The 57,671-nt window shown below is 42.3% G+C and carries 52 protein-coding genes, 1 other RNA gene, 6 pseudogenes and 1 riboswitch (1 of these 60 running past the window's edge); of the genes and pseudogenes, 10 read left to right on the forward strand and 49 right to left on the reverse strand.

The genetic code is table 11. The annotated features are described in order from the left end of the window. Positions 1 to 195: 195 nt before the first annotated feature. The 9 genes and pseudogenes from PRIP_RS10930 to PRIP_RS10965 all read right to left on the reverse strand — a co-directional run bounded on the left by PRIP_RS10930 (position 196) and on the right by PRIP_RS10965 (position 7,928). Complete coding sequence (locus PRIP_RS10930) at positions 196 to 1,071, reverse strand: 5'-3' exonuclease (RefSeq protein WP_036101200.1); 876 nt, start codon at positions 1,069 to 1,071, stop codon at positions 196 to 198. 68 nt (positions 1,072 to 1,139) lie between these two features. Further along, a complete protein-coding gene (locus PRIP_RS10935; protein WP_036101201.1) occupies positions 1,140 to 2,444 on the reverse strand; it encodes a nucleobase:cation symporter-2 family protein in 1,305 nt (434 codons plus the stop codon). Then, the gene (locus tag PRIP_RS10940; protein ID WP_036101202.1) at positions 2,441 to 3,028 is read right to left on the reverse strand and encodes a xanthine phosphoribosyltransferase; all 588 of its coding nucleotides are present in this window, start codon (positions 3,026 to 3,028) and stop codon (positions 2,441 to 2,443) included. The genes PRIP_RS10935 and PRIP_RS10940 overlap by 4 nt, the downstream gene beginning before the upstream one ends. A 114-nt stretch (positions 3,029 to 3,142) precedes the next feature. Then, a riboswitch (purine riboswitch) is annotated at positions 3,143 to 3,244 on the reverse strand. Positions 3,245 to 3,311: 67 nt separating this feature from the next. Then, positions 3,312 to 4,832 carry a carboxypeptidase M32 gene (locus PRIP_RS10945; RefSeq protein WP_036101203.1) on the reverse strand — a complete coding sequence of 507 codons (1,521 nt, stop codon included), beginning with the start codon at positions 4,830 to 4,832 and terminating at the stop codon, positions 3,312 to 3,314. Between the two features lie 18 nt (positions 4,833 to 4,850). Continuing rightward, positions 4,851 to 5,991: pseudogene (locus PRIP_RS10950) on the reverse strand (THUMP domain-containing class I SAM-dependent RNA methyltransferase). 165 nt (positions 5,992 to 6,156) lie between these two features. Beyond that, positions 6,157 to 6,541, reverse strand: an RNA gene (gene rnpB / locus PRIP_RS16785) — RNase P RNA component class B. A 22-nt stretch (positions 6,542 to 6,563) separates the two neighbouring features. After that, positions 6,564 to 6,896 carry a cell division regulator GpsB gene (gene gpsB / locus PRIP_RS10955; RefSeq protein ID WP_036085793.1) on the reverse strand — a complete coding sequence of 111 codons (333 nt, stop codon included), beginning with the start codon at positions 6,894 to 6,896 and terminating at the stop codon, positions 6,564 to 6,566. Positions 6,897 to 7,032: 136 nt separating this feature from the next. Further along, a complete protein-coding gene (locus PRIP_RS10960) occupies positions 7,033 to 7,581 on the reverse strand; it encodes an SLOG family protein (protein ID WP_036101204.1) in 549 nt (182 codons plus the stop codon). Further along, positions 7,578 to 7,928 carry a YppE family protein gene (locus tag PRIP_RS10965; protein ID WP_036101205.1) on the reverse strand — a complete coding sequence of 117 codons (351 nt, stop codon included), beginning with the start codon at positions 7,926 to 7,928 and terminating at the stop codon, positions 7,578 to 7,580. The genes PRIP_RS10960 and PRIP_RS10965 overlap by 4 nt, the downstream gene beginning before the upstream one ends. Before the next feature lie 319 nt (positions 7,929 to 8,247). Here PRIP_RS10965 and recU point away from each other — a divergent pair, with 319 nt between their 5' ends. Then, positions 8,248 to 8,850: a Holliday junction resolvase RecU gene (gene recU, locus PRIP_RS10970; RefSeq protein ID WP_036101206.1), complete on the forward strand. Its 603-nt coding sequence runs from the start codon at positions 8,248 to 8,250 to the stop codon at positions 8,848 to 8,850. A 36-nt stretch (positions 8,851 to 8,886) separates the two neighbouring features. Then, positions 8,887 to 11,519: pseudogene (locus PRIP_RS18120) on the forward strand (transglycosylase domain-containing protein). An 18-nt stretch (positions 11,520 to 11,537) separates the two neighbouring features. Here the strand turns inward: PRIP_RS18120 and PRIP_RS10980 are convergent. From PRIP_RS10980 to PRIP_RS11060, 17 genes are all read right to left on the reverse strand, one after another. Then, positions 11,538 to 12,047 (reverse strand): YpoC family protein, encoded by a 510-nt coding sequence (locus PRIP_RS10980; protein ID WP_241434156.1) that lies wholly within the window; start codon positions 12,045 to 12,047, stop codon positions 11,538 to 11,540. A gap of 8 nt (positions 12,048 to 12,055) precedes the next feature. After that, positions 12,056 to 12,715 (reverse strand): endonuclease III, encoded by a 660-nt coding sequence (nth, locus tag PRIP_RS10985; protein ID WP_036101207.1) that lies wholly within the window; start codon positions 12,713 to 12,715, stop codon positions 12,056 to 12,058. 4 nt (positions 12,716 to 12,719) lie between these two features. Further along, entirely contained in the window at positions 12,720 to 13,445 is a 726-nt protein-coding gene (locus PRIP_RS10990; protein ID WP_036101208.1) for a DnaD domain-containing protein, read from the reverse strand. A 162-nt stretch (positions 13,446 to 13,607) separates the two neighbouring features. After that, on the reverse strand, positions 13,608 to 14,900 hold the full coding sequence (gene asnS / locus PRIP_RS10995; RefSeq protein ID WP_036101209.1) for an asparagine--tRNA ligase: 1,293 nt from the start codon (positions 14,898 to 14,900) through the stop codon (positions 13,608 to 13,610). Positions 14,901 to 14,911: 11 nt separating this feature from the next. Then, a complete protein-coding gene (locus PRIP_RS11000; protein WP_036101210.1) occupies positions 14,912 to 16,096 on the reverse strand; it encodes a pyridoxal phosphate-dependent aminotransferase in 1,185 nt (394 codons plus the stop codon). 27 nt (positions 16,097 to 16,123) lie between these two features. Further along, a complete protein-coding gene (locus tag PRIP_RS11005; RefSeq protein WP_241434157.1) occupies positions 16,124 to 16,642 on the reverse strand; it encodes a cell wall elongation regulator TseB-like domain-containing protein in 519 nt (172 codons plus the stop codon). A gap of 86 nt (positions 16,643 to 16,728) precedes the next feature. After that, complete coding sequence (gene dinG, locus PRIP_RS11010) at positions 16,729 to 19,506, reverse strand: ATP-dependent DNA helicase DinG (protein WP_036101212.1); 2,778 nt, start codon at positions 19,504 to 19,506, stop codon at positions 16,729 to 16,731. 87 nt (positions 19,507 to 19,593) lie between these two features. Continuing rightward, positions 19,594 to 19,977: an aspartate 1-decarboxylase gene (panD, locus tag PRIP_RS11015; RefSeq protein WP_036101213.1), complete on the reverse strand. Its 384-nt coding sequence runs from the start codon at positions 19,975 to 19,977 to the stop codon at positions 19,594 to 19,596. Next, positions 19,952 to 20,824, reverse strand: coding sequence for a pantoate--beta-alanine ligase (panC, locus tag PRIP_RS11020; protein WP_036101214.1), 873 nt, complete (start codon positions 20,822 to 20,824; stop codon positions 19,952 to 19,954). The genes panD and panC overlap by 26 nt, the downstream gene beginning before the upstream one ends. Before the next feature lies 1 nt (position 20,825). Further along, complete coding sequence (panB, locus tag PRIP_RS11025) at positions 20,826 to 21,659, reverse strand: 3-methyl-2-oxobutanoate hydroxymethyltransferase (RefSeq protein ID WP_036101215.1); 834 nt, start codon at positions 21,657 to 21,659, stop codon at positions 20,826 to 20,828. 210 nt (positions 21,660 to 21,869) lie between these two features. After that, a complete protein-coding gene (locus PRIP_RS11030; protein ID WP_036101216.1) occupies positions 21,870 to 22,289 on the reverse strand; it encodes a thioredoxin family protein in 420 nt (139 codons plus the stop codon). A 15-nt stretch (positions 22,290 to 22,304) separates the two neighbouring features. Beyond that, positions 22,305 to 22,829 carry a GNAT family N-acetyltransferase gene (locus PRIP_RS11035; protein WP_036101217.1) on the reverse strand — a complete coding sequence of 175 codons (525 nt, stop codon included), beginning with the start codon at positions 22,827 to 22,829 and terminating at the stop codon, positions 22,305 to 22,307. A gap of 186 nt (positions 22,830 to 23,015) precedes the next feature. Beyond that, positions 23,016 to 23,990 (reverse strand): biotin--[acetyl-CoA-carboxylase] ligase, encoded by a 975-nt coding sequence (locus PRIP_RS11040; RefSeq protein WP_036101218.1) that lies wholly within the window; start codon positions 23,988 to 23,990, stop codon positions 23,016 to 23,018. Continuing rightward, positions 23,977 to 25,152, reverse strand: coding sequence for a CCA tRNA nucleotidyltransferase (locus PRIP_RS11045; protein ID WP_036101219.1), 1,176 nt, complete (start codon positions 25,150 to 25,152; stop codon positions 23,977 to 23,979). The genes PRIP_RS11040 and PRIP_RS11045 overlap by 14 nt, the downstream gene beginning before the upstream one ends. A gap of 8 nt (positions 25,153 to 25,160) precedes the next feature. Then, the gene (gene mgsA / locus PRIP_RS11050) at positions 25,161 to 25,565 is read right to left on the reverse strand and encodes a methylglyoxal synthase (protein ID WP_036101220.1); all 405 of its coding nucleotides are present in this window, start codon (positions 25,563 to 25,565) and stop codon (positions 25,161 to 25,163) included. Positions 25,566 to 25,581: 16 nt separating this feature from the next. Then, positions 25,582 to 26,370, reverse strand: coding sequence for a 4-hydroxy-tetrahydrodipicolinate reductase (gene dapB, locus PRIP_RS11055; RefSeq protein ID WP_077912985.1), 789 nt, complete (start codon positions 26,368 to 26,370; stop codon positions 25,582 to 25,584). Further along, positions 26,370 to 26,699 carry a nucleotide pyrophosphohydrolase gene (locus PRIP_RS11060; RefSeq protein ID WP_036085816.1) on the reverse strand — a complete coding sequence of 110 codons (330 nt, stop codon included), beginning with the start codon at positions 26,697 to 26,699 and terminating at the stop codon, positions 26,370 to 26,372. Before PRIP_RS11060 ends, dapB begins: the two co-directional genes overlap by 1 nt. Positions 26,700 to 26,818: 119 nt before the next feature. On the opposite strand from PRIP_RS11060, the gene PRIP_RS11065 reads away from it, so the two are divergent. The 5 genes from PRIP_RS11065 to PRIP_RS11085 all read left to right on the forward strand — a co-directional run bounded on the left by PRIP_RS11065 (position 26,819) and on the right by PRIP_RS11085 (position 32,227). After that, positions 26,819 to 27,685, forward strand: a complete 867-nt coding sequence (locus PRIP_RS11065; RefSeq protein ID WP_036101222.1) for a YitT family protein — start codon at positions 26,819 to 26,821, stop codon at positions 27,683 to 27,685. Positions 27,686 to 27,697: 12 nt separating this feature from the next. Beyond that, complete coding sequence (locus PRIP_RS11070; RefSeq protein ID WP_036101223.1) at positions 27,698 to 28,393, forward strand: response regulator transcription factor; 696 nt, start codon at positions 27,698 to 27,700, stop codon at positions 28,391 to 28,393. Next, complete coding sequence (locus tag PRIP_RS11075; RefSeq protein WP_077912986.1) at positions 28,393 to 29,370, forward strand: sensor histidine kinase; 978 nt, start codon at positions 28,393 to 28,395, stop codon at positions 29,368 to 29,370. Before PRIP_RS11070 ends, PRIP_RS11075 begins: the two co-directional genes overlap by 1 nt. A gap of 96 nt (positions 29,371 to 29,466) precedes the next feature. Further along, the gene (locus PRIP_RS11080; protein WP_036101224.1) at positions 29,467 to 30,237 is read left to right on the forward strand and encodes an ABC transporter ATP-binding protein; all 771 of its coding nucleotides are present in this window, start codon (positions 29,467 to 29,469) and stop codon (positions 30,235 to 30,237) included. Beyond that, positions 30,212 to 32,227, forward strand: coding sequence for an ABC transporter permease (locus tag PRIP_RS11085; protein ID WP_036101225.1), 2,016 nt, complete (start codon positions 30,212 to 30,214; stop codon positions 32,225 to 32,227). The genes PRIP_RS11080 and PRIP_RS11085 overlap by 26 nt, the downstream gene beginning before the upstream one ends. On the opposite strand, the gene PRIP_RS11090 is transcribed toward PRIP_RS11085, so the two are convergent. Next, positions 32,217 to 33,332 carry an NAD(P)/FAD-dependent oxidoreductase gene (locus PRIP_RS11090; RefSeq protein ID WP_036101226.1) on the reverse strand — a complete coding sequence of 372 codons (1,116 nt, stop codon included), beginning with the start codon at positions 33,330 to 33,332 and terminating at the stop codon, positions 32,217 to 32,219. The genes PRIP_RS11085 and PRIP_RS11090 overlap by 11 nt on opposite strands. Before the next feature lie 133 nt (positions 33,333 to 33,465). On the opposite strand from PRIP_RS11090, the gene PRIP_RS11095 reads away from it, so the two are divergent. The 3 genes from PRIP_RS11095 to PRIP_RS11105 are packed head-to-tail and all read left to right on the forward strand — an operon-like array spanning position 33,466 to position 36,666. Continuing rightward, positions 33,466 to 35,100 (forward strand): NAD-dependent malic enzyme, encoded by a 1,635-nt coding sequence (locus tag PRIP_RS11095; protein ID WP_036101227.1) that lies wholly within the window; start codon positions 33,466 to 33,468, stop codon positions 35,098 to 35,100. Positions 35,101 to 35,107: 7 nt separating this feature from the next. After that, positions 35,108 to 36,097: a serine hydrolase domain-containing protein gene (locus tag PRIP_RS11100; RefSeq protein WP_036101228.1), complete on the forward strand. Its 990-nt coding sequence runs from the start codon at positions 35,108 to 35,110 to the stop codon at positions 36,095 to 36,097. Then, on the forward strand, positions 36,097 to 36,666 hold the full coding sequence (locus PRIP_RS11105; RefSeq protein WP_077912987.1) for a DUF1801 domain-containing protein: 570 nt from the start codon (positions 36,097 to 36,099) through the stop codon (positions 36,664 to 36,666). The genes PRIP_RS11100 and PRIP_RS11105 overlap by 1 nt, the downstream gene beginning before the upstream one ends. On the opposite strand, the pseudogene PRIP_RS11110 reads toward PRIP_RS11105, so the two are convergent. The 22 genes and pseudogenes from PRIP_RS11110 to rpsA form a co-directional block, all read right to left on the reverse strand. After that, positions 36,591 to 37,846, reverse strand: a pseudogene (locus PRIP_RS11110) (BaiN/RdsA family NAD(P)/FAD-dependent oxidoreductase). The gene PRIP_RS11105 and the pseudogene PRIP_RS11110 overlap by 76 nt on opposite strands. Before the next feature lie 46 nt (positions 37,847 to 37,892). Further along, the gene (locus PRIP_RS11115) at positions 37,893 to 38,576 is read right to left on the reverse strand and encodes a zinc metallopeptidase (RefSeq protein WP_036101229.1); all 684 of its coding nucleotides are present in this window, start codon (positions 38,574 to 38,576) and stop codon (positions 37,893 to 37,895) included. Between the two features lie 71 nt (positions 38,577 to 38,647). Further along, positions 38,648 to 39,241: a lipoprotein heptaprenylglyceryl N-acetyltransferase LhaT gene (gene lhaT / locus PRIP_RS11120; protein WP_036101230.1), complete on the reverse strand. Its 594-nt coding sequence runs from the start codon at positions 39,239 to 39,241 to the stop codon at positions 38,648 to 38,650. 98 nt (positions 39,242 to 39,339) lie between these two features. Next, positions 39,340 to 39,873, reverse strand: a complete 534-nt coding sequence (locus PRIP_RS11125; RefSeq protein WP_036101231.1) for a ReoY family proteolytic degradation factor — start codon at positions 39,871 to 39,873, stop codon at positions 39,340 to 39,342. Between the two features lie 34 nt (positions 39,874 to 39,907). Then, positions 39,908 to 41,158 (reverse strand): tetratricopeptide repeat protein, encoded by a 1,251-nt coding sequence (locus PRIP_RS11130; RefSeq protein WP_036101232.1) that lies wholly within the window; start codon positions 41,156 to 41,158, stop codon positions 39,908 to 39,910. Positions 41,159 to 41,294: 136 nt separating this feature from the next. Beyond that, on the reverse strand, positions 41,295 to 42,572 hold the full coding sequence (aroA, locus tag PRIP_RS11135) for a 3-phosphoshikimate 1-carboxyvinyltransferase (RefSeq protein ID WP_036101233.1): 1,278 nt from the start codon (positions 42,570 to 42,572) through the stop codon (positions 41,295 to 41,297). Positions 42,573 to 42,584: 12 nt separating this feature from the next. Continuing rightward, the gene (locus PRIP_RS11140) at positions 42,585 to 43,685 is read right to left on the reverse strand and encodes a prephenate dehydrogenase (protein ID WP_036101234.1); all 1,101 of its coding nucleotides are present in this window, start codon (positions 43,683 to 43,685) and stop codon (positions 42,585 to 42,587) included. Between the two features lie 13 nt (positions 43,686 to 43,698). Continuing rightward, a complete protein-coding gene (hisC, locus tag PRIP_RS11145; protein WP_036101235.1) occupies positions 43,699 to 44,784 on the reverse strand; it encodes a histidinol-phosphate transaminase in 1,086 nt (361 codons plus the stop codon). A gap of 13 nt (positions 44,785 to 44,797) precedes the next feature. Beyond that, complete coding sequence (gene aroH / locus PRIP_RS11150; protein WP_036101236.1) at positions 44,798 to 45,163, reverse strand: chorismate mutase; 366 nt, start codon at positions 45,161 to 45,163, stop codon at positions 44,798 to 44,800. Further along, complete coding sequence (gene aroB, locus PRIP_RS11155; protein WP_036101237.1) at positions 45,160 to 46,251, reverse strand: 3-dehydroquinate synthase; 1,092 nt, start codon at positions 46,249 to 46,251, stop codon at positions 45,160 to 45,162. The genes aroH and aroB overlap by 4 nt, the downstream gene beginning before the upstream one ends. Positions 46,252 to 46,253: 2 nt before the next feature. Continuing rightward, positions 46,254 to 47,420: a chorismate synthase gene (gene aroC, locus PRIP_RS11160; RefSeq protein WP_036101238.1), complete on the reverse strand. Its 1,167-nt coding sequence runs from the start codon at positions 47,418 to 47,420 to the stop codon at positions 46,254 to 46,256. Positions 47,421 to 47,778: 358 nt separating this feature from the next. Then, on the reverse strand, positions 47,779 to 48,222 hold the full coding sequence (gene ndk, locus PRIP_RS11165; RefSeq protein ID WP_036101239.1) for a nucleoside-diphosphate kinase: 444 nt from the start codon (positions 48,220 to 48,222) through the stop codon (positions 47,779 to 47,781). Between the two features lie 13 nt (positions 48,223 to 48,235). Next, a complete protein-coding gene (hepT, locus tag PRIP_RS11170; protein WP_036101270.1) occupies positions 48,236 to 49,201 on the reverse strand; it encodes a heptaprenyl diphosphate synthase component II in 966 nt (321 codons plus the stop codon). A 9-nt stretch (positions 49,202 to 49,210) separates the two neighbouring features. Beyond that, a pseudogene (locus PRIP_RS11175) lies at positions 49,211 to 49,925 on the reverse strand (demethylmenaquinone methyltransferase). A 14-nt stretch (positions 49,926 to 49,939) separates the two neighbouring features. Further along, the gene (locus PRIP_RS11180; RefSeq protein ID WP_036101241.1) at positions 49,940 to 50,704 is read right to left on the reverse strand and encodes a heptaprenyl diphosphate synthase component 1; all 765 of its coding nucleotides are present in this window, start codon (positions 50,702 to 50,704) and stop codon (positions 49,940 to 49,942) included. A gap of 85 nt (positions 50,705 to 50,789) precedes the next feature. Next, complete coding sequence (gene folE / locus PRIP_RS11185) at positions 50,790 to 51,356, reverse strand: GTP cyclohydrolase I FolE (protein ID WP_036101242.1); 567 nt, start codon at positions 51,354 to 51,356, stop codon at positions 50,790 to 50,792. Between the two features lie 108 nt (positions 51,357 to 51,464). Continuing rightward, positions 51,465 to 51,911, reverse strand: a pseudogene (locus PRIP_RS11190) (GNAT family N-acetyltransferase); the annotation flags it as partial. A gap of 365 nt (positions 51,912 to 52,276) precedes the next feature. Then, positions 52,277 to 52,552, reverse strand: a complete 276-nt coding sequence (locus PRIP_RS11195) for an HU family DNA-binding protein (protein WP_003720260.1) — start codon at positions 52,550 to 52,552, stop codon at positions 52,277 to 52,279. Positions 52,553 to 52,962: 410 nt separating this feature from the next. Beyond that, positions 52,963 to 53,947, reverse strand: a pseudogene (locus tag PRIP_RS11200) (tyrosine-protein phosphatase). A gap of 275 nt (positions 53,948 to 54,222) precedes the next feature. Then, on the reverse strand, positions 54,223 to 55,239 hold the full coding sequence (locus PRIP_RS11205) for an NAD(P)H-dependent glycerol-3-phosphate dehydrogenase (RefSeq protein WP_036101272.1): 1,017 nt from the start codon (positions 55,237 to 55,239) through the stop codon (positions 54,223 to 54,225). Positions 55,240 to 55,365: 126 nt separating this feature from the next. After that, positions 55,366 to 56,676: a ribosome biogenesis GTPase Der gene (gene der, locus PRIP_RS11210; RefSeq protein WP_036101243.1), complete on the reverse strand. Its 1,311-nt coding sequence runs from the start codon at positions 56,674 to 56,676 to the stop codon at positions 55,366 to 55,368. 163 nt (positions 56,677 to 56,839) lie between these two features. Then, a protein-coding gene (gene rpsA / locus PRIP_RS11215; protein WP_036085851.1) for a 30S ribosomal protein S1 crosses the window boundary here: on the reverse strand, positions 56,840 to 57,671 show its 3' portion. It continues 314 nt past the right edge of the window; the window shows 832 of its 1,146 coding nt (coding positions 315-1,146); the start codon falls outside the window, past its right edge; the stop codon is at positions 56,840 to 56,842.

Consider the following 57,671-nt stretch of genomic DNA (forward strand, 5'->3'; position numbering starts at 1 on the left):
TTAAATGATAAAACTTATTATAAACTTGTATATTTATAATGTCAAATGGTTTTTTATAAATTTAAAAACTAATTTAAGCCTCTTTTTTGTATATTATCGTTTTTTTTATACATTTATCATTTCACATAAAACATACTAAAATGAGTAGGCAAGACCATGGATATGGCTCTACCTACTCATTTTAGTATGTTTTTACTATAAGATATCTCGGCGCAATGTTTTTAAGCCGTATTGATTTACAATCTCTGCCGCTTCTGGCACAAGCCCGTTATAAAGGCATCGCTCCATATCAAAAACAAGCGGAACATTCGTATGGATTTCTGCCAACTGTTTAGAAAGGCGCAGCATCTCCAAGTCTTCTTTAATCTTCGTTTGTTGCCCTGGTTTCAACTGATCAATATTTGCCAAGATACCGTCAATCGTTTCATACTCTTGAATTAATTTCAGTGCTGTTTTCTCACCGATTCCTCGAACGCCAGGATAACCATCGCTCGTATCGCCCATCAATGCTTTCACATCAACGAATTGCCGTGGTGTAATGCCCCATTCTTCTGCAAAAACAGCCTCATTATATTGCTTATAATTCCCATATCCCTTTTGCAAAATCCATACCTCATTGGTTGGCGAAACAAGCTGCAATAAATCTTTATCTCCGCTCAAAACTGTCGTATCAATGCCGGTTCCAACCATTTGTACTGTTACAGTTCCAATGCAATCATCCGCTTCAAAGCCAGGCACACCTATGTTGACAAAGCCAAACGCCTCGGCGACTTCTTTTGCTAAATCAAATTGTGGAATCAGTTCCTCAGGTGGCGCTTTACGCTCAGCTTTGTACCCGCTGTACAACTCATTGCGGAATGTCTTTGAACCCATATCCCAACAAATCAACGTATGCGACGGATCATTTTGCCCAATCGCTGTAAAAAGGTGCTTCATAAAGCCTTGCACGCCGTTCGTCGGTACACCATGTTGATTCACCATGAATTGCTTTGAAACTGCCGTCGCAAAAAAAGCGCGAAATAATAACGCCATGCCGTCCACGACAAGTAAATTACCTTTTTTGTTTTCCATCTTTGTTCCCCCTAGATTTCTAGCCATTTAGCATTATTGTACCATAGAAATCCACGACAAACGAATGCTTATAACTCGGCGCTCATTTCCTCTGTCACTTCTTTTTCTTTGCGATGCGGAATGATGTTAAAAATGATATTCAACACAATCGCCGTCACACTTCCTGCCACAATCCCGTTACTCGTAAACAACTGCACAAAATCAGGCAATACTTTAAACAGATCAGGAACTACCGTCACACCAAGTCCCACGCCTACCGAACAAGCAATAATCAACAAGTTTTCCTGTGATGTAAAATTCACTTTGCCAAGCATCTTAATGCCTTGCGCTACAACCATGCCGAACATTGCAACCATTGCTCCACCAAGCACTGGCGTTGGAATAATCGTTGTCACTGCACCCACTTTTGGCAGTAAGCCGAGCACAATCAGAATTCCTGCCGTGACGTAAATCACTTTTCTCGTCTTAATTCCTGAAAGCTGAATCAACCCCACATTTTGCGAATACGCGGTGTATGGGAACGTATTGAAAACCCCGCCTAAAATAATCGCCAAACCTTCTGCACGATAGCCTTTTGTCAAATCGGATTTTTCTAACTTGCGATTTGTAATATCCGAAAGCGCAAAATACACGCCCGTTGACTCGACCATACTCACAAGTGCAATCAGAATCATCGTCACAATTGCCGCCCAGTTAAATGTCGGCATTCCAAAATAAAACGGCGTTGGTAGATGAAATAGCGGTGCCTCCACAACTGGCTGCACAGAAATCCCACGATAAATCGCCGCAAAAACCGATCCCACGATAAGTCCGATCAAAACCGCAATCGCCTTACTAAATCCGCGACCGAACCTGTACACTAAAATAATCACGAACAGCGTCCCAAATCCAAGCCCAAGATTATAAAGCGAACCAAAATCAGCCGCTCCTTGACCACCAGCCAAATTATTAATTGCCACAGGAATCAACGTTAAACCAATAATCGTCACCACCGACCCCGTCACAACAGGTGGAAAAAAGCGCACAACCATCGAGAAAAAAGGCGCAACTAACAAAACAAACAGTCCCGATACAATAATCGAGCCATAAATCGCACCAATCCCATACTGTTCACCGATTAAAATAATCGGCGCAATCGCCTGAACCGCGCACCCAAGAACTACCGGTAATCCAATTCCGAAAAAGCGATTCATCGTTAACTGCAATAACGTCGCAATCCCGCACATGAAAATGTCGATTGATACTAAATACGTCATTTGCTCACTCGTAAAACCAAGCGCACCACCAATCAAAAGCGGTACTATCACAGCCCCTGCATACATCGCAAGCACGTGTTGAAAACCTAGCGCAGCAATTCTTCCTTTCCCAATCATTGCACTACTTCCTCCTCTACAAAACGAATCTGTTCGTTATCTAAAGAAGCAATGCGCGCCAATGAATAAATCGGGAATCCCGTTTTTTCTAGCAGCGCTCGCCCTTGTTGGAATGATTTTTCGATAACAATTCCAATCCCAGCAACTTCCGCACCAGCTTGTTCTGCAATTTCCAATAATCCAAGCACCGCCTGACCATTTGCTAAGAAATCATCAATAAGCAAGATGGTATCCGTGCTCGCCAAGAAATTTTTCGACACGGAAATATCGTTTGCTTCTTGTTTTGTAAAAGAATACACGCTACTCGTATACAAATTATCCGTAAGCGTCAACGATTTTTTCTTACGTGCAAAGACGACCGGAACATCGAGTGCTAATCCCGCAAAAACGGCTGGCGCAATGCCGGAGGACTCAATCGTCACAATTTTCGTAATACCAACCTCTTTAAAACGATCCGCAAATTCATTTCCAACGGCTTGCATTAACACTGGATCAATTTGATGATTCAAAAAAGTATCGACTTTCAAAACATTCCCAGGTAAGACAGTACCATGTTTTCTAATGTGTTCTTCCAATAATTTCACAGTTTTGTGACCCCTCTCTCGATTTAAGAGCGTGGAAGCTAAAAAACGCCCACCGCTCATACTAATTAATGAGAAGTAGACGTAAAAAGGCGGCAAATTTCGCCACCTAAACTATACAACGTTACTCTCACTCATAGTCCAGTTATTTACGGCAACTGGGTAGAAACTTGCTGTCCATATCACAGCGTATATACAAGTGAATTGCGTCTTATCATGTTTGTTATTTCATCATTATATCTTTGAACAATTGCTAGGTCAACCATCTTTTTTCATGAAACCGCCATCACACCTCATTTAATTTGTAAATGAAGTCGTAGCGGTCGTTCAGTAGCTGAATTAAATACTCTGGATTTAAGCCTTCGCCCGTCGTATCTTGCAAAATCGCTAGCGGTTTTTTCAGCATCCCAAATTGATGGACATTTTTCGTCAACCATTCGCGAATCACTGTATAATCATCGCTCGCCAAGATTTCAGAGACGTTCGGAATTTCTTTAGACATGGTTGCAAATAGTTGCGCCGCGTACATATAGCCAAGCGCGTACGATGGAAAATAACCAAAGTCGCCACCAGACCAATGAATATCTTGCAAAATTCCATCCGCGTCGTTTCCAGGTCGAACACCCAAATAAGCTTCATATTTGTCATTCCAAGCATCACGCAGATCTGCCACGCCAATTTCGCCATTCATAATCGCTTTTTCTAACTCATAGCGAATCATAATGTGTAGCGGGTAGGTCAATGTATCCGCCTCAATCCGAATCAGTGAACTTTCCGAAATATTCACCGCGCGATAAAATTCCTCTACCGAAACATCGTCAAATGCAGGCGCCGTAATCTCTTGAAAATCTTTATAATTGCTTTGCCAAAACGCAAAACTTGATCCTAATATAATTTCATAAAACAGCGATTGCGACTCATGAATCCCCATCGAAGCACCATTAGAAAGCGGAGTTCCAATCAATTTTGGACTAATATTTTGTTCGTAAATCGCGTGACCACCTTCGTGAATAATGCCAAAGACCGCCATTTTGAAATTGTCCTCATCGTATCGTGTCGTAATACGCACATCTCCAGTATTTAACCCCGTTGCAAACGGATGCACTGTATCATCTAAACGACCAGCCGCAAAATCAAAGCCCATTTTCGCCAAAATTCGCATACTAAATGCTTTCTGATGTTCCTTGGACACACGTTTATGAAGTAATGTTGGATCTGGCTGATGCTTCGCAGCTTCCACCCGTTGACGCAAAACTAAAATCGATTCGCGCAGTTTCGCAAATACATCGTCCAAAATCGCCACTGTCATACCTGGCTCATACTGATCGAGCAACGTGTCATAGGGATTTTCTTTGTAGCCCCAATATTCTATAAACTGCCGCTTACTAGCAATGATTTTCTCCAAATAAGGCTCAAACAGCGCATAATCATTCGTCGCACGTGCTGTTGTCCAAACATTTTCTGCCTGTGCAACCAACTTCGTATACGCTTCATATTCCGCCGCTGGAATTTTTTTATTCAAATCGTATTCTTTCTTGCATTCTTCTAGCGAACGACGCGTCACATCAGACAAACCGTCCTTTTCCAGCCAAAGTCCCGCAATAAATGCTGCCATCTCTTCGGAAACTTTCATTTTGAAAATCTCACCACTAAGCGTTCCAATCACTTCCGAGCGTTGCGTGGTTCCTTTTTCAGGCGCGCCAGTCCGCAAGTCCCAATACACAAGACTAAGCGCTTCTTCAAACGCACTAATTTTTTTCACATACTCTAAAAATTCTTGTTCTAGCTTTTGGTTACTTTCTGACATTCCGATTCCCCGCTTCCTTTAATCCCTACGTGGTGGCCTTGGCCCCCAATACTGGTATAAATCCGTTCGCAAATAACCATTGTAGAGCTTGCGCTTCTTCGTTGCCCGCTTTGCATAAACTTCTTCAAACATTTCATAGCTCGTCAGAACATACACCGACCAAGTAGGCATATTACGATACACCGAACGCATCTCGCGGTACAGCTCACGCACAGACTCCTCATCCTCCAAACGCTCACCATATGGCGGATTCGCAACAATCACACCGTACTTCTTTTTCGGTCGTAAAATCGACGACTTGCATTTGCTTGAATTCAATCACATCTTCCAGACCCGCCTCAAACGCATTTTGCTTGGAGATTTCAATCATTCGATGATCAATATCTGTTCCTAAAATATCTAGCGGTTGATTGTAATTCGCTGCTTCCTCTGCTTCTTGACGCGCTTTTTCCCACACATCCGCAAGCATCCAATCCCACGTTTCACAAACGAAATTCCGGCGCAATCCAGGCGCAATATTCCGACCAATAAGCGCTGCCTCAATCGGAATCGTCCCAGAGCCACACACCGGGTCATAAAAAGGACGATCCGGATGCCAACTCGTAAGTAAAACAAGCGCTGCGGCCATCGTTTCTTTCAATGGCGCACCACCTTGTCCAACACGATACCCACGTTTATGTAATCCAGCCCCACTTGTATCTAGCGTAATTGTTACCTCATCTTTCAAAAGCGACACTTCTAATTTAAAAAGTGCTCCTGACTCCATCAACCGTCCTTGCCTGCGATACTTCTCGCTTAAACGACTAACAATCGCCTTTTTTGTAATCGCTTGGCAATTCGGCACACTAAATAGCGTCGACTTCACAGATTTTCCCGCCACCGGAAAATTCGCATCTAATGGCAATAAATCTTCCCACGGTAACGCCTTCGTTTTTTCAAATAACTCATCAAACGTAGTGGCTTTAAAACGACCCACGACAATTTTGACACGGTCTGCCACGCGAAGCCACAAGTTCGTACGGGCAATCGCTAATTCATCTCCCTTAAAATACACCTTTCCATTATCCACTTCACACTCATAGCCAAGTCGGCGCACTTCTTTTGCTACGATAGCCTCCAGCCCTGCTGCCGCTGTTGCTACTAACTGAAATTCCCTCATACTTCCCATCCTCGCTAATTAATATCTAAAAAAAGAGCCGCTCCAAAGGCACACGCTCCTAGCCACACAATGTGCACTAAGTTATGGTATCTCTTTAGCAAGAAACACGCATACGTCCGACCTTGAAACAGCCCTCACTTTTTTAAATTCATCCTGATAATAGTGCTCTGTAAGCCATGTTCTGTACTTCTGTGATTACAGGATCACACAAAAGTGGCAATCATCTATCTGCATATAGCGGTTAAGCTACATACCTCGTCCCTCGTTGTTATTCCTCGGGAAAAGTGCCCCTACCAACATTTGGGTTTCTCGCTCGTGGGGTTTACCTCGTTCCACTTCCACCATTTCTGATGGAACTTCGTCACTGTGGCACTTTCAAGGTTCGAACGCCATATCCTAAGACTTAGGCGCGTCACCTGCCGTCAAACCGGATAACCCGGAGTGCCCTAGCTTATTGTTTGGCTAGGCACGATCACTACGGGCATTTCAGCACCGTGCGAGCATGGACTTTCCTCTGTTTTCATAGGGAAAACAGCAATTACCCAAGCACTATCTAAACTATTCTATCATGTTTATTGGTTGTCGTCTAGCTTATTTCCGAAAACGTGTTTTTCTAAATTGCTTAAGCGTTTTAGAATATCGAAATTCGTTGTGCCCGCAGGTTGTGTGCTCTGTTGCAAGCTCGGTGCTACAACTGCTTTAGGCGCATCTTCTAGTTCTGCACGCAAACGGATATTTTCTTGTTGCAATGCTTCAATTTCTTGTGAGAACGTGCTGTAGTCATTAATTACCTTATCGAGAAATTCGTCTACTTCTTCTGGATGATAGCCACGAAGCCCACTTTTAAATTCTTTTTCTAAAATTTCTTTACCTGTCAAATTATATTCAAATTGTTCAGAAGCCATTCGGTTTCACCTCTATATTTAGTCTATGCAATATGTTACATCAATCCTATGATGTAATCTTTCAGTTACATACCTCCATTTTTTCAAAGTTCACCGCATTTGTCAATTTATAATCCCCGACTTCACAAAAAAGTCACTAAAAATCCTGATTTAATGACTCGACAACCTCTTGTAATTCATAGAAATCAACGAGTAAAATCGGATAATCCGCATTTTCCGCGTAATGCGTCGCTTTTTCATAAAAAAACTTCGGTGCCCCTTCACGCTCCGTGTCATATACAAGTAAAGCTCCATCAGTATTATCCAGTACGAACTGGTCTTTCAATTGAAACTGGCTCGGATTCTCGTACTCCCGCTTCGTCACAGCCGCCATATAGTCCGCTTTTGCGACAACCTCATTGTACCAAAGCTTATTCGCATCATTCCAATTGCTCTCCTGATTCAAAAACGGTGTCAAAATCGCCAATTTCAGCGCATATTCCTCCGCTTTTAGTTCCGCGACCACTTCTGCCGCCCAGAGTTCCACGCCCATTTGCCCCGAAATAATGACCCATTCCAAACCATCCTCGACAAGCCCGATGAGCCGTCTCCGCAACGCCTCTTTAATAAAGCCAACTTCCTGCGCATCCCGCTTAAAAATACCCAACTCGAAATTTTTATATCCCGACACAAAAATCGACTTCATGGCGCCTTCTCCAATACTCGTTTTAACGTATACTCCACCGACTGATAATGATCACTAAAATGCTTGTAAAACGACTTCCCATTGAACGCACTGACCGCAATCATCTGAATATTATCTGTCACCTGTAGCAACTGCGCTTCTCCAATATAAGTCGGGCGATCCTTACGCACCCATGGAATCACGAGCAATAGCCATGCATCACACGTTTCTTTCACCGCATCCACAAACGGCTTCATATCTTTATAAAAATCAAACGCTTGCTGCTCTTTTTGGTTCGCCAAATAAAGTTCCCAAATCGCCTCATTGTGCTGCAACAATCGCTTTGTCACTTCCTTAATTTCACTCATAAAAATCAATTCCTTCTACATAATAAATTAAAATCAGCATATCATATTTTATGATAAACGACTATTTTTCGCATTAAAATATGATTAAAAAATACCATGAATATGTTATCTATGAAAAAAATTTGTTTTTTTGTATCAGACAAAATGTAATCCGAAAGTACGTTCCCTCTTACGTTTTCAGCTAGTCATACTATATTTGAAAATTAACCTAGGCAGATTTCCCCTACCAATTTTGTTTTTATTTGTTATAATAGGTGTTAGTCCAAAAAATGAAGAGTGACTAGTTGTGCTATCTGAATGATTGAAAGGGTGAAATAATATGGCAATACGTTATCCAAACGGAAAGAAGTATCAGCCAAATACGCCCTCCACATCTACTGCACAAAATAAATCGGTTTCTTATGGGAAACGTGGAATGTCACTAGAGCAAGATCTCAACGACACGAATGCGTATTATCTCGCAAACAAGCTTGCGGTCATCCATAAAAAACCTACCCCCGTGCAGATTGTCGGTGTAGACTACCCTAAAAGAAGTAGTGCCAAAATTAAAGAAGCATACTTCAAAACACCATCTACCACAGACTATAACGGTGTATACAATGGAAAGTATATCGATTTTGAAGCGAAAGAGACTAAAAATACGAGCTCTTTTCCTCTCAATAATTTTCATCAGCACCAGCTAACGCATATGGAGGACGTACGAGAACAAGGTGGCATTGTCTTTGTTATCATATCCTTTCATAGACTTAGCGAGGTTTACTTCACCAGATTGGAACATTTCCAACCATTTTGGCAACGGATGCTTGATGGTGGAAGAAAGTCTATAACACTACAGGAAATACGAGAAGTTTCAGACCAAATTCCTTATGGTCTAAATCCGAGGCTAGACTACTTAAGCATTATCAAGAAGCATTATTTCTAACAGTCGAACCCCCACATTAAAGGAGAGAAATTTTCTATGGCAGATAAACCGCAGACAAGATCTCAGTACCACAATAACAAAGCAAATAATCAACCTGAGACTAAAAAAACAACTGGAAAAGGACGTCGTATCACTGGAAATGTTTTTAAAGTGGTATTTTTCACGGCCCTTTTTGTCGCATTTGCTGGAGTTGCTGGTGGCGCAACCATGTTTTATACCTACGCAAAAGAAGCGCCAAAGCTGACAGATGCCAAACTACGTGACCCTCTATCATCTAAGATTTTAGATAAAAATGGAGATGTTTACGCAGAAATCGGTAAAGAACGCCGGGAATATATTGAGTATAAAGATATCCCAAAACAACTAGAAAACGCCGTACTATCAACGGAAGACTCACGTTTTTATGAACATGATGGTATGGACCCAATTCGCCTAGTAAGCGCCGCAGCAGGTAATATTACAGGTGGTTTCGGTTCACAAGGCGCAAGTACATTAACACAGCAAATCATTAAAATGTCTTACCTAGATTACACAAATAAAACATTGAGTCGTAAAGCCCAAGAAGCTTGGATGGCCATTCAACTCGAACAAAAATATAGTAAACAAGAATTACTAGAAATCTACATCAATAAAGTTTATTTATCCGACGGCGTTCATGGTATGGAGACTGCCGCCGAGCATTATTATGGCAAGAAACTAAAAGATTTGAACCTAGCGCAAACTGCTTTAATTGCCGGTATGCCACAAAGTCCAAATCGTTTCAACCCGTTCACACACCCAGACTTAGCAAAAAATCGTCGCGATATCGTTTTGAAATTAATGTACAACAACGATAAAATTTCTAAATCCGACATGGAAGCAGCACAAGCACTTCCAATTACAGATGGACTTGTTGACGAAGCTACACGCAAACAAAAAACGTATGCGTACGACACGTATGTCGATCAAGTGATTGACGAAATTGGCGACAAATATAATCCATTTACAGACGGCTTAACAATCTACACAGCGCTTGACCCGGATGCACAAAAATACACAGAAAAAAATGTTGAACACAAGCGATGTCATCAATTACCCAGACAAGAAATTCCAAGCTGGTGTTGTCGTGATGGATACAACAACAGGACGAGTACAAGCACTTGGTGGCGGTCGCGAAACAGCAGAATCAAAGAAAGTATCACGTGGCTTAAATCGAGCAACTGACATTAAGCGCCAGCCTGGTTCTACAATGAAACCAATTTTAGGATATGCACCTGCTATTGAATACTTGGACTGGTCAACCGCTCATATTTTAGACGACGCGCCATATCAATATGCTGGCGGACAGGAACTTCGTAACTATGACTCTGGTTATTTAGGCGAGATTTCTATGCGTCGCGCACTTTATTTATCGCGAAACATTCCAGCTGTTAAAGCTTCCAAGGAAGTCGGCTATGACCGTGCTCGTGATTTTGCCAATAACCTTGGTTTGAACTACAAAGAAGTGTATGAATCTACAGTAATCGGAAGTGGTGAAGCTTCCCCTATCCAAATGGCCGGCGCATACGGTGCATTCGGTAATGGTGGCGTATATAATCAACCACATACCGTAACGAAAATAGTTCTTTCAGACGGTAAGACGGAAGTAAATATGGAGCCAGAATCTGTCGTAGCAATGAAAGCTTCTACAGCCTATATGATTAGCGACATGCTAAAAGATGTCCTAACACAAGGAACTGGTACACGTGCCGACATCCCAGGTTGGAACATTGCTGCCAAAACTGGTACAACCAATTATGATGAATCCGTGCGTATCAAAAATGGCATTCCAAGTGATGGCACACCAGACTCATGGTTTGTCGGATATTCTCCTCGCTATACCGTTTCTATATGGACTGGTTATGACGAGCCGAACAAGAATTATTTATCGCCTAGCGAAACACGCATTGCTGCTTACATGTTTAAAGCAATGATGGGACACCTCGTTGCAGGCGAGAAAAATCCTGACTTTAAGAAACCAAGTAACGTGAACGAAATCCCGATTATTACTGGTTCCAACCCAATTATACGTGCAGCATCCGGAGCTAGTGGTCCGAATATATCATATGAACTTTTCCTAGACGGTACCGTACCATCAAGAACATCTGCAGCAGAGAAAAAAGAGCCTGATAACAGAGAAAGACACAGATAACGAAAAAGACAAAGACACACAAACGGATGCAGAGAAGAAAGCAGCTGAAGAAAAAGCGAAGAAAGAACAGGAAGCCGCGGATAAAGAAAAAGCGAAGAAAGATGCAGAAGATGCTGCCAAGAAAGCACAAGAAGAAGCCGATAAAGCATCACTCCAAACTCCAGGCGGACTAAACGCATCCTATAATGCAGCAACGAAGACCATCTCGGCAAGCTGGGCATCCAATGGCGCAGGTGTCACCTATGATGTCAGCGTCAACGGACAAACGCAGAACTATGCCACAACATCTATTAACATAGGTGGCGGCTCACCAGGTTCGACCGTTGTCATCACAGTCATTCCAGTCAAAGATGGAAAACGTGGTTCACCAGCATCAACAACCGTAACTATCCCGGCAGAGCAAACACAGCCTAGTAACGACCAGCCAACAACACCGCCAGCCAGCGATACGGGCGGTTCACAAAATAACAGCACTAACAATCCAACAACAAATCCATAAAAAAAGAAGGATCAGCGCTCACATAATCGTGGGTAATGATCCTTCTTTTAAATATGTCGTTTTTAAAACGAGTTTTCTCTGTTCTTTCACAAGCTCATTTAATTGTTTAAACGCAGGATAACCGTCGGGACGTCCCATCACAAACATCAGCCGTTCTTCGAGATTCATCGGAATAACTTCTAACGTTTTCATATGCTCCTCTAAGTTATCCAGCTGCACAGGCCTTCTATTGCTCCAAAACAGCATAGACAGGTAAATCCCTATTCCATCTCGAATAATTGCCATATCAGGTGTCTCACGCAACTTAAATGAAGCATCTAATTCTTGCGCGATATTCTTCCACTGTTTCGCCATTCTTTGACAAGCACGCGCAGGATCTGTATGCCAAGGCATCTCTCCTCGACCTCGCGTATAAAAAAGTTGTTCCTGCCAAAATGGCAAGCCACTTACAAAAATCGAATCCTCATCGAGCTCATACGTCGCCACATGAGGCGATTTAAAAAAACGGGTGCTCCAATTCTTTCGCATACTGAAAATCAGCCATCAAACCCTCTCGCTTTCGCTTGTTTTTTACCTTCACGACAAAGGTATAATAATGGACAAGTGGCACATTCCGGCTTCTTCGCCTTGCAATGGTAGCGTCCAAAGAAAATCAAATAATGATGGGCATCGGACCACATATCTTCTGGAAGTTTATGCATCAACGTGTTTTCAACTTCTGTCACAGAATCTTTCCAACGACAAATACCTAAACGTTTAGACACACGCTCAACATGCGTATCAACAGCAATCGCTGGTACACCAAAACCAACAGAAAGCACCACATTTGCAGTTTTTCGACCAACGCCAGGTAAACTTTCTAATGCAGCATGCGTCTGTGGCACCTCCCCTCCAAACTCATCTCGAATTTTACGTGATAAAGCTTGAATATTCTTCGCTTTATTACGGTACAACCCAATAGAGCGAATATCGTTTTCTAATTCTTCAATTGGGACCTGGATATAGTCTTCCGGTTCGTGGTATTTCTCAAAAAGAGACGTTGTTACCCGGTTGACCAAAACATCGGTACATTGCGCTGAAAGTACCACAGCTACTAATAATTCAAAAGTATTCTTATGCTCGAGTTCACAGTGGGCAGCAGGAAACATCTCTGCCATGGTCTCGATGCACATCACGGTTTGTTTATTTGTTAGCATTCCTTCACCCTTTTCTTTTATCTAGCCAATCATAAAGTGGAATCGAGTTTTCACTTTTCTTTACCCGAATTCCCGTTGTTTTATCCGCATTTGGGTTTCCTATTTGCTCATGGAAAGCTACGGATGCAGCGCGGGCTTGTTCCGCGGTCTTAACATTTTGGCGGTTCCAGTTAAGTAAAATCCGGTCAATATAGCGAAAACTTAACTTCTGCGAAATCACCGCTTCTTTTAATGCCTCTCGAATTAAGTCCGGATTATTTCGATCTTGGTCGATCCAAGCCGACAACATCTCAGCCTCCATTGGTGATAGAGGACGACCAAATTCTTGCTCAAACTGCGAATACAAACTAATTTGTACATGCTGTTGCGACTCAACTCGTTTTTCTTCATGCATATTTTCGAAAAGAAGCAACAACTTTTCCCAAAGTGGTTCTAAAGTGTAGCTTTCTGCGAGCACTTGCGCCGTGCCATCTTGTTGCTTAATCGCAATCAGCCGTTTTGTAACAAGCGCTTGAATGACTCGAAAAGTCTGTTCGGTAGACAATGTCATTCGTTCAGAAATTTCTTCCATCGACGGAAAATAAATTCGCTTTTCCAAAAAGGATTGTAACTGCAAGACAACAACAAGCTCTTGTTCGTCCATGCCAAGTTTCGCATAATTTTCGACCAATACGTGCGGCAGCGTTACATATCCCGCCTCTAACCATTTTTGCATTATTTTATTATCCATCATGAAACACCTCACTAAAAATTATACCACGAAAAACACCACAATCGTGCTGAAAAAACTTTTTTGAGAGGCTTTTTATTATTTTAGCGAAGATGCATCTCTTTTGTCGCATAAAAAAAAGAGAATTGGCATCCTGTGACACCGAATTCTCTCCTTCGTGTATTATGGATATAAACGATTCAACAAACGTGGGAATGGAATGGTTTCGCGAACATGTTCTGTGCCAGAAATCCAAGCAACCGTACGTTCTAAGCCAAGTCCAAATCCAGAATGGGGAACAGACCCATAGCGTGCTAAATCTAAGTACCAGCTGTACGCTTCTAAATCCAAATCAAATTCTTTCATACGCGCTTCTAAAATCGCTAATTCATGAATACGCTCAGAACCACCAATAATTTCGCCGTAGCCTTCTGGTGCAATCAAATCCGCACATAATACTACTTCACTGTTATTCGGATCTTCTGGCATATAAAACGGTTTTATAGCCTTTGGATAATGCGTAATAAATACTGGTTTCTCAAAATTATCTGCAATCGCCGTTTCATGTGGCGCACCAAAATCATCGCCCCATTCAATGTCATCGAATCCTAATTTCTTCAGCAAGTCAATCGCCTCTGTATACGTAATACGCGGGAATGGCGCAACCATTTTCTCTAAATGCGACACATCGCGACCTAAACGATCCAATTCCAAGCGACAGTTCGTAAGCACAGCTGCTACTAAAAATGCCACATAATTCTCTTGTACCTTCAAGCTATCCTCTAATTTATAAAATGCCATTTCTGGTTCAATCATCCAAAACTCAATTAAATGACGGCGTGTTTTTGATTTCTCCGCACGGAAAGTTGGTCCAAATGAGAAAACCTTACCAAATGCCATTGCCGCAGCTTCCATGTACAACTGACCACTTTGCGATAAGAAAGCATCTTCATCAAAATACTTCGTGTGGAATAGTTCTGTGGTCCCTTCCGGCGCACTTCCTGTCAAGATCGGTGGATCAATTTTCAAGAAACCTTCTTGGTTAAAAAATTCGTATGTCGCACGAATAATTTCATTTCTGATTTTCATTATCGCGTGTTGACGATTCGAACGCAACCATAAATGACGATGGTCCATCAAGAACTCAGTTCCGTGTTCTTTTGGCGTAATAGGATAATCAATCGCTTCGCTAATCACTTCAATACCAGTCACAGCCATCTCATAACCAAACGGTGAACGCGTATCTTCATGAATAACACCAGTCACATATAAACTTGTTTCTTGCGACGTGCTTTTTGCGATTTGGAAAATGTCTTCTCCAACATCTTCTTTCACAACAACCCCTTGCATGAATCCAGTCCCATCACGTAATTGTAAAAATGCGATTTTACCGCTAGAACGTTTATTGCTAAGCCAACCACCGATTTTCACTTCTTTATCTACATAATTTGCTGCTTGATTAATCGTAATTTGCATATTTACACTCCCTAATTTTTCATAAAATCTTTCATTCGGTTCAACGCTTGTTCAAATAGTGCGGGATCTGTCGCATAGGAAATTCGAATATAGTCTGGCATGCCGAACCCTGAGCCTGGAACAACTGCTACAAACGCATCGTTTAATAATTTATCAGCCAAAACATCCGCACTCTCAAAACCCTTTAATCTTACTGCCTCTGAAACATCAATAAAAAAGTAGAACGCACCGCTCGGTTTCTTCGGTTTAAAACCAGGAATTGATTCCAAAATCGGATAAAAGCGCTCCATCCGCTCTTCAAATGCTTTGTACATACTTTCTGGGACAGTTTGATTGCCATTGTATGCTTCCACGGCTGCATATTGCGCATTCGCTGTGGGATTACTTGTCAAATGATCGGCAAGTCGTCCCATGACTGCAATAATTGGTTCTGCCGCTGCCGCATAGCCAATACGCCATCCAGTCATCGCGTATGCCTTTGAAACGCCATTAATGACAATGGTTAATTCATATAACGCGTCACTCAAAGACGCAATTGACACGAGGTCGCTCTTATCGCCATAATACAGCTTCTCATAAATTTCATCGGAGATAATATAAATTCCATGTTTCTCAGCTACTTCACCAATCGCTTGGAGTTCCGCTTTCGAGTACGTCATTCCCGTTGGATTATTTGGTGAATTAAGCACAATTGCACGCGTTTTAGGCGTCACTGCTTGCTCAAAATTAGCCGCTGTTATTTTGAAATCCGCATCGAAACCAGTCTCAACAAAAATAGGCTTCCCACCAGCAAGCTTAATTTGCTCTGGATACGTGACCCAATATGGTACAGGCACAATGACTTCATCCCCAGGATTTAAAATCGCCTGAAAAGCACAATAAAGCACATATTTTGCACCTGTTCCAACAAAAATTTGACTCGGTTGATACGTCAAAAACTGATCTTGTTTTAATTTATCAATAATGGCTTGCTTTAGTTCTGGTATACCAGTTGTTGCCGTATATTTCGTATAGCCTTTATTCATCGAATCCACAGCAGCATCAATGATATTTTGTGGCGTATTAAAATCTGGTTCCCCGGCGCCTAGACCAATGACATCAATTCCAGACTGTTTCATCTCTCTTGCTTTCGCTGTAATCGCAAGCGTTGGCGATGCAGCTATTTTTTGGACGCGTTTTGATAGCGGTAGATCCATGGGCTTTCCCTCCTGATTTGTTAAAATCTATAAATTCTCAATTGCACGATACCATTCGCCAGTCTCGAAATCCACATCATAATAATTCAGACTGCCCGAACTATCCAAGTAGGAAATCTCCCAAATCGGTACCCCTTTATCCATACCAAGCGTCACATTTAACAACTTCGCAGGATTTTTCTCTTGCTTCACTTTGGCAATGGCTTCATTTTTGGAAATACCATCCGACGCATACTTGACAACAACCGTGTCTTTCTTGCTTTTTGGTACCCAAACGATAATGTTCTTGCCTTTACTATTCTTTCCAGTAAGCACATAATACACACCATTCGCTCCATTGTACAAATAAAAATCGTCCTGCTGTTTCAAATCCACTTTGCCATCGATTCTCTCTAGCGCCGTTGCTTCATCCGCACGAACAGGCTTCTGCGCACTATAAAAGAAGGTAAAAATACCTGCAATTAGCAAAAACAATACACCAATACTGAGCCAAATCCATTTCCAGTAACTTCCTCTATTACGTTTTCGCAACATATCTACTCTCATTTCTCTTAGCTTTTACGCTGTGTTCGCCATTGTGGCATAGACTTATTATAGCAATACAAGCCTCATATTTGAAGCGAAAATCATATTTATTCAAAAAATTTCTTTACTTCCTCTAATAATTCTGTCTCCGTCGCTTTTATAATCGGCACTGTTGGAATCGAATGCAAGAACGCTTTCCCAAAATTGGTCGTATCTACACGATTATCAAATACAAACACAATTCCTCGGTCCGCTTCCCGACGAATCAGGCGGCCAAATCCTTGTTTAAAGCGCAATACAGCTTCTGGGAGCGAGTAATGTTGGAACGCATTTTGTCCCATTTTTTTACGCAAAGCAATTTGAGCTTTTGTGTACGGATCTTCTAATGGTGCAAACGGCAAGCGGACAATCACCAAGCATGACAAATCATCACCAGGAATATCAATACCTTCCCAGAAACTCATCGTTCCTAGCAAAATCGCCTTATCAAGCGCCATAAATTGTTTCGTTAATCGCGCTGTGCTTCCTGATGATACGCCTTGCGCTAAAATACGAAACTCTTCAATTGAGTTATCTTGAGACATTTTCCGATACGTTTTTAACAACATATCATTAGCGGTAAAGAGCACGAGCATGCGACCTGACGTTTCTTTGGCAATTGCGCTTAAATAGGATGCTAATTGGCCCGTATAATCTTCCACTGGCGTTCCTTTCACAGGCTGCATATCAGAAGGTATCAATACCCGAGCATTCGCCTCATAGTCGAACGGAGACTTAATCTGCACCTTCACTACGTCATTATCCAACCCTAACTCCTTTTGAATATAGTCAAAAGAATCATCTACGGTAAGTGTTGCCGAGGTTAGCACAACCCCTTTTTTAGCTTGGAAAAACGATTTTTGTAGCGTATGGTTTACCTGAATAATATTCGCGCGTAATCGAATACTTCCAAGCGCTCGATTTCGATCTGATTCAATATAAAGCAACATCGCTTCTTCTTTATCATAAAGCATCATCGTCAACTGTTTCTCCGCGTGCTTCCAGTCCATACCAAAAGCGTACACCTCTTCTAGGAAAGCAACATCAGACTCACTTGCAGCCTCCGCCTCTTGTTTTCCGCGAACCAAAACAGAATCAATCGCCGCACTCACTTCACGCATGAGCAAGAGCACTTTCTCCCCTGCATAAAATAGTGCTTTATCAAGCTTCTCATCAATTACATTCTCCACCAAAATTAATTCCGTTGAATTTTTCGCTGATTGCGTAAGCTTCTGCGCTAGTTGCATAAATAGTTCTTCTAATGCCACTTCTAATTTCACAATCGCCAAATCCGCATCAAATAGATGGTAATGCTCTGGAAACCGCTGCGCCAACTGGTTCAACAACCCATCCTTATCAAGCGTACCAAAACGATTCATAAAGAATTTCATGCGCCGATAAGAAAAAATAAAACTCTGTTGCGTCCTTGCCGCATCTGTAAAATGATGCGCCTCATCAATAACGACATAATCATACGAAGGCAATATATGACGACTAGAAAAATGATCTTGCAATAACAATGCATGATTCACAATAATCAAATCTGCAACTTCCGCCTGTTTTTGATTAAATAAATAAAAATCATGCTTTAACCACGGATCTTTCTGAGGCGATAAAAACCAGCCAGTATGCTTCATCCGATTCCAAAACAATTGACCACCACTGGACAAATTGACCTCATCAATATCTCCGGTCATCGTCTCCGTCAACCATACCAAGAGTTGCATCTTCGTCAATACCACATCATATGTCTTATCTACTTCATGCAACAACTGTTCAAACTTAAATAAATTAATATAATGATCACGACCCTTTAAAACAACAGCCTGCACGTCGAATCCCGCTATTTTTTCAAGTAATGGGATATCCTTCAAAAACATCTGCGACTGCAAAAGGTTCGTATATGTACTCACAACAATCGGCATTTGCCGTTCTTTCGCAAAATAAAGCGCCGGTAAAAAATAGCCCAGAGTCTTACCAATTCCAGTCCCAGCCTCAATCAATGTCTTCTGTTCCTCTTGCCAAGCCTCCATTACTTTATCCATCATTAAAAATTGACCCGTTCTTGGCATCAATTTCGAATGGTTTTTTGCAAATAACGCAGCCTTCTCCTCATTCGTCGCTGGAAAAACAAGGTCATCCGCACGACTATAAATTGCATGCTGCACATCCTTCTTACAAACTACTAATCCTCGATACTCCAGCCATTTCTCATCAAGCGGTGCCAATTCCTGTTCCTTTCGCATCTCTACTTCGAAAAAAAGCTCTGCTAAATACCCCGTCAAATGTTGCGATAACGTTGTTAATTTACGAATCGCCGCAAGTGGCAACGTCTCCATCTTCTCCAAGAAAAACAGCAACAATTCCGCCGTCACACGTGCATCACTATCCGCCCGATGTGGCGCATCATGCCCAAAACCAAACTCATCCGCCAAATCTTGCAACTTATAACTATCCACCGTCGGATACATAATTCGCGCCAGTTCCACCGTATCCAGTAATTTCATCTGCAGCGGTGGCTCCCCTGCCTCACGCATTTCCTTTTGCAAAAATGTCCAATCGAAACTCACATTGTGCGCAACAAAAATAGACCCATCAATCAAGGAATGAATAATCGAGGAAACGTCTTCAAACAAAGGGGCGTCCTTTACATCTTTATCCGAAATACCCGTCAACTCTTTAATAAAAGGAGGAATGCGTTTTTCCGGATTCAAAAACGTTGAAAACTGATCCACAATCTGACCATTTTCAATAATACACGCTGAAAATTGAATAATTTTATCTGATTTTGCAGCCTGATTTCCAGTCGTTTCTAAATCTACCACAATATAACGCTTATTCTTCATGCTTGTTTCCCCCTCGTACCAGCCAGTTTCTTACTAAATAGCAGAGAATAGGACGTGTTTTCCCGCCCTATTCTCATCACAGCCCCTTCAAAGCGTCGTCTGTGCTTCCTCTTTTGGCAAATACTGCGCAATACCATTCGCCTCGTCTAATACAACAATCTTCGGCTCATGCACAGCTGCTTCTTCCTCTGTAAACACACCGTAAGACATAATAATAACGGTATCGCCCACTTGCGTCAAACGTGCTGCTGCCCCGTTCAAACAAATGATGCCACTCCCACGCTCACCAGGGATAATATACGTTTCCAATCTTGCACCATTATTATTATTTACAATCTGCACTTTTTCATTTGACAACATGTCCACTGCCTCTAAAATTGCCTCATCAATCGTGATACTGCCAACATATTGAAGGTTTGCTTCTGTCACAGTAGCCCGATGAATTTTACCGTTCATCATTGTGCGCAACATCTCGCTCACCTCCTATAATTACATTATCAATCAACCGCGCCTTGCTGTACTGCACACAAATCGCAATAATAACTGGCGCATTCCAATCTTCTATTTCCTCAAAGCTTGGAAATCCAAACATATCCAAATAAACGATTTCCTGATGAGATGTTTTCTGATTCACAAATTCGCGCACACTTTCCAAAATCCGCGTCTTGTCCTTAAGATGCATGTGCTGACGTGCAGCTAACAACGCTTGCCGAATAATAGGCGCGTCTGCACGCTCTTGCTCCGTCAAATACACATTGCGCGAACTCTTCGCCAACCCGTCTTGTTCTCTAACTGTAGGCACAACCCGAATCTTCACTGGGAAAAAATAATCCGCCACGAAACCTTCCACAACAGCAACTTGTTGCGCGTCCTTCTGACCAAAATACGCCTTGTCTGGCTGCACTAAATGAAACAATTTCGCAAGCACCGTCAGCACCCCGTCAAAATGACCCACACGCGTTGCCCCGTCTAAAACAGACACGCGTTTCTTCGCTTGAATCACCGACGTTAATTCATCCGGATATATCTCTTGAACAGCAGGTAAAAACAAAATCGAAACACCATTTTCCTGTGCTAAACGAATATCGCGTGCCTCATCTCGCGGATAACTTTCAAAATCCTCATTCGGTCCAAACTGCGTCGGATTCACAAAAATGCTCATAACAACCACATCATTTTCACGTCTCGCCGCATCCACCAAAGCAAAATGCCCTTCATGCAAATAACCCATCGTTGGCACAAAACCAATCGTTCGCTGTTCCTTTTTCAACATAGCAATCGCATCACAAAGCGCTTCACGCTCTCTAATAATTTGCATGTTATTCGCCCCCATAAAGGCCTTGCAATGCTTCATCACTCATCGTAAAGGTATGTTCCAAAGCAGGGAAAACGCCCGCCTTCACATCCGAAACAAAACCAACTAACGCTTCATCTATGAGCGCATCCGCATTGGCATATGTTTTTACAAACTTCGCGACACGATCTGGCCCATACTGCACGATATCATGATAAACAAGCACTTGCCCATCCGTATCCACACCCGCTCCGATACCAATAGTTGGTATGCCAATAGCTTGACTTACTTCTTTTGCAAGTTGGCGAGGAATCGCTTCTAAAACAAGTGCAATCGCCCCAGCTTGTTCTGCGGCCTTCGCATTCTCTAGCAAAGCTTTTGCCGCGTCCGCTGATTTTGCTTGGACTTTATAACTGCCTGTCAATCCAACCGCTTGTGGCGTCAAGCCGAGATGTGCAATAACTGCCACACCACCAGCACTCAAATGCGCAATCTTTGAAAAAACATCGCCCGCACCTTCCACTTTCAACGCATTAGCTCCCGTTTCTTGAATGATTTCGCGCGCATGACGAACCGTTTCTTCCACAGAACCATGGTAGCTTAAAAAAGGCATATCCGTCACAATAAATGTATTGGGGGCACCACGTCGAACCGCCTTCGTATGATGAATCATATCCGCTACTGTCACTGGAATCGTGGAATCATAGCCAAGCACAACCATACCTAAAGAGTCACCCACTAGAATCATGTCTATACCAGCTTTTTGTGCACCTTTTGCTGATGGATAATCATACGCTGTAACCATTGTAATCTTCTCCTGTGACGCTTTCATTTGTACGAAATCCACAGGTTTCTTCATTGCTATCTACTCCTTTTGTCTCTGTCCAAAATAGGATCAAAGCAAACGTATTTTTTTAAAGAAAGCATGTACCATTCCATTACTGGATACAGCCAATTGTTGCTTTCCTCACTGCTATAGTAACACATTTAGATAGCTTTAAAAAAGCAGTTTAACCCGCATAATTATACGAAAGACGCATGCTTTTACTCTCTAACATGCGCCTTGTTCTTATTTATTATACCTATCAAACCAGGCGGCAAGTGCTTTCTCATCATCATTTCCGTCATAACGCGAAACTTCTTTACCATTTTCTATATAGAAAATCACTGGGACTGTTTTCACTTTCATGTCTTGCAAAAATTGTTTCGTCTGTTCTTCCTTTTCTTTTCGTGCTGCGTCAGTATCAAAATAATCCAAGCGCATATCTTTATCCTTCAACACTGCATCTAGTGTTGGTTGGAACGCTTGGCAATCTGGGCAAGTCGGCCTCCCAATATACACAAAGCCATTATCTTTATTTTCCAATTTTGTTTGGAATTCCGCCAATGTTATTTTATCTAACTGTTTACTGTCTTCCATTTTACTCCCACCGCATGCAGTGAGTACAAGAATTAAACTAATCAAGCCTAACAAAAGGTACTTCTTCATATATTTCTAGTCCCCTTACTTTCCTATTGATAATATTAGATGAATATCTAATGGCTCTAACTCAAACAAATAGGCATCCGGAGGTATCGCCAGATTCGCGCCTAATCGCATATAAAAATCAACCGTATTGCGAACTGGTGTCGCTGAAATATATAACTCGCTGGCCCCGAGTTCCATCGCCTCCTGTGAAGCAATATCGACAAGTCGTCTTCCTAGTCCTTGCTTCCGGTAACCATGACTTACATAAAGCATGTCTAACTTCATCGTCTTACCATGAATAAGATAGCCTTCTAACGAGACAATGCCAACTAATACATTATCATCAAACGCACCAATAATAACACCTTCCCCATCAAAAACTGATTGCAAACGTTGCAAATAAAGTCCTAATTCACTTTCTAACCAACCATCAATATCATAAAATTCCCTTACCAGACGTAGTTCCTGATCGCGAACATAGTATACTTCTTCCACCAATTCTTTACGATCGATTTGCTTTAATTTCTCCAATTCCTTACGTGCCAGCCATCTAAACTCCATCTGCCAACTCTCCTTTTTCAACGGTTTTATCTAGTATACTAGACTCCCCATAAAAAGAAAAAAGCCGAAAATTTTTTTGAAATCGTATTTCGCACTCCGTCTCATCCAATTTGGTGGCCCATCGTTTTTTTTTTAGTATCAATTTATATTTTTCAGTAACCATTTTCGCTATAAAAAAGAAAATTACTAGCCTAGCGAAATATCTGCTGAAAAAATACTATGTTCTTGCCCGGCCTCATCTTGTACAATTAAAATGCCTTCATCGGATATTCCTTTCACCGTTCCTCGAACTTCGCCGCGCAATGTTTTAGCAACAATCGTTTCATTAAATGGAATCGCGCGTTCTTCCCATAATAACTTAATTGGAGCAAAGCCTTGCTCTAAGAATAACTGATAGTATTTCTCTAATTGCTGTGCGATTTCACCAAACATGGTACCTCTGGAAACGAGCCCACCTGTCAGAATCGCAAGAGAGGTCGCTTTTTCACGGAGTTCTTCTGGGAATTCGGTCTGGTTGACATTGATACCTGTTCCGATGATAATCGCTCGGACTTGGTCAGCTTCTGCCTGCATCTCTGTTAAAACACCGCATACTTTACGCTTATTAATGTATAAGTCGTTCGGCCACTTGATTTGAGGCACTAGACCCGTTACATTTTCGATAGCCTCAGCAATAGCAAGCGAAGCAATAAACGTGAACTGTGGTACTTGTTGCATCGGAATTTCTGGACGCAAAATAGTACTCATCCAAATCCCCGTTCCAGGCTGTGAATCCCAAGGCCTTGCAAGACGTCCTTTACCAGCTTTTTGTTCATCTGCAATAACAACCGTTCCATCTGCTGCATCTTCACCGACGAGTTGATGTGCCACAAGCTGTGTCGAAGCAACTGTTTCGTGAAATGACAAATGTCTCCCAATAAAATTCGTCTTCGTACGAAAATAAAGCACTTCTTCCGTGAAGCCCTCATCTGTCGGTTGAATCGCATATCCGCTTCCTCGTTTCGCTTGAATCTCAAAACCAACTTTCTTCAGTTCTTCCATGTGTTTCCAAACAGCTGTACGACTGCAATGTAAAGCATCCGCAATCTCTTGCCCAGAAACTAAGCGCCCATCTGCCGCACGAAAAACGTCTAATAACTGACGTCGATTAGTTGATAACATGTTTCACCCACCCTTTAATTTCTTCCTGGTTATTCGCAATGTCGCCCTCGATAATGGCTTGGTCTAACCGCGCAAGTAGTTCCTTTAGCCAAGGACCACCTGTCTTACTTGTCCAAGCCATCACATCATTTCCACTTGCTTGCACATCATTTCGCGACTGAATCGGTAATGCCAAAAAACGTGCTCGTAAAGCTTCCCACTGGCTTTTTCCAGTTCGCACATACTGACCATAATCTATAAGCCGCACCGTTTCTAACCCAGTAGAGAACAGTTCGTAGTCGCTCCATTCTATTTTTTCCACATTATCCATTGCTTTGGTGACATCGCGTATTAATTTATTCGGTAACTTCCACGCGCGTAATAAAGAGGTGATATTTTCTGGTTCTAACGCCAAAACAAGTACAAACCAAATCACCGTTTCCTCTTGTAAATCCTCTAAATGCCATTTTTGCAAGGCTTCTACGGCCGACGCTTTCTCTTGAAAACCTGGTAAAAAAGGGAGCATATCCAATTCAGCTAGCAGTTTCAATCCTTCTTTTACCGCTTGGCCTTTCATTAATTTCACCAATTCTACAGCGATGCGCTCAACTGCAATGTTTTCTAATAAGGCACGGTTTTGCTGCATCGCCGCGTATGTATCTACTTCTAACTGAAATTGCAATTGACTCACAAAACGAACACCTCGCATCATTCGCAAAGCATCTTCATTAAATCGTTCCCATGGTTTGCCGACTGCGCGTATTTGTCGCTTCCTCATATCCTCTTGCCCACCAAACGGATCAATAAAATGACCGTCTAACCCCATCGCAATCGCATTCATCGTAAAGTCACGGCGTTCCAAATCTTTTTCCAAAGAACGAATAAAAGTCACTTCGTCTGGACGCCGGAAATCCGCGTAGGTGCCTTCGGTTCGGAACGTTGTAATTTCATATATTTCGCCCGCTTCTAGCACCGAGACCGTTCCATGTTCAATCCCTGTATCAAACGTTCGCGTAAATATTTGCTTCACTTCTTCTGGAAACGCGCTTGTCGCAATATCAATGTCTGCAACATCACGTCCCAGAATCACATCACGAACAGAGCCACCTACAAAATAAGCCTCAAACCCCGCCTGTTCTAGCTTTTCTAAAACAGGCACGGCCTTTCTAAAAATTTCTTTCATTATGTCTCCTATTCCTCATTCCGTCGTAAATCGCGCCAATCTAAAAAGCCTTCCTGTAAGCCACGTAACAGTACTTCTGCTGTCCCAATGTTTGTAGCTAACGGGATTTCATAAACATCGCATAACCGAATTAGCGCCGTCACATCTGGTTCATGTGGCTGAGCTGCAAGTGGATCGCGTAAGAAAATAATTAAATCCATCTTATTTTCAGAAATGCGGGAACCAATTTGCTGATCACCGCCAAGTGGACCCGACTGGAAACGGTGCACTGAAAGACCTGTTGCTTCCATAATCCGTTTTCCAGTTGTCCCTGTTGCAAATAATGCATGTGGCTCCAAAATAAGTTTGTAGGCAAGCGTTAACTCCACCATTAATTCTTTTTTACGATCGTGTGCGATTAAGGCAATGTTCATGTATTTCCACTCCTCATCAAATTAAATTTTCTAAACCGTAAACCAGTGTGTCTAGTTCTTTTGTTTGACGAATCGAAAAAGCGACGCCAGACATGAAGGAAATTCGATCATAAGAATCATGGCGAATCGTTAAGCCTTGCCCTTCTGCGCCGAATTGCACTTGTTGATGCGCGATTAAACCTGGCAAGCGAACGCTGTGAATACGCATGCCTTCATAGTCTGCACCACGCGCTCCTTTCATTGTTTCTTCTTCCTGCGCAGCACCTTGTTGTTTCGGATTACGAACTTCCGCCATCATTTCCGCGGTTTTCACTGCTGTACCGCTTGGTGCGTCTAACTTATTGTCATGATGTAACTCGATAATTTCCACATCTGGAAAATATTTCGCAGCCTTTTGTGCAAATTGCATCATTAACACCGCCCCAACGGCAAAATTAGGCGCAATAATCGCTCCGATTTTTTTAGATGCGGCCAGTTCCGTTAATTCAAAGATTTGTTCTGGTGTAAAGCCTGTCGTTCCAACTACCGGACTCACGCCATGCATTAAAACAGTTTTTGTGTTGGAATAGCCTACTTTTGGTGTTGTAAAATCAACGACAGCATCGACTTTCACACTCGTTAATAACTGCTCTAAATCATCGAAAACTGGTACGTCAAGCGTTGCAAATTCAGTGATTTCACGTATGTTTTTTTCTTTTGGTGCATGATCTAAAACTGCCACTAATTCCAAGTCTGCTTCGCGGAGGACTGTCTTTACGACCTCATGCCCCATTCTACCTTTAAAACCTAGTACTGCTACCTTCATCATTTGTCCTCCTTCTTGGTCCATCTATCGGCGTCACGTTCCTTAAATTTCTTCATGACAGCATCGTGGGCCTCTTCTAAGCTAATGTTTAGCGAGTTTGCCATACAAATTAGCACAAATAATACGTCTCCAAGTTCTGCGGCTACCGTATTTTCTGGTTCACTTGCTTTCTTTGGCTTTTCTCCGTAGTAATGATTAATTTCGCGGGCAAGTTCCCCGGTTTCTTCTGTCACGCGTGCCATCATTGCAAGTGGCGAAAAATAGCCTTCTTCAAACTGGCCAATCAGCGCGTCTACCTCATCTTGTAGTTGTTGCATCGTTTTTGCCATGCTTTATTACGCTCCTTTTGTGGTAAACTGATATAAGGGTTGGTTACCCCATTTTGATTTCTTATAATCATTATAGCTAACAAACCATTGCTACGTCTATAAAAAAGGAGCGATGCGCTATGTGGCGTGATGTCCGCATCAAAAATATTTTATTTATTCTACTCGGAACAACTATTTATGGATTCGGTCTTGTCAACTTTAATATTGCCAATGACCTGGGAGAAGGTGGCTTAACAGGGATTACGCTCTTACTCCTACATTTCACTGGTATTGATCCAGCGTATTCTAATTTAGCACTCAATATTCCGTTATTTTTTATTGGCTGGCGTATTCTTGGAAATCGGGCCCTGATTTACACGATTATTGGAACGGTTGGACTTTCTTTGTCTTTATGGATTTTTCAACGCGTACCTTATCAATTGGATTTGCATCAAGATTTATTGCTTGTCGCCTTATTTGCTGGTGGTTTCACCGGTATCGGGCTTGGTTTCGTGTTTCGATACGGTGGTACAACAGGCGGTAGTGACATTATTGCCCAAGTGCTAAACCGTAAAAAAGGGATTAGTATGGGGCGAACGCTTTTTGCAATTGATGCCGTGGTGCTTACACTATCGTTGTCCTATTTAGATGTTCGCCAGGTGATGTATACGCTCGTTGCCGTTTTTATCGGAGCACGTGTGATTGACTTTATGCAAGAAGGAGCTTATGCTGCTCGGGGTGCACTTATTATTTCTCCACATAATGACAAAATTACAGAACACGTTATGCTTGCGATGAATCGTGGTGTGACAGTGTTAGAGGGACGCGGTGGCTTTTCTAAAAACGACCAAGATGTCCTCTATATCGTCGTTGCTAAAAATGAAATTGTGCAATTGAAAAATATCGTCAATGCGATTGATCCCCATGCCTTTGTTTCTGTCTCAATTGTCCATGACGTTATGGGTGAAGGATTCACACTAGACGAGAATAAAAAACCGCTACTTTAGGGAGGGATTATATTGGAAAAAATATTAATTATAGAAGATGATCCAAAAATTGCGACATTATTGCAAGATTATTTGCGCAGATACAATCTGGATGCCCATGTAACGACGGATTTTGATGATGTAATGCCACTTTTTGAGAAGATGATGCCGCATCTTGTCTTGCTGGATATTAATTTGCCGAAGTATGACGGTTATTTTTGGTGTCGCAAAATTCGTGAACTCTCAACATGTCCGATTATATTTATCTCAGCTCGTGATGGAGAAATCGATCAAGTCATGGCACTGGAAAATGGGGCTGATGATTACATAACAAAGCCATTCTCTTACCAAGTCGTGATTGCTAAAGTACGTGCACAATTACGACGCGTGTACGGTGATTTCGCAAATCAATACCAAGAACCTGAATTTCATGAAGGCAATTTGTCTTTTTATCCTTTGAAATTCACGATTGAACGAAATGGGAAGTCACTGGAATTAAGCAAAAATGAGGCGAAGTTACTTGAAGTAATTTGGCGAACAGCGCCAAATGTCGCCAATCGTGACTTGCTTTATGAAGAAATTTGGGATGAAGTCACGTTTATTGATGATAACACGCTCAGTGTGAATGTCGCCCGATTGCGTAAAAAACTACTAGACCTTGGTGTAAAAGATCCGATTAAATCGGTACGCGGCTATGGCTATCAGTGGGTCTACAAGGAGGAGTCTTGATGCGTCTTTTTTTGAAAAGTCATATTTTCTTTTTTTGCTATTCGCCTTGGTACTCGCGCTATCCACAGTCGGTATTTTTTGGTTGGATGGTTTTCGCAATGGGATGTTGCTTCTTTACGTACTGTTTCTGTGGACGGTGCTTGCTATTCTTATTTTTAACGATTCGGTATGTGGGTTATCGCCGTATTTATAAGCGTCTTGAACATCCGGAACAAGTGGCCTCGGAGTTTCAACCCGACAAAGGCTCTGCTTTTAGTCAAGCGTTCGAATATTATTTAGCCAAGCAATACCAAGCCTACCAAATCGATTTGCAAAAATGGCGTTCCAAAGATGCGGACAGAAATATCTTCATTAACCAGTGGGTACACCAAATGAAAACGCCCGTCTCCGTTATCGAGCTAATGACACAAAATCAGTCTGACCCGACGTTACGTAGCATTCAAGAAGAAACCGATCGCATCAAACAAGGACTTGACACCGTGCTATATACACTTCGTTTGGAAACATTTGAAAATGATTTCGTTGTCGAATACAGTGATTTGCGCACGCTTGTCACTGGAGCTGTCAATGAACATAAGCGTCTCTTTATTCGCCAACAACTCTATCCGAAAGTGACAATCGACGAAGACTTCCAATTCGAAACGGATAAGAAATGGTTCATTTTCATGCTCGGTCAACTGCTTACAAACGCTATTAAATATTCTCCTGAAAAAGGCAGTACAATTGAAATTAATGCCGTCTTGGAAGCGAAGTATTGCGCATTAACGGTTCGCGACAACGGCATCGGTATTGAAAAAGCGGACTTACCACGCGTCTTACGTCCTTTCTTCACCGGTGAAAACGGGCGTAAATTTCAAGAGTCTACAGGTATGGGGCTTTTCCTCGTCTCTGAAATCTGTCAAAAACTTGGTTACAAGCTCTCTATCGAATCAGAAGTTGGTATCGGTACAACGGTTCTTATTCGCATACCAAAATAAACTTACAAGAACGTAAGACTTTGTTGTCGTAATCAATACTTCCGATTTTCTATTTTTGCTACACTAATCTTAGTTAATAGAAAGGGAGGCCTACATATGGCGCTTTTAAAAGTAGAGAAAGTCAATAAAATATATACTGGAAACGTGAATTATCAAGCGATTTCCAATTTGGATTTAACGGTTGAAAAAGGGGAATTTGTTGGTATCATGGGACCTTCTGGGAGTGGCAAAACAACGCTGTTAAACATGATTGCGACGATTGATCCTCCAACAAGCGGAAATGTCTTGATTCATGATGCGAACCCTTATTTGCTGAACTTCAACGATCTTGCTACATTTAGACGGAAAGAATTAGGATTTATTTTTCAGTCGTTTAATTTATTAGATACATTGACGGTCCGCGAAAATATTTTATTACCGTTAACGCTTGATGGCACGCCACTTGCAGAGATGGACGCGCGGCTCGAAGTGATTGCAGAAAAGCTTGGTATTACGCCGATTTTGGCGAAACGCACCTATGAAATATCCGGTGGAGAATCGCAACGTACTGCGGTTGCACGCGCTGCGATTCACGATCCGAAGTTATTTTTAGCGGATGAACCGACAGGAAACTTAGATTCGAAAAATAGTATGGAAGTGATGCAGCTACTTAGTCGTTTAAACCAAGAGGAAGAAGCGACAATATTGCTCGTCACGCATGATCCGCAAGCTGCTTCTTATTGTGATCGCGTCGTTTTCATTAAAGATGGTTCGCTTTATAATGAGATTTATTGTGGGGATAACACGGCTGTTTTTTATCAGCAAATTATGGATACGTTAACACTTCTAGGGGGAAAGCAACATGTCATTCCGCCAGTTCGTCATTAATAATGTCCGTCGTAATCCGAAAGTCTATGGCCCCTACTTCTTTACGACATTTTTTGCAGTAACCATGTTTTTTGTATATGCTTTACTTATTTTTCACCCTGAATTTCAAGATACGATTGACTCTTCTAGTGAGACACTGAGTTATTTTGCCATGATTGGCTTTCAAATATCGCAAGTGATTATTGTGTTGTTCTCTGCTTTTGCTTGTTTTTACGCTGTTAGTACGTTCTTAAAAACGCGAAAAGCAGAATTTGGTCTTTTACTTATTCAAGGTATTAATAAGAAACAGCTGACAAAATTGATTTTTTGGGAAAATATGCTAGCTGGACTTGCCGCTGTGATTTGCGGAATTTTGTTTGGCTTTATTTTTTCAAAAGTGATTTTGCTGATTTGCTCTAATATTTTATCGTTAACGAAAACATTGCCTTTTTATATGCCTTGGAAGCCGATTTTAATCACATTTTTAATTTTTGGCTGTATGTTTTTAGTGATTTCTGTCGTGACTTCTTTTTCTGTGCGCGTCAATAACTTAAAGCAGCTACTCGCCTCCCAAAAACAACCGAAAAAAGAAATTAAGGCTGCTTGGTATCTTGCTCTCCTCGCTGTTTTGTTCATCGGCGCTGGATACGGGACCGTTTTGATTTTCACGAATCGGTTTGATTTTTCGTTTAAGCCATTACTCATTGGCGTTGTGCTTGTTGTGATTGGTACGTATTTCTTCTTTAGTCAACTGCTTGTCTTTGTTTTGAATCGGTTGCGTAAGCGTGAGCGTTTTTTCTTCAAGCGGACTAATTTGCTTACATTTTCTGAATTAATTTATCAAATGCGTGACAATGTGAGTACTTTTTTCATCGTTGCGGTCGTTTCGGCTACGGCAATTACGGCGATGGGAACAAGTTCAGCCGTTGGTAGTAGCGGTCTTGCTGAGATGTCGCAAAATCCATATGCAATTACGTACAGCGCTTATGGCGGTAAACCAGTAGACCAAAGCCTTCTGATAGATGCTAAAAAAACATTTGCTAGCGAAAACATTACAGATTATAAAACAGCATCAGGTAAATTTTATCAAATAACGTACTTTGTAACGCCTGATGAAACGTCGCTTTACACTTTCTTATCGATTGATAACTACAATGCGTTGATGGGATTGCGTAATGAAAAGAAACTCTCTGTAGCGCCAGGCAGTGTGATTTTGTTACCAAGTAGCTCACCAAGTGCTGATAAACTAAAAAAAGATTTACCAAAGGAACTTGACATCACCTTTAAGTCACAAAAAGTAACACTACCTGTCAAACAAGCAGCGCCAATCAATCGTTTCCCGTACAATTACACAGTGAGTAGTATGGAAGACGTTACAGTCATTGCCAATCAGAGCGATATCGATGCCCTATGGAAAAAATCCGAAGCGCAATTTCGAGAAAACCCTGATGACAACTCGAATTACCTGTTGAATTACAGTCTATTCCATACAAAAAACTGGGAAAAAACCATTCCCGCTTCCAAGAAACTACAAACCGACGTCGACAAATGGAACGAGCACAATATGGACAGTGAGACTGGCGATTACGTCAGCTTCCAATCACTAGCCTTAGAATGGCAAGGAATGAAACAAACAAACGGCTTGTTAATGTTACTAACCGTCCTATGCGGCGCCGTATTCTATACCTTCTCCGCAGGATTTATCTATCTTCGTCTCCATAGCGATTTAAAACGCGACGATCAACAATACAAAATGTTGTTCAAAATCGGTCTCACTAAACCTGAACTGCACAAAATTGTAGCACGACAACTAAGAGTCATGTTTTTCTTACCGTTACTTGTCGCGATTATTCACTCCATCGTTGCTTTTATAGCGCTACAAAGCTTGCTAGAATTCAATGTTTGGCAAAACGTCGGGATTGTCATTGGTATTTTTGTCGGCGTCCAGTGCATTTATTATTTCTTAGTAAAATACAATTACTTGAAACAATTATATCGCGTTATGAAGTAATAGCATTGCTTGGGTCAAAATCAGTGATATCAGTTTGCGATTTTTTTCCAGCAATCAAATCCACCAATAATTTGGCGACGTAAGGACCTGTTGTTAGCCCTGAAGAACCAAGTCCGTTAGCTACAAAAATAGATTTAGCTGTCGGCAAAGTTCCAATAATTGGCGTGAAATCTGGTGTAAATGGTCTCGTGCCTACCCGGATTTCCGCTATTTTGGTGTGCTTTACTTCTGGCGCAAAACGAGCAATTTCGTCTAAAATTTCTACTTTCGCAGTTTCGGTTGGCTCTAAATCAAATCCTTCCTCATTTTCATGTGTCGCACCAATAATCATTCGTCCGTCATCAAATGGTACAATGCTCTTAGCGCTTGGCGGCAATACAACAGGCCAGTCATTCGTCACCTGCTCATTCCATTCCAAATGAAGCAATTGACCTTTTTGTGGATGAATCGCAGCTTGCAGACCGAGTGGCTGAATCAGCTCAGGAAGCCAGGCACCTGCTGCTAAAATAATTTTATCAGCCATCCAATGTTGTTCTTTCACAACTACCTGAACGGTTTCGGATTTTTTTTCTAGTCTCGCTTTTCCATGAATCACCGTCGCGCCTTGCTTCATCGCCGCATCTTGTAACGCCGCAACCAGGGCGGCACCGTCGACGCGCGCACCACCACTTACATATACCGAACCAAAATCAGAAGCAACGATTGGAAACATATTCTGCGTCTCGCTTGGCGTTAACCGTTTGATTTCACCGATTTCTGGTGCTTCTTCTTTTCTGCTACGCGCAATTTGTTCCAATTCAATTAACTTTTCTTCTGTATCGCGTAAACAAAGCGCACCGACCATTTTATAACCTGTATTTTTCGTGGTGTCTTGCGCTAGTTGCTTGATAAGCTCGGGATAATAACGCGCGCTGTCTTTGGCTAGCTCATACCAGACTTTATTTCGTCGTTTCGAAAGCCACGGACAAATAATGCCTGCTGCTGCATATGTTGCTTGACCTCGTTCTTGTTTATCGATAACAATAACTTCTTTCTGCTGTTTGGAAAGCAAGTAAGCCGCGGTCATCCCCACGATTCCTCCGCCAATAATCACGATTTTTTCCATAGTTTCTTCCCTCCATCTAATCCCACTCATTATACAAATTCCAAACATAGAACACAAGTCTGTTGTAATTAGTCGATTTTTAAGGCTAATCTAGTGTAAAATGTAGGTAAGACTACAAAAGGAGCAGGATAAAATGATGAATGGCTATACACGACTAAATGACCCAATCCAAAACAAAGGAACCGCATTTACAAAAGAAGAACGCGAGAAATGGCGCTTACATGGTCTAATACCCGCACAAATCGAAACATTAGAAGAACAAGCTTCCCGTGCTTACGAAGCGTTACATACAAAAAATACACCGCTTGAGCAACACCTATACGTGATGGGACTTTATAGCGAAAATCGAACCTTGTTTTACAAATTAGTCATGGATCATATAACTGAATTGATGCCCATTATTTACACGCCCACCATCGGCCAAGCAGTCATGACCTACCACGAAAACTGGCAAAACTCGCAAGACGCATTATTTTTACAAGCAGATAGCGACATCGATATTACACAAATTTTCAAACAAAACATACCTCATCCTGAAAAAATACGAATGCTTGTCGTAACAGATGGCGAAGGTGTGCTTGGCATAGGCGATTGGGGCTTAAATGGTGTCAGCATTGCGATTGGCAAACTAGCAGTGTACACCGTCGCAGCTGGTCTTGCCCCCGATTGCGTGCTGCCCGTCGTGATTGATGCTGGAACAAACAACAAAGCCTTACGCGCTGATCCCCGTTATTTAGGATTGCGCAAACCACGACTACAAGCAGATGAGTATGACGCTTTTATCGCGAAATTTGTTGCATCCGTTCAAACATCTTTTCCAAAAGCCGTTTTGCATTGGGAAGATTTTGGACGAGACAACGCGAGCCGGATTTTGGAGACGTATCGTGCGCAATTATGTACATTTAATGATGATATTCAAGGCACTGGCGCCATGGTTGTAGCTGCAGCTTTAGCAACGACGCGTGTTTCGAAAATGCCATTGTCAGAACAACGCATCGTCATTTTTGGAGCAGGAACCGCTGGAATCGGAATTGCCGATCAACTAGTCGCTGAAATGGTGGCGAATGAAGGATTGACCGCCGAACAAGCGAAATCACGTTTTTATTTAGTAGATCGTCCGGGGTTGTTGACAGATGATTTGCCAAGTTTAACTTCTGGACAGCGTAAATATGCTCGAAGCAGTGAGGCCTTTTCAAAGCGTTTAACGACACTTTTAGCGATTGTGAAACATGTGAAGCCAACAATGTTAATTGGCTGTTCTGGCGTTGCAGGGGTCTTCTCGGAGGATGTTGTTCGCGAGATGTGTCGCCATACAGAGCGGCCAGCGATTTTGCCATTATCTAATCCAACGAAATTGGCCGAAGCTACAGCACAAGATTTGATTACTTGGACAAAGGGATGTGCACTAGTTGTCACGGGAAGCCCTTCTGAACCGGTCGAATATAGCGGCGATACGTATGTTATTGGGCAGGCAAACAATGCTTTACTATACCCAGGACTTGGCTTAGCGGCAGTGATTACCGAAGCCCGCGGAATTACAGATGAAATGCTCGCGGCTGCAAGTCACGCGGTTGCCACACAAATTAGCGATGTGACAAACACTGGCGCCGCTCTCTTGCCACCCGTTGCTACATTGCGCGAAACATCTCATGCTGTCACACTTGCTGTTGTCAAAAAAACAATCGAACAAGGATTGAATAACCGCGAAATTACCGATCCACTCCAAGCCGTAAACGAAGCTATTTGGATTCCTGAATATAAGGAGTGATGTAACTATGTTGGATACCTTGTTAAAGAAAATGGTCACAGATGGCGTCGTACCAGGCATTTCCTATGCCGTCATCTCGCCAAACCGGACAAAACAACACGTCATCGGCATGAAACAGCTCATCCCTGAAAAAGTCGTTTTAGAACCTGAGGCAATTTATGATATCGCATCTCTCACGAAAGTCATTGCGACAACGACTCTTATTTTGCAACATATCGAAGCTGGGAAGATCCATTTGGAAGACCCCGTAATAACTTTTCTACCCGATTTTCGCTATCCAGAAGTAACGATTTTACACCTTTTAACACATAGCTCTGGGCTTGCGAAAAACATTCCCAACTATACGATTGCAACGAAACAAGACGTATATCGATACTGCATAGAGACGCCTCAAGAAACGGCTTCCGGCACGGACGTCACGTATGCCGATGCCAACTTTTTATTGCTTGGCTATATTTTAGAAGTATTGAGCGGTGACTTAGAAAAACAAGTGCAAACCAATGTATTGGCGCCATTAAAGATGCATGCAAGCAGTTTCAATCCTGATGTGACAAACATCTTCGTACCAACAGAACTTCACCCAGAACGCGGGCTTATTTCTGGTCAAGTTCATGATTTCAAAGCCTGGAAAATGGGCGGTGTCGCGGGTCACGCGGGTTTATTCAGTAACCTTCCCGACCTCATTCGCTTTACAAAAGGACTTTTGCATGAAGATGGTCCGCTTTTAAAACCAGAAACGATTGTAACATTACAACAAAACTATACGCCAAATTTAAACCGATCGCGCGGACTTGGTTGGGATTTAGTACCTGCTCGTGACCATTTTGCGATTTATCATACGGGCTTCACAGGGACTTTTCTAGTTATTGATTTGAAGCTGAAAGCAGCGCTTATCGTGTTAACAAATCGAATCCATCCGAACCGAGATAACGCAGTGTTTCTAGCGCGTCGCGAACATATTGTAAATCAATTTATGCAAGATATAGGAGGGAAATAATGAAAATCGAAGAGTACATGGAAGACGTTGCGCCAGAACAAAAAGAAGGTTTTGCAAGATTGATGCAAGTCGTGGATGAAAATATACCCACTGGCTTCATGAAAGAAATCCAATATGGTATGCCATCCTATGTCGTTCCAAAAACGCGCTATCCTGATGGCTATCATTGCGACACGAACCTTTCGCTTCCCTTTTTCGCCATTGCCGCCCAAAAACGCCATATCGCGGTCTATCACATGGGACTTTCCGCTAACGAGCCGCTACTATCTTGGTTTCAAGCCGAATATCCAAAGCATATGACAACAAAACTCAACATGGGCAAAGGCTGCATTCGTTTCACCAATCCGAAAAAAATCCCCTACGAACTCATCGGCGAGCTAGCAAGTAAAGTCACCGTGGATGAATGGATTAGCCAGTACGAAACGGCGATTAAAAAAATAAAAAAGATTGAGGTGCTCCCAATATGGAAGTTTCCTCAATCTTTTCTTGTATATTATCGAATAGCTGCATTCACACCAGCTAACCGTCCTGTCACTAGCGCGCACGTAATATTATACCCACCCGTATAGCCATTAATATCTAATATTTCACCACAGAAAAATAAACCTGGCATCAACTTGGATTGCATTTCTTTTGGTACGATTTCCTTCACAGAAACACCACCGCCAGTCACAAATGCCTTCTCAAAATCAAGCGTACCATTTGCTTGGAAAGCGAATTTCTTCAATGTTTCGAGGAAGCTTTGCCATTTTTTTTGCGCCACTGAAATACAATCCGCGTCTGGATCAATTTCCGTCCGCTCTAAAAGAAATAGCAACATCCGCTCTTGCATCAGCGATTTCAACGCATTTTTAACCGCTTTTTTCGGATTATCTTTGACTAGCTGCATCACTTGCTGTTCTAACTCACCTTTTGCAATGTCAGGAAAGAAATCAATCGTCATCGTTAATTCCGAAACGTCGAATTTCTTTAAACCTTGAATCACAAACTGGCTACAACGCAATGCAGCTGGACCTGATACACCGAAATGTGTGAAAATCATATCCATTTGATGTGTAATAATCGCTTTTCCTTTTGGATTTAATACCGATAAAGCAACATCGCGTAACGAGATACCTTGTAACACTTTGCTTTTAATAAAAGGTTCGTTAGATGTAATCGGAACTTCTGTTGGAAAAAGCTCCGTAATCGTGTGCCCAGCGGCTTTCGCCCAAGCATAGCCATCACCGGTTGACCCTGTCCGAGGCACCGATTTCCCGCCAACAGCAATGATAACAGAGTGTGCAGTGATGTCTTGACCGTCTGCGAGTGTAACACCAGTCACTTCTGTGTCCGCATAATTCACACGCTTTACAGGTGTTTTCATGTAAACCTTCACTTGCAATTTGTCCAAACGCGAAATCATCGCATCCGCCACTGAACGCGCGCTATCTGTCACAGGAAACATCCGGCCATGATCCTCTTCCTTCAACGCTACACCCAATTTTTCGAAAAAGGCGATGATATCTTCATTGTTAAATTCTGAAAAAGGCTATACATAAAACGCCCATTCCCCGGTATATTCTTAATAATTTCATCTGCAGGCTTTCGATTCGTTACGTTACAACGCCCGCCACCCGACAAAATTAATTTCCGTCCAAGCTTTGGCCCTTTTTCAACGAGCAGTACGCGCTTATTCTTCTCAGCCGCCGCGATAGCCGCCATCAAACCCGACGGTCCACCACCGATAACAATCACATCAAAATCCATCTTATGACCCCCATTAAAAAAACGCCCTTTGCAGAGCGCCAAAAATCTAGTTTCGATTCATACCTGTAAAAATTAAAATCAATCTCAAAAGTTCCAAAACGGCTACTGCCATTGCTGCAACATATGTCATCGCGGCTGCGCTTAATACTTTGCGAGCCTGTGGTAATTCATCTGATTCCACAAGTCCAAGTTGGTTAATTTGGACAAGTGCTCGTTTTGAAGCATCAAACTCAACTGGCAACGTAATTAATTGGAACAAAACGCCAACCGCCATTAAAACAATACCTATCAGCATCAGGTTTGGCAGGGTTGCCAACATCCCGATGATTAGAAAAATCCATGAAGCGTTCGAGCTAAACATCGTAATCGGTACTAATGCGGAACGAAAACGCATAAACGCATAATCTTGCGCATCTTGAATTGCATGACCAACTTCGTGCGCCGCAACCGCAGTTCCAGAAATAGAACGACCGTTGAAATTTGCGGATGATAGGAAGACTGCTTTTTTACGTGGATCATAGTGATCACTTAATACACCGCTAGTTTCTTGTACTGGAACGTTATGCAAACCATTCGCATCCAGAATTTGGCGAGCTACTTGCGCTCCTGTCAGTCCTGTGCGAATCGCAATTTTTGAATATTGTGAGTAGGTACTTTTCACACGATATTGTGCCCATAATGGAATCAAAGCCACAATCAGAAAATAAACAATATACATTTGTATACTCATAATAAATTTCCATCCTCCTAGCTACTTAATACTTTTATTATATAGGAGAAACCGCCAAACCTCAATAACTTTTAAGCTTCATGAGGAAATTCTAATTTAAAAGCGGTATTTTTCAATGTTTTTTTATAAACAATCCATAAAACAAAAATGGTTAGCCAAAAAGTGCAATAACCAATCACCGTGATATACTGATCCAAACCGCCATAAATCGGCATCTGGCCAAATAAGTAATCAATCACATCATTATGTAATGTCCAAATCGCAGCAATCGCAAAATGCTGGAACTTAATTCGGTAAAATGGAGCATAAATAAATGCCTGAATTGCCATCAAACCGTGTGACACCAACAACATCAACGAAAGTAAATCCAGATGTCCCAAATTAATCATATACGCTAGATTCATTCCAACTGCCCACACTCCATATTTCAAAAGACACACAAATGCCAGCGCCTCCATCAATGGCCAATGTTTCTTTGCAAGCCACGCCATCAAAACAAATACAAAAAACAAAACAGCCGTCGGACTATCCGGTACAAACAGCCAAAAACGCGGCTCCGTGATTTCTAACTGTGGCAAGTACCAAATAAAACCGTAAACCGCTCCTAGTAAATTCACTATAAATAACAGTCGTAAAAACGACCGATTCGCTAAATATCGATACATGACTCCCTGTTCCCCCAATCTTCTCGTCTTTCTATCATACCAAATTTCGATAAAAAAAACACCCGCTTTCTCATTTCTAAGAAAACAGGTGCCTCTATTTAACTATATTGCTTAAATTGTTCCATCAACTCTTGGAATCTTTCTTCATCATAATTATCTAACGCCGCGTCGATTTCGACAAGTAACTTCTCTTTCGAAAAATGAGCCACTGCAGAATCTAAGAATTGGGCTGCTATTTGCTTATCGGAATCTGTTATAAGCAATTCTTGGAACGGGCTATCCTCGCGCACTAACGCATATTGTGGCGAAGTAACTACACCCGGGAAATGCAGCTGAATATATATTTCTTCATCCCAATTCAAGCGAATATCGTGAAATGCTTTTTCTGGATCACTCGTTACAATATTGCCTTTAAAGAAACGAAACGGCTCATCATCCACACCGTGAGAAGTGAGTACAAGTCCACGAGGGCAACCTTCTGCATTATCGACAAAATGAACATATTTCATAATTTGATCATGCCCCGCAATGTAATTAAGAATCCACATAGATTCTCTTATTTTCATTTGATGCTGACTTAATAACCATCTAACAAAGTCCTTCTTATCCTCAATGCTAATCGATGCTTTCATTTCACTCACTCCTTCCCATCAAAATGGGGATCTATTAATAGTCTAACAAACTTAAAACTTCTTCATCACCAGGCTCAAACGTTAAATACTGCGCTAACACTTGCTCTGACTTCGCAACGTCACCATCTTCTCGCAAGAACAAACCATATTCTTTTAAGAAAGTAGCATTGTTTGCAAAATGTGGGTAAGCAAGGTCATAGCTTTCTTTTGCTTTATTATAATTATCTAGTTCCTGATATGCAACACTTACGTCCCAAAAAATTTGCGGCTCCGTTAAAATTTCTTGTTCAAGCGACTCCACCAACTCAACAATACCTTCATAATCAGCTTTTTTCAGCAAAATCTTGTTCACTTCTAAAATCGCATCAATGAACTCTGGGTCAAGTGCAATCGCCTGACGGAAATAATGTTCCGCATCTTTTGCCTGGTCGTTTTTCCAAGCCAATTTTCCAGCTTCTAAAAATAGTTCTTTATTGAATTCATCTTGTTTTAAACCATCTGCCAATGCTTGTAGCGCCTTGTCTGGCTCACCGTTTTCCTCATAGCTCTTGGCCAAATACGTGTATAGCGTCGTAAATCCAGGGTCATGTTCTTTCAAATGTTCCAGCGCATGAATCGCCTTCGTGTAATCTTTCGCTTGATAACTCGTCAAACCAAGACCGAATAACGTATTCACATCTTCTTGTTCAGCTAGCGCCTTCTCGTAATACGTAATCGCCTCTTCAAAAGCACCACTGCTCGCTAAGCTTTCCGCAATTCGCTCATAAATCTGGCTTCCCGCAAACTCCGTCACGCCCGCATCAAGCACTGCCTGATAACTTTGCACCGCCGAAGCAAACCGCGCAGTCGATAAATAAAACTCGCCTAATGCAAAATCAATGACTGGCTCATTTGGCAATAGCGCTTTAGCTTGTTCTAACTTCGCTTCTGTCACCTCATGAAGTCCTTGCATTTGATATAAGTCGGCAAGTACGAGCAAACTCTCCGGATACGCATCATCTTGTTCGTTTACTTGCTCCAAATACTCCATTGCACCTTCGATATCATCCTTTTCAATCGCAACTTCCGCCGCACGAACGAGCAATTCACCCTCATCTTTATATTTCGCCAATAATAATTCATATAAATCCTCTGCTTCTTCGAGAAATCCAAGTTGAAATAACTGCTCCGCCAACCAATATTGTTCCTCATCCGTCCCATTTTGCAATGCTTGTTGGAAATATTTCTGCGCCTCTGGCAAATTTTCTTGCTCCAAAGCCACTAACATCTGCTCTGCATATTTCATTGTTCATACTCCTCACATCTATCCCATTTCGTAGGCTTATTATAACCAAAAGGTCAAAACAAGTCAAACAGTCTTTCTTATTTTCCTGATTTTATACCAAACAAAAACGCATGCAAAATTTGCACACGCCCTGCCTCTACTTATATAAAGAAGTTACATCATCAAAAAAGCTCGGATACGAAACATTAATTGCTTCTGCATTTTCTAATGTAACATCAGAATCTGCTAGCAAGGCTGCGATTTGTAGCATCATTCCCATGCGATGATCCCCGTAACTTTGGACAGTCGCACCGTGTAATGTTTGGTTGCCTTCGATAACCATGCCATCGTCGGTTCCAACGAGCGCCACACCCATTTTGGAAAGTTCCGTAACCACTGCATCAATCCGATTTGTTTCTTTTACTTTTAGCTCTTCGGCATCTTTAATAACGGTTTTCCCAGTTGCTTGCGATGCTAGTAGCGCAATGACTGGCAGTTCATCGATGAGGCGTGGAATAATATCGCCGCCAATTTCAATGCCTTTTAAATCACTTGTTTCTACAATGACTGTCCCAGCGGGTTCATCCCCTGCCTTACTCGTCTGCTCCACCGTGATTTTACCGCCCATTTCTTTGACAACATCAATAATACCCGTTCTTGTTGGGTTGAGGCCCACATTTTCAAGCCGAATTTTGCTATTAGGAATGATTAGACCCGCCACAATGAAAAATGCTGCGGAAGAAATATCACCTGGAACAACTACATTTTGTCCTTGGAATTCTTGGCCACCATTGATACGAATCGTTAAGCCCTCCGTTATAATCGTACCACCAAATTGACGAATCATCTGCTCGGTATGGTCGCGCGTTTTTTCTTTTTCAATAATCGTCGTTTCTCCGTCTGCCTGAAGTGCCGCAAAAATAATTGCGCTCTTCACTTGAGCACTGGCAACTGGTAGCCTATACGTCATCGGTTGTAGCTTCGTTCCTGTTACTTTCACCGGAGCAAAATTTGCATCTTTCGCTTCAAAAATGGCACCCATTTCGCGTAATGGCAACATCACACGACCCATTGGACGTTTCGCAATCGACGCATCACCTTCTAATGTAGCATCAAACGGACGTCCCGCTAAAATACCTAACATTAAACGAATCGTCGTACCCGAATTCCCAACGTCAAGCGTCGCATCCGGCCGTTTCAATCCGTCCCAACCCGTGCCGTGCACCACAATCTTGTCCTGAAATTCCTCAATCGGAACACCTAGCGCTCGAAAAACACCAATCGTACTTAAACAGTCTTCCCCTTTCAAGAAATTGCTCACCGTTGTTGTCCCGTTCGCTAAAGCACCGAACATAATACTGCGATGCGAAATCGATTTATCTCCAGGAACCCGAATTGTCCCGTTCAAACCTTGCTTATTGGTTACTAACTGCATCGTAATCCTCCCTCAAAAATGACATTGGTAATGGCTATACTTTTCAATACAGCGTTTTGCACGTTCGCGGTCCTTCTCATTTTGGAACGTAATTTGCAAAATCCCCATAATATCTTCCCGCGTTTCTAAAATTTTAATATTAATCAAGCTGATTTCTTCCTGCGCCAAGAATCCTGTCACTTCCGAAATCACACCAGGATAATCTGGCACATCGACAAATAAGTCGTAAAAAGATGGAATCGCGCCTTCCTGATGCACCGGCAACGAATCCCGAAACTCTTTTGCCGTATCGAAAAAATGATGAATCGCCGTCGCGTCTTCTTTTTCCAGCATCACCAGCGCCTCATTCATACTATCACGCCAGTTCTCAAGCAGTTCGCGCAATGCCTCTTTATTCGAAAGCGAAATATCCGTCCACATCGTCGGATCAGAAGAAGCAATCCGCGTAATATCTCGAAACCCCCCCGCCGCTAGTCGAAAAGCCACTGGATGTTTTTGCGTAAAATCACTCGTCTGATTCACAAGGGCCGCGGCCACAATATGCGGTAAATGGCTAAGCATTCCGGTAATCGTATCATGCTCTACAGCTGACAACTCTAAGAATTTCGCGTTGGTTCCTTCCAGCCACACTCGTAAATCTGCTACATGCTTCGGATTCTCACCCTCACTTGGCGTAAACAAATAATACGCATTCTCAAATAACAACGATTTAGCCGCTGTCACACCGCTCTTATGAGAACCCGCCATCGGATGCCCACCAATAAACACATGTCCTAATGCTTGAACAGCCGTCGCTTGTTCCATCACACGTTGCTTCGTGCTACCCGTATCAGTAATAATAACATTCTCCTTCAACACATACGAAGGTAATTCCGCTAAGAAGCGCTCCGTTTGCTGCACTGGACAACAAAAAACAAGTAAATCCGCGCGCGACACAACATCCGATAAATTCGTTGTACCTTCATCAATAATACCAAGTGAATCTCCTGATAAAATCGTTTGTTCCGAAATATCAACACCGATAATATGCGCCTGTGGATGTTTCGCACGAATACAAAGTGCAATCGACCCGCCAATTAGGCCAAGTCCAACAATAACGACTGTTCCTCTCATCTTCCAAAACCCCTTACTTCACTAATTGTTGTAACAACGCAATAACCGCCGCATTATCTGCTTTCGTGCCCACTGTAATCCGCACTGCTCTTGGAAAGCCTAAAGCCGAACCAGAACGCACAATATAGCCATTCTTCTCTAAATAACGAAAGACTTCATCGGCTGGTAACCCAATATCCACCAAAACAAAATTGCCTTGCGCTGGATACACGTGCACACCCTCATTTGCCGCCGCAAAATCCTCATATTGCTTTCTGCCTGCCGCATTTTCCGCACGACAGGAAGCAATAAACGCATCATCCTTCAACGCGATTTGTGCTAATTTTTGACCAAGTGTTGTTGTATTAAACGGCGGTCTGACGATATTAATTTGGCTAATAACGGCTTGGTTCGCCACACCATAACCAACGCGCGAACTTGCCAAACCGTAAATTTTACTAAATGTCCGCGTAATAATCAAATTCGGAAATTCATGAATCAAGTGCATATGTTTTTCCGGTTGAGGAACAACATATTCTGCATACGCCTCGTCCAAAACAACCAACACATCGCTAGGCACTTGACGTAAAAAATGAATGATTTCATCTAGTTCTATGTAATTACCAGACGGATTATTCGGGTTGCACAACCAAACAACGCTTGTCGATGAATCGATAGAAGCTAACATTTGCGCTAAGTCATGATTGCCCGCTTCTGTCAGTGGCACTTCTCGTAGTTCCGCACCTTCAATACATGCATTTTGCCGATATTGTGGAAAAGTTGGTGTCGCCATCACCGTGCTTGTCGAAGGAGAAAGCAATGTCCGTGCTATTAAAGCAATCAATTCATCCACACCACTCGTGAAAATAAGTTCTTCTTCTTCCACATCATGATACGCCGCGACTTGCGTACGTAATTCTGTCGCCCAGCCATCTGGGTAAATTTCTAAATCTATATGAGCATCTTTCATGAACGCCGCAACTTTTGGTGAAACACCGTGCGGATTTTCATTGGAAGATAGTTTTGTAATTTCCGTTAAGCCAAGTTCGGCCATGACTTGTTCTTCGCGTTTACCGGGTTTGTAAGAATGTAGCCCCGTTAATGTTTTTTTCCACTTCATTTTACAATTCCTCCTATTTGGCTAAATCTGGTCGTAAAACGGTTGCACCCTCTAAATAAACATGTGTGACGTCTTGTTGCGTTACATCTCCAACTTCCGCGTTGACCATCAGCCGAATACACATCGCAAGCGCACCCGGAACTGGAATTTCCATCACACCCATAACTGGTACAAATTGAAACCCTGCCAATTCACGAATCGGTTTGGCTGGAAATGCCGCATCAATGTCGCTTGTCACTGAGACAATGACCGAAGAAATAGCCTCTGGTTCTAATTTATTAGCGATTACTATCTCCTGAAACAAGTTTGCCGAAGCCTTATAAATCGCTTCCGCTGTATTCGTTGTTACCGTTGTTGCACCTCTAATGCCTCTAATCATCCTTGCCCCTCCTGACTCACGCGCTTAAATGTCGCTTCAATGACATCATCCGTCACTTTTTGTATCGTAGGCTTGCCGATTTCCTCCAGCAAAACCATCGTTATTTCGTTAAATGTTGTTTTTTTGTCGTGTTTCATATGTTCTAATAGTACATCAAAATCAAGATTTTTTGGCAAATGAACCTCATATCCTAGCGCCGCCAGCCATTTCAACAACGCATTTTTATCGAAATCAAGGCCGAGCAACTGCTCACTCATATCTAGCGCGTAAATCATGCCAAATGTAATCGACTCACCGTGAAGCCACTTACCAAATGCACCGTAAGCCTCCATCGCATGACCAAACGTATGACCAAAATTAAGAAATGCTCGAATACCTTGCTCCGTCTCATCTCGCGAAACAATCTCCGCCTTAATCGCAATCCCTCGCGCCAAGTACGGTGTCAAGTCCACCTCATATAAATCACGTGGCATCTTGTAAGTCTCCATCAATTCCACAAGCATAGCCGGATCGCGGATAAGCGCATGTTTCACTAATTCCGCAAACCCAGATCGCATTTCCCGCTCCGATAAAGTACCAAATAAAGACGTATCATAAATCACAGCTTCCGGTTGATAAAAATTTCCAACCATATTTTTGCCTAGCGGATGATTAATCGCGACTTTCCCACCAACCGCACTATCATGCGCCAGCACCGTCGTTGGCAATTGATAAAAAGCAATGCCTCGCATATACGTCGCAGCCACAAAACCACCCAAATCTCCAATCACGCCACCACCAAAAGCGACCAAGACCGATTTACGATCCAGTCCAGCCTCTATTGCTTTTGTCATCGCATCCTCATAAACCGCAAATGTTTTCGCTTCCTCACCTGCAGGCGTCACGTAGTAGGATACCTTTTCAAGTGGAGCAAGCAGTTCATCTAATTTATTCAAATGTACTTTCGCAACATTGGCATCCGTCATCACAAATACTTGCGAAAAACGACTAAGTTCGGACACTAAGCTCTCCGCCTGTTCATGAAGTGCGTTTTTGCTAATATAAACTGGATATACTTTATCCTTCGTCGTCACTGTGATTTCTGCCATCTTTAAAACTCCTTCGTCATAGCACGATGTTCCTCCACATGCGCGCGAAGCACATCAAAACGATCGCTATCAAATTTATCTAAAACGGCTTGGGCAACTTCCCAAGCAACAACGGCTTCAGCAACAACACTCGCTGCAGGAACCGCGCAACTATCTGAACGTTCCACACTCGCATTAAAAACTTCCTTCGAATCAATGTCTACACTTTGCAGTGGCTTGTACAGCGTCGGAATCGGCTTCATGACACCACGAACAACAATTGGCATCCCGTTCGTCATACCGCCTTCAAAACCACCCAAATTATTCGTCCGTCTCGTATAGCCATCTTCTTCGGACCATAAAATTTCATCCATCACTTCACTACCTGGCTTGCGTGCCGCCTCAAAACCAACACCAAACTCTGCACCTTTAAACGCATTGATGCTCACGATGGCTTGCGCAATTTTAGCATCTAATTTACGATCCCATTGCACGTAACTGCCTAGACCCGCTGGTACGCCACCAACAACAACTTCCACAATGCCACCAATCGTATCACCATTTTTCTTCGCGTCATCGATTTTTTGCTTCATTTCTTCTTCTTTGGCCGTATCTAAGCAACGTACTGACGATGCTTCCGAGATTTCTTGAATTTCTTTAATCGAGTAGTCCCGCGTCAATTCTGCGCGAACACCACCGATTTCGAGCACATGACCTGCCACTTCAATACCAAGTTCCGCAAGCAGCTTCTTCGCAATCGCACCTGCCGCCACACGTACCGTTGTTTCACGAGCCGAAGAACGCTCTAACACATTTCTCATATCGCGATGCCCGTACTTCATGCCACCGACCAGATCCGCGTGACCTGGACGTGGACGGGAAACTCTGCGCGACGCCTCATTTTTCTCAGGAACAGGCTCAATGCTCATTACAGTTTCCCATTTCTTCCAATCTTTATTCTCCACAAAAATAGCAACAGGCGAACCCATCGTTTTGCCGTGACGAATCCCTGCTGAAATCTGCGCACGATCCGTCTCAATCCGCATCCTAGCGCCGCGACCGTGACCGCCTTGACGTCTTGTCAATTCTTTATTAATATCTTCTGCTAAAAGAGGCATCCCTGCTGGTAATCCCTCAATAATTGTCGTAAGGCCTGGGCCATGCGATTCTCCCGCTGTTAAGTATCTCATCTTCTCTACTTCCTTTCCATTTTTCAATCTATTAAAAACTAAAAATATTTTAGCGCTTTAAAGTGTATTTGTAATATCATATCATAATTCCAACCCGACGTAAACAGAAAATAACGAAAGAGGATGGAACATAACCCAAATAAATCGGCGACAAGCGCTCGCATTCAGGGGATGCGGCAGACTTCCGGTTCTCACATACACCAGTATGCTCCGCTTCCGGCTTCCACCACATCCCCTGAATACAAACGCTTTCGCTCGATTTGTGTAAAGCAAAATTTTCGTCCTACCCAAAGTAAATGGCCCAGCGGTTTTGCTTTATCTTGAGTTTGTTCCAACCTCCATCTATTCCTTATCCAGTTTATAACCAAACATCGATGGCTTTCTCATACGAAATCAATTCCTCTTCCTTGAAAAAAAGACCGATTTCCCGTTGCGCACTTTCCGGCGAATCCGAACCGTGAATCACATTCCGATTCATATGTACCGCCAAATCCCCGCGCATCGTTCCTTGCTCTGCTTCTAGCGGGTTTGTTTTCCCCATCATATGACGCGCAAGTGAAATCACCTCATCACCTTCCCAAACCATTGCAAAAACTGGCCCAGACGTGATAAATGCTAATAAATCTGGAAAAAATGCTTTGCCGACATGCTCCGCATAATGTTGTTTTGCGAGCTCCTCATCGATTTGCATGAATTTGGCGCCGACCAATTTCAGTCCTTTTTTCTCCAAGCGACTCACAATTTCACCAATAAGTCCACGCTGTACACCATCTGGTTTTACCATTAAATACGTTCTTTCCATAGCTCATGCCTCCCTAGTATTTTCGTTTATCTAAAAACTGCACGATTTGCTTCAACGGTTTTAATTCTTTGGAAGGCGGGAACTCATCTAAAATTCCGATGGCCTTTTGTAAATAGGTTTCTGCAATTGCTTCTGATTTAGCGATAGCTCCTGATGCCTTAATCGTCTCAATGAACGGCGCCATATCCTCTTTCGTCGTTGTTTCTGAAATCTGACGAAGCTGCGCACGAAACGCCTTGTCTTCCATTGCAAAAAAGACAGGCAACGTCACATTTCCTTGGCGCAAGTCCTCTCCTGCAGGTTTTCCGAGCGTTTTCTCTGATCCGGTAAAATCCAATACATCATCGGTAATCTGGAAAGACATTCCCACATAATACCCGAACAAGAAAAGTTTGCGATGCCACTTCGAATCGAGCTGAGCCACAATACCGCCAAGTTCGCAACTCGCCGCAATCAATAATGCCGTTTTGCGCTTAATGCGACGCAAATACGTCCTTACATTTTGCTCAAAATCGTATTTTGCGCGTAACTGTTCAATTTCACCAACAGCCAATTCGACCGTTACTTTCGAAAGCACTTGATGCGCCTCTAAGTTAGCAATTTTGGTCATGTATTCGAGTGATTTGGCAAATAGAAAATCGCCAGTATACATAGCCACATGGTTGCCCCACTTCGATTTAATCGTCGGCAAGCCGCGCCTGACATCCGCATCATCCACCACATCATCATGCACAATGGAAGCCATATGTATTAACTCCACCGCAACAGCCGCCTGCTCTACTTGATTCCACTGAAACTGGCCGAGCCGTGCCGTTAAACAAACAAAAATTGGCCGAATCCGCTTTCCACCAGCATTGAGCAGTTGTAACGCAGCTTCTTCCACTAGCGGTGCTTGTTCGGATTTCACAGCAAGTCGCAACTCTTCCTCGATTGCCGCTACATCCGCTTGAATATTAGAATATAGAAAATTAAGTTTCATCTGCCCCACCTATTGTTCCTTCTTTTTATACCCAAAATGCGTCGCGCTTGCTCCACCACTATGCGGAACATAACGAACATGGTCAAATCCAGCCTCTTGAAACATATTTGCCAACTTCTTCATACCTGGGAAACTACGCGTTGATTCTTCTAGCCACGCATATTCTTCATAACTCTTCGCAAAAAGTTTACCCATTAACGGCATCATATGGCGGAAATAAAAGAAGAACAACTGATTGTAACCTGGAATCGTTGGTGTGGATGTATCTAAACAAGTGAGCAAGCCACCTGGTTTTAACACACGATACATCTCCTGTAACACCGTCATATAATCCGGAACGTTTCGCAACCCAAAACCAATCGTCACATAATCAAACGAATCATCCGCAAACGGTAATTCCATAGCATTCCCGTGCATCAACACAATGTTTTCCAGTCCCGTAGTAGTGACTTTTTCTTTTCCTACTTCTAACATGTTCTCACTGAAATCCAGCCCAATAACCGAACCAGATGCCCCTACAGCCTCTGCCATAGTAATCGTCCAATCCGCCGTGCCACAACAAACATCAAGTGCCGACGCGCCTTCTCTCACACGCATTAATTCCATTGTTTTCTTACGCCACTTTGCATGTAATCGGAAGCTAATCAAGCTATTCATTCGGTCATAACTTGGAGAAATTTTTTCAAATACATTGTGCACTTTTTTGTTCTTTTGTTTCCATCATTTTATCATTTCTCCTTATTGTCCGAGTAGCTCTTGCAACCTTTTCTCTGTCATTTCAGAAATCGCAAGCCCATTCTTATTTGCCTTTATCTCCATTTTCACTGTCACGATTAAATCTTCTAACCATGTCACAAAATCAGCCTGTGCATTCATCGCCATATAGCCATGCTCATACGCTGTTTTGAATAACGATTCACCTTTTTGGAGCCATTTCTTGCGCTCATCTAATAAATACCTCAACAAAATCGCGTATGCGCCAACTTGCACAAATGTTTCGCTACATTCAAAATGCATCGCAAATTTTTCGAAAATCGCGGTTTTGGATTTCACTAAATGTGCTAGATAATCCTCGTCACCTGTAATATGCAGTTGATACAAGTTCACCTTCGCTTCATTCGTCTCCTGCACCCCGCGCTGTAAAGTTGCCAACAAATCAATCATGCCAAACTCGGCTAATGTACGGTAATATAAACTACTATAAAAATCGCCCGCAAGCACCGTCAACTGTCTTTCCTGCGACGTTTGCCGCGTGCGATCGGTCACTTCATCAATGCCATCATGCGTATCATGCGCTAAAATAACATACAGTGTTGCGCCAATCACTTGGTTGGCTACACTATCATCCACATCCGTTCCTCTAATCGCCTCATGTAGCCACAGCATCTGATCTTTATCCACTTCCGGTCCTTCAAAATTCTCCCCAAGAAATCGATACGTCGTCCGATCTAAGACAAGTGCTTCCACCTGCTTTAACTGCGCTACGCCACCTTGATAACTCATTGACAAAATCCCCTTCAAAACTCGTTTATCACACACTATAAATTATAGCATAATCATTACAAAAACTGCTATATCTACTCATTCGTTAATTTTTAATTAGAGCCATCACTTCACTGCGTAGCTTATCATCATTTCTAAAAGCACCACGAACCGCACTAGTTACTGTCTTAGCACCAGGTTTATTCACGCCACGAATCGTCATACACATATGCTCTGCTTCTACGATGACCATAACGCCAAGCGGTTTTAGTTTGTCCATCATAATTTCGGCTACTGTTGTTGTAATCCGTTCTTGTAACTGCGGACGTTTACTCACATCGTCTACGACACGTGCAAGCTTACTAAGCCCAGCAACGCGACCATTTTGCGGTAAATAAGCGACATGCGCGACTCCAAAAAACGGCACTAAATGGTGCTCACACATCGATGAAAATCGAATATCTTTGACCAACACTAGTTCTTCATGTTGTTCCTCAAACACAGTATTAAAATGGACCGATGGATCTTTTCTTAGTCCAGAAAATACTTCTTCGTACATTCTTGCTACGCGCATTGGTGTATCTAAAAGGCCTTCGCGTTCTGGATTTTCACCGACTGCTTCTAGTATAACTTTTACTGCATCTGCAATTTTCTGTTTATCTATTTGCTCCATTAGTATTCCCCTTTACAAACCCGTTATAACCTACCTCGCTATTTTAACATAGGTAGGATATGAGGTAAATGTTAATTGCTTGGAGATTGGACGTTTCGCTGGATAAATTCAAGATGTCACATCTGCTTCTATAAAACAAACCGCAGAATCATCCCAATATTTTTTGTAAATTGGGGTCGCTTTATCGGCTAGATTTAGTTGATACATGCGGAATGTAACAAGTTGATTTTTTGGTTGCCATTGTTCTTCGTAAGAATATTGGTAGTGCATGCCGAGTTGAATCATCACGCCGCCGCTTCGAGGATTGTTTCTGTCGTGTGTCGCCGTGACGAACGGAATGCCGTCTTTTTTTGCCTGTGCAAGAATGGCTTGACCGGCTTCTGTTACAATACCTTGATGCCAAAATTCTTTGGTAAGGCCGTATCCTAAGTCGTGGCTGTCGCTCATGCTGATGTGTATGTAGCCAATTGGGATGTTGTCTTCTTTTAGACAAATCGCGTATTGATAGGCTTGCTTTTGTTTGTAGGCAGCGGCGTATTGGTTTTCCCAGTAGTTTTTTGCGTCGGTGTGGTTTTTTTAAGGGAAACATGGGTAGGAATTTATTTACTTCTTTGTCGCTGTGTATGTTTAGTAAGGCTGGTAGGTCGGATGGGGTGAATTTTCTTAGTGTTAGTCTGTTGGTTTGGAGGGGTGGGGTGTTTTGGATGGACATCGGATTATCACATCGGTTGGGATTTTGGTTGGTGCTAAGGGTGTTTGCGTTTAGGATTTGAGAAGATGTAGCAATAGATTAAACCCATGGATTAACCCATCGCTTCGCTCACGCTTATGTTGTTGGCGTAATTCATTGCATTCAAACGCCACCAACAACAAAAAAAGAGCCCAAAGACTCTTTTTCCGTGCTTAAAAAGTGTATGTAATTATTTAACAGCTTCTTTAAGCGCCTTACCTGGTTTGAATGCAGGAACTTTGCTTGCAGGAATGTCAATCTCTTCCTTTGTACGTGGGTTGCGACCTTTACGAGCAGCACGTTCACGTACTTCAAAGTTACCAAATCCGATTAATTGAACTTTTTCACCTTTAGATAAAGAAGTTTGGATTGTTTCAAAAACAGCTTCTACAGCTTTAGCAGCGTCTTTTTTAGAAAGATCTGCAAGCTCAGCTACGCTATTTACTAAATCAGTTTTGTTTGCCATTGTGTTTCACCTCCTTAAGAGAATAATACCAAGTGTTCAGGTCTTAGCTAACACTTTCTTATTCATTTTCCAAAATAAGCTAAACTTCTATGGAAATTCTCAGAAGAATTTCGGCTGGAATGGCATTTTACTGCCGTTTCAGTAATTCTGATAAAAGATTATCACATTCTTCTTACAACTGCAAGGATTTAGAAGCGAAAGTTAAAAAAAATTCACAAACTTTTTTTTCTTAAATCTTCTTAGTCCTAGTTGCACAAACGTGATTATATCAAGCTGTTAAGCATAATACTAACGCGAGAGTCCTATAATAGCAAGTAAAAACACGCCAAATAGCAAAAATAGTTCAAATTCCTTAAAAAAAAACGCCTAAATCTGCTCCTTTGCCTGAAAACTCTAGGTTTCAACTACTATTATCCTTCTAACATCATAGTTTGGAATTTTGCTTTTTCTGTGGGCGTAATGCCGATTCCTTTTTCGAGATATGCGTCTACAGAACCGTATTCTTTTTGCATTTCATCGAAGGCAATTTCTAAATAGGCAGGTCGCGCTTCCGCCATCGGTCTGAAATTTTCTAAATCAATTTTTTTCTCACTGGTAGAAAAAGCATTGACTAATCCTTGCATTTCGCCAAGGATATCGTCGGCATATTGATTTGTAAGCTCGTAATCCGCCAAAATTATATTTTCAGGTACATCTAATAATTTTAATAATAGTGCGCCTAAAACACCTGTACGGTCTTTTCCCGCGGTGCAATGAAATAGGAATGGCACTTCTTCTTTTTCGATGATGTCGTTAAAAATCTCGCGGAAACCAGCTTTGGACTGTACAAAAACGCGGTAACTCTCGCCCATCAATGGTTCGTAGACGCGGTGGTCATCCGGAATATAGATTTTTTGTGATTCTGTAGATTCGTTTTTTGCAGTGCCGATTGGGATGTGCCGATTTTTGATGTTGGCTAGGGCTGGTGTCGGTTTGGCTGCTATTTCTGATGTGCTACGCAAGTCGCAAATCCAGCTCACGCCTAGTTTTTCAAGTGTGTCTTTATCTTTTTCGGTAATATTGGTGAGGAGAGAAGAGCGATATAGTTTGCCCCATCTCACCGTTTTTCCAGCCGTATTGACATAGCCGCCCAAGTCACGGAAATTAAAGCAGCCTTCTAGCGGAATCGTACGTTCACCGACAACAGTATTCGTGCCATCAGAATGCTGAATAATGAAAAATACTGGTGTGTCATCGGTTACGAGTACAAGCTTTGTTTCCTGGTCCACAACGAGTAATTTTTTTTTTCGAACTAGTCGGTGCTGCTGTATTGCTTTGAAAAATAATCGAACCTGCCAAAATATCCGTTGGAGACCAAGTCAAGGTTAACTGGTTGCCATGGCGATTTGTTTGTATCATATCTTTCCCTCCAAATCGTAATCTTTTCCTCTCCATCCTAGCACAAATCCATTAAAAAAAACCTCTTACAGCCTAAGCCATAAAAGGTACAGCGTGTCGACAAACGCCCATTTTGTTGGAACTGTTCGATGTTAACGAGCTACAGTTCCAATATAATAGTGAGCGAAGTGATGGATTAATCCTTGCCCAGAAACTAGGCATTTGTCGACACACTGAGGTTTAGAGACACGAACAGGTCTATGCTTTAAATATAGTTTTTTTACAGTCTGGTCTTAGTATTCTTCTTTTTCGAGCTTCCGGTCGCGACCCATTAAACGGTCAACCGCGGTTTGTGGGTTTTCGTCTTCGAACAAGACTTTGTAAATCGCTTCGGTGATTGGCATGTCGATTTGTAATTTTTGCGCCCATTGGTGAACGGCTTTGGCTGTGCGAACTCCTTCGACGACCATTCCCATGTTCTCCAATACTTTGTCCAAGCTTTCGCCTTTACCAAGCATGTTCCCAGCGCGCCAATTTCGTGAATGGACACTCGTACAAGTGACGATTAAATCACCAATACCTGTCAAACCATAAAATGTTTGTGGGTCAGCACCAGCCGTTACACCAAGTCGTGTAATTTCGGCCATACCACGCGTCATTAGCGCCGCCTTCGCATTGTCGCCATAACCAAGACCGTCCGTGATACCTGCGCCAAGTGCGATAATATTTTTCAAAGCGCCACCGATTTCAGCGCCAATCACATCTTCGTTTGTATAAATACGCAAATTATTGTTTAAAAAAGCATCCTGAACGATTTCTGCCGCTTTCAAATCTTTGCAACTCGCACAAAGCGTTGTCGGATGGTGGCGAACGACTTCTTCTGCGTGACTCGGACCAGAAAGAACAACTAAAGCAGAACGTTTTTCAGGCGCTACCTCTTCTTCAATCACTTGCGTCATGCGTAAATTCGTATCTGGTTCGATACCTTTACTTACGTGTACAAGCAGTGTAGGCTCTTTCAAAGCATCATTTAACTGACTGCAAACAATTCTCATCGCACTTGTCGGAATCGCAATAACGACCATCTGAGCGTCTTCTAAAGCTTCTTCTAATACAAGCGTTGCCCGCATTTTAGGAGAAAGCTCCATATCAGGAAGATAATGTTGATTGGTATGCTTCGTATTCAGTTCATCCACAACCTCCGGATGGTTACCCCAAATCATAACATCATGCCCGTTTTCAACCAAAACCAACGCCAAACCGGTGCCCCAACTACCAGCACCAAGAACAGCAATCTTCTGTTTCTTCATCATCAAACTCGCCCCTTTACTATTAAAAATTATGAGAGAACGTATAAATTAAGTTAAAACCTCTATCCTCAATATTTTCGCGTAAGACGTAAAATCCCGATTTACTTCGCATATGCACTACGCCATTTATTTTCTTTGGCGGGCGATTAATCGAATTGGCGTACCATCGAACGGGAAGGCCTCGCGGATTCGATTTTCTAAAAAGCGTTCGTAAGAAAAATGCATGAGTTCTGGTTCATTGACGAACACAACAAATGTTGGCGGTCTAACAGCAACTTGTGTCGTATAGTAAATTTTCAAGCGTTTGCCTTTATCCATTGGAGATGGGTTCATCGCCACCGCATCCATAATAACGTCGTTGAGCAAGCTCGATTGTACTCGCAATGAATGGTTATTACTAATATCGTTAATCATTGGGAAAAGATTCGTCAGGCGCTGTTTCGTTAATGCGGATACGAAAACAATCGGCGCATATGTCAAGAACAAGAACTGTTCACGGATATCTTGAATAAAGGCATTCATTGTTTTCTCGTCTTTTTCAATCGCATCCCATTTATTCACAACGACTAAAATACCACGTCCTGCTTCGTGCGCATAGCCAGCAATTCGCTTATCTTGTTCGCGAATCCCTTCTTCAGCATTGAGCACGACTAAAACAACATCGCTTCGTTCAATCGCTCGCATAGCCCGCAATACACTGTACTTCTCGGTGGATTCGTAGACTTTACCACGTTTACGCATACCCGCCGTATCAATCATGACATATTCTTGCCCCTCATATTCATAATGCGTATCGATCGCATCCCGCGTCGTTCCAGCAACATCAGAAACAATCACGCGGTTTTCGCCTAGCAAAGCATTCAAGATAGAAGATTTTCCAACATTCGGGCGACCGATAAGCGAGAATTTAATCACGTTATCATCGTATTCTTCCTCATCCAATTCAGGAAATTTCTTAAATACTTCATCCAGTAAATCACCAAGCCCTAAACCATGGGACCCTGAAATTGGGAACGGCTCGCCAAACCCTAGTGAATAAAAATCATAAATTTGGTCACGCATTTCTGGATTATCGACTTTATTTACCGCCAAAACAACGGGTTTATTCGAACGATATAAAATTTTTGCCACTTGGTCATCGGCATCCGTTACACCTTCACGACCATTTGTAATAAAAATAATCACATCTGCTTCATCAATCGCAATCTCCGCCTGCGCCTTAATTTGCGCTAAAAATGGCTCGTCTCCTAAATCGATTCCGCCTGTATCAATAATATTAAAATCACGTCCAAGCCAATCTGCCGAATTATAAATCCGGTCCCTTGTAACTCCCGGAATATCTTCCACAATCGACACACGTTCGCCGACGATGCGGTTGAAAATAGTGGATTTGCCGACGTTCGGACGACCGACAATCGCTACTACTGGTTTAACCATTATTTCACCTTCTTTTTCTTTAAATTACTTTTTCAAACTTTCTTTAGTTTAACAGTAAATGCACCTAGTATCAACTTAAATTTGCAAACAAAAAACGAGAAATCAGTAGATGCGCAAACGATTATGCGTAACACCGACTCCTCGCTTCATAATAAAATGGAACTTATTTATTATCTGTATCTAAATTTTTTAGTTTATCACCAATCAAGTCACCTAGTTGGAAACCAGTGCTTTCTTCCGGCAATTCGTAGTCTGCTACTTCTACAGGAGCCTCTGTCAATTCTTTGATGCTTAGTGACAAACGTTTGTCAGTTTCGTTAACATCGAGAACTTTGACTTCCACTTCTTGACCTTCTTTTAACACTTCTTGTGGTGTGCCAATATGTTGATGAGAGATTTGTGAAATATGCACTAACCCTTCCACACCTGGGAAAATTTCAACGAAAGCGCCGAATGTTACGAGACGGGCTACTTTACCTTTTAGTACAGCGCCAACTGGAGCTTTCTCAGCGATGTCATCCCATGGTCCTGGTTGTGTTTCTTTAATAGATAAAGAAATGCGCTCATTCGCGGGGTCAACACCGATAACTTTTACTTTCACCGATTGTCCTTCTTCTAATACATCAGAAGGTGCTGCAATATGTTGATAAGAGATTTGTGAAATATGAACAAGACCGTCGATACCGTCCATGTCTACAAAAGCACCAAAACTAGTTAGGCGTTGTACAGTGCCTTCTACAACATCGCCTTCTTTAATTTCACTCAAACGCGCTTGCTTCTTACCAGCCTTTTCAGCTTCTACAACAGCACGATGCGATAGGATAACGCGATTGTTCTCTGGCTCAAATTCCACTACTTTGAAAGTCAACGTTTGATCTTTATAAGACGCGAAATCTTCTACAAAATGGTCCTCTACAAGCGATGCTGGCACGAATGCACGAACGCCTAAATCAACCACTAAGCCACCTTTTACAACATCATTTACTACCGCTTCG

This window comes from Paenilisteria riparia FSL S10-1204 (assembly GCF_000525995.1).
GTDB classification, from domain to species: Bacteria; Bacillota; Bacilli; order Lactobacillales; family Listeriaceae; genus Listeria_A; species Listeria_A riparia.

Excerpts from the sequence above, each read along its gene's own strand:
- PRIP_RS10930 (WP_036101200.1), bottom strand. The coding sequence starts at position 1,071 with ATGGAAAACAAAAAAGGTAATTTACTTGTCGTGGACGGCATGGCGTTA.
- PRIP_RS10935 (WP_036101201.1), bottom strand. The coding sequence starts at position 2,444 with ATGATTGGGAAAGGAAGAATTGCTGCGCTAGGTTTTCAACACGTGCTT.
- PRIP_RS10945 (WP_036101203.1), bottom strand. The coding sequence starts at position 4,832 with ATGTCAGAAAGTAACCAAAAGCTAGAACAAGAATTTTTAGAGTATGTG.
- gpsB (WP_036085793.1), bottom strand. The coding sequence starts at position 6,896 with ATGGCTTCTGAACAATTTGAATATAATTTGACAGGTAAAGAAATTTTA.
- PRIP_RS10960 (WP_036101204.1), bottom strand. The coding sequence starts at position 7,581 with ATGAAGTCGATTTTTGTGTCGGGATATAAAAATTTCGAGTTGGGTATT.
- PRIP_RS10965 (WP_036101205.1), bottom strand. The coding sequence starts at position 7,928 with ATGAGTGAAATTAAGGAAGTGACAAAGCGATTGTTGCAGCACAATGAG.
- recU (WP_036101206.1), top strand. The coding sequence starts at position 8,248 with ATGGCAATACGTTATCCAAACGGAAAGAAGTATCAGCCAAATACGCCC.
- PRIP_RS10980 (WP_241434156.1), bottom strand. The coding sequence starts at position 12,047 with ATGCGAAAGAATTGGAGCACCCGTTTTTTTAAATCGCCTCATGTGGCG.
- nth (WP_036101207.1), bottom strand. The coding sequence starts at position 12,715 with ATGCTAACAAATAAACAAACCGTGATGTGCATCGAGACCATGGCAGAG.
- PRIP_RS10990 (WP_036101208.1), bottom strand. The coding sequence starts at position 13,445 with ATGGATAATAAAATAATGCAAAAATGGTTAGAGGCGGGATATGTAACG.
- asnS (WP_036101209.1), bottom strand. The coding sequence starts at position 14,900 with ATGCAAATTACGATTAATCAAGCAGCAAATTATGTAGATAAAGAAGTG.
- PRIP_RS11000 (WP_036101210.1), bottom strand. The coding sequence starts at position 16,096 with ATGGATCTACCGCTATCAAAACGCGTCCAAAAAATAGCTGCATCGCCA.
- PRIP_RS11005 (WP_241434157.1), bottom strand. The coding sequence starts at position 16,642 with ATGAGAGTAGATATGTTGCGAAAACGTAATAGAGGAAGTTACTGGAAA.
- dinG (WP_036101212.1), bottom strand. The coding sequence starts at position 19,506 with ATGAAGAATAAGCGTTATATTGTGGTAGATTTAGAAACGACTGGAAAT.
- panD (WP_036101213.1), bottom strand. The coding sequence starts at position 19,977 with ATGTTGCGCACAATGATGAACGGTAAAATTCATCGGGCTACTGTGACA.
- panC (WP_036101214.1), bottom strand. The coding sequence starts at position 20,824 with ATGCAAATTATTAGAGAGCGTGAAGCGCTTTGTGATGCGATTGCTATG.
- panB (WP_036101215.1), bottom strand. The coding sequence starts at position 21,659 with ATGAAGAAACCTGTGGATTTCGTACAAATGAAAGCGTCACAGGAGAAG.
- PRIP_RS11030 (WP_036101216.1), bottom strand. The coding sequence starts at position 22,289 with ATGAAGAAGTACCTTTTGTTAGGCTTGATTAGTTTAATTCTTGTACTC.
- PRIP_RS11035 (WP_036101217.1), bottom strand. The coding sequence starts at position 22,829 with ATGGAGTTTAGATGGCTGGCACGTAAGGAATTGGAGAAATTAAAGCAA.
- PRIP_RS11040 (WP_036101218.1), bottom strand. The coding sequence starts at position 23,990 with ATGTTATCAACTAATCGACGTCAGTTATTAGACGTTTTTCGTGCGGCA.
- PRIP_RS11045 (WP_036101219.1), bottom strand. The coding sequence starts at position 25,152 with ATGAAAGAAATTTTTAGAAAGGCCGTGCCTGTTTTAGAAAAGCTAGAA.
- mgsA (WP_036101220.1), bottom strand. The coding sequence starts at position 25,565 with ATGAACATTGCCTTAATCGCACACGATCGTAAAAAAGAATTAATGGTG.
- dapB (WP_077912985.1), bottom strand. The coding sequence starts at position 26,370 with ATGAAGGTAGCAGTACTAGGTTTTAAAGGTAGAATGGGGCATGAGGTC.
- PRIP_RS11060 (WP_036085816.1), bottom strand. The coding sequence starts at position 26,699 with ATGGCAAAAACGATGCAACAACTACAAGATGAGGTAGACGCGCTGATT.
- PRIP_RS11065 (WP_036101222.1), top strand. The coding sequence starts at position 26,819 with ATGTGGCGTGATGTCCGCATCAAAAATATTTTATTTATTCTACTCGGA.
- PRIP_RS11075 (WP_077912986.1), top strand. The coding sequence starts at position 28,393 with ATGCGTCTTTTTTTGAAAAGTCATATTTTCTTTTTTTGCTATTCGCCT.
- PRIP_RS11080 (WP_036101224.1), top strand. The coding sequence starts at position 29,467 with ATGGCGCTTTTAAAAGTAGAGAAAGTCAATAAAATATATACTGGAAAC.
- PRIP_RS11085 (WP_036101225.1), top strand. The coding sequence starts at position 30,212 with ATGTCATTCCGCCAGTTCGTCATTAATAATGTCCGTCGTAATCCGAAA.
- PRIP_RS11090 (WP_036101226.1), bottom strand. The coding sequence starts at position 33,332 with ATGGAAAAAATCGTGATTATTGGCGGAGGAATCGTGGGGATGACCGCG.
- PRIP_RS11095 (WP_036101227.1), top strand. The coding sequence starts at position 33,466 with ATGATGAATGGCTATACACGACTAAATGACCCAATCCAAAACAAAGGA.
- PRIP_RS11100 (WP_036101228.1), top strand. The coding sequence starts at position 35,108 with ATGTTGGATACCTTGTTAAAGAAAATGGTCACAGATGGCGTCGTACCA.
- PRIP_RS11105 (WP_077912987.1), top strand. The coding sequence starts at position 36,097 with ATGAAAATCGAAGAGTACATGGAAGACGTTGCGCCAGAACAAAAAGAA.
- PRIP_RS11115 (WP_036101229.1), bottom strand. The coding sequence starts at position 38,576 with ATGAGTATACAAATGTATATTGTTTATTTTCTGATTGTGGCTTTGATT.
- lhaT (WP_036101230.1), bottom strand. The coding sequence starts at position 39,241 with ATGTATCGATATTTAGCGAATCGGTCGTTTTTACGACTGTTATTTATA.
- PRIP_RS11125 (WP_036101231.1), bottom strand. The coding sequence starts at position 39,873 with ATGAAAGCATCGATTAGCATTGAGGATAAGAAGGACTTTGTTAGATGG.
- PRIP_RS11130 (WP_036101232.1), bottom strand. The coding sequence starts at position 41,158 with ATGAAATATGCAGAGCAGATGTTAGTGGCTTTGGAGCAAGAAAATTTG.
- aroA (WP_036101233.1), bottom strand. The coding sequence starts at position 42,572 with ATGCAGTTAGTAACCAATAAGCAAGGTTTGAACGGGACAATTCGGGTT.
- PRIP_RS11140 (WP_036101234.1), bottom strand. The coding sequence starts at position 43,685 with ATGAGAGGAACAGTCGTTATTGTTGGACTTGGCCTAATTGGCGGGTCG.
- hisC (WP_036101235.1), bottom strand. The coding sequence starts at position 44,784 with ATGAAGTGGAAAAAAACATTAACGGGGCTACATTCTTACAAACCCGGT.
- aroH (WP_036101236.1), bottom strand. The coding sequence starts at position 45,163 with ATGATTAGAGGCATTAGAGGTGCAACAACGGTAACAACGAATACAGCG.
- aroB (WP_036101237.1), bottom strand. The coding sequence starts at position 46,251 with ATGGCAGAAATCACAGTGACGACGAAGGATAAAGTATATCCAGTTTAT.
- aroC (WP_036101238.1), bottom strand. The coding sequence starts at position 47,420 with ATGAGATACTTAACAGCGGGAGAATCGCATGGCCCAGGCCTTACGACA.
- ndk (WP_036101239.1), bottom strand. The coding sequence starts at position 48,222 with ATGGAAAGAACGTATTTAATGGTAAAACCAGATGGTGTACAGCGTGGA.
- hepT (WP_036101270.1), bottom strand. The coding sequence starts at position 49,201 with ATGAAACTTAATTTTCTATATTCTAATATTCAAGCGGATGTAGCGGCA.
- PRIP_RS11180 (WP_036101241.1), bottom strand. The coding sequence starts at position 50,704 with ATGAGTTATCAAGGTGGCGTAGCGCAGTTAAAGCAGGTGGAAGCACTT.
- folE (WP_036101242.1), bottom strand. The coding sequence starts at position 51,356 with ATGGAGCAAATAGATAAACAGAAAATTGCAGATGCAGTAAAAGTTATA.
- PRIP_RS11195 (WP_003720260.1), bottom strand. The coding sequence starts at position 52,552 with ATGGCAAACAAAACTGATTTAGTAAATAGCGTAGCTGAGCTTGCAGAT.
- PRIP_RS11205 (WP_036101272.1), bottom strand. The coding sequence starts at position 55,239 with ATGAAGAAACAGAAGATTGCTGTTCTTGGTGCTGGTAGTTGGGGCACC.
- der (WP_036101243.1), bottom strand. The coding sequence starts at position 56,676 with ATGGTTAAACCAGTAGTAGCGATTGTCGGTCGTCCGAACGTCGGCAAA.